The sequence below is a fragment of the Arthrobacter sp. CDRTa11 genome, assembly GCF_026427775.1.
Classification (GTDB): Bacteria; Actinomycetota; Actinomycetes; order Actinomycetales; family Micrococcaceae; genus Arthrobacter.
The window spans coordinates 4,407,762-4,465,089 of the sequence record NZ_CP044532.1 but is presented as its reverse complement, the minus strand read 5'-3'; the positions used below and the strand labels follow the sequence as shown (position 1 = coordinate 4,465,089).

At 63.3% G+C, this 57,328-nt stretch carries 51 protein-coding genes (2 of these 51 only partly in view); 29 read left to right on the top strand and 22 right to left on the bottom strand.

The features are described 5' to 3' along the window. Positions 1-106: the 5' portion of a Pls/PosA family non-ribosomal peptide synthetase gene (locus tag F8G81_RS20290; protein WP_267276433.1), read on the bottom strand. Its footprint begins 3,863 nt before the window's first position; the window shows 106 of its 3,969 coding nt (coding positions 1-106); it begins with the start codon at positions 104-106; the stop codon falls past the left edge of the window. Beyond that, positions 81-974: a polyphosphate kinase 2 gene (gene ppk2, locus F8G81_RS20285; RefSeq protein ID WP_267276432.1), complete on the bottom strand. Its 894-nt coding sequence runs from the start codon at positions 972-974 to the stop codon at positions 81-83. Before ppk2 ends, F8G81_RS20290 begins: the two co-directional genes overlap by 26 nt. A 248-nt stretch (positions 975-1,222) precedes the next feature. Here ppk2 and F8G81_RS20280 point away from each other — a divergent pair, with 248 nt between their 5' ends. Then, positions 1,223-1,489, top strand: a complete 267-nt coding sequence (locus F8G81_RS20280) for a hypothetical protein (protein WP_267276431.1) — start codon at positions 1,223-1,225, stop codon at positions 1,487-1,489. A gap of 96 nt (positions 1,490-1,585) precedes the next feature. Here F8G81_RS20280 and F8G81_RS20275 read toward each other — a convergent pair whose 3' ends face one another. Both F8G81_RS20275 and F8G81_RS20270 read right to left on the bottom strand, forming a co-directional pair. Then, on the bottom strand, positions 1,586-2,470 hold the full coding sequence (locus F8G81_RS20275; RefSeq protein WP_267276430.1) for an aldo/keto reductase: 885 nt from the start codon (positions 2,468-2,470) through the stop codon (positions 1,586-1,588). A gap of 15 nt (positions 2,471-2,485) precedes the next feature. Then, positions 2,486-3,082, bottom strand: coding sequence for a GntR family transcriptional regulator (locus F8G81_RS20270; RefSeq protein ID WP_267276429.1), 597 nt, complete (start codon positions 3,080-3,082; stop codon positions 2,486-2,488). 232 nt (positions 3,083-3,314) lie between these two features. Here F8G81_RS20270 and F8G81_RS20265 point away from each other — a divergent pair, with 232 nt between their 5' ends. The 11 genes from F8G81_RS20265 (at position 3,315) to F8G81_RS20215 (ending at position 13,687) form a co-directional block, all read left to right on the top strand. Further along, entirely contained in the window at positions 3,315-4,274 is a 960-nt protein-coding gene (locus tag F8G81_RS20265) for a succinylglutamate desuccinylase/aspartoacylase family protein (RefSeq protein ID WP_267276428.1), read from the top strand. Beyond that, positions 4,271-5,434 (top strand): N-methyl-L-tryptophan oxidase, encoded by a 1,164-nt coding sequence (gene solA, locus F8G81_RS20260; protein ID WP_267276427.1) that lies wholly within the window; start codon positions 4,271-4,273, stop codon positions 5,432-5,434. Before F8G81_RS20265 ends, solA (F8G81_RS20260) begins: the two co-directional genes overlap by 4 nt. A gap of 55 nt (positions 5,435-5,489) precedes the next feature. After that, positions 5,490-6,413: an ABC transporter substrate-binding protein gene (locus F8G81_RS20255; protein ID WP_267276426.1), complete on the top strand. Its 924-nt coding sequence runs from the start codon at positions 5,490-5,492 to the stop codon at positions 6,411-6,413. A 49-nt stretch (positions 6,414-6,462) separates the two neighbouring features. Next, entirely contained in the window at positions 6,463-7,362 is a 900-nt protein-coding gene (locus tag F8G81_RS20250; protein ID WP_267276425.1) for an amino acid ABC transporter permease, read from the top strand. Then, positions 7,359-8,126: an amino acid ABC transporter ATP-binding protein gene (locus tag F8G81_RS20245; protein WP_267276424.1), complete on the top strand. Its 768-nt coding sequence runs from the start codon at positions 7,359-7,361 to the stop codon at positions 8,124-8,126. The genes F8G81_RS20250 and F8G81_RS20245 overlap by 4 nt, the downstream gene beginning before the upstream one ends. Before the next feature lies 1 nt (position 8,127). Continuing rightward, positions 8,128-9,261, top strand: coding sequence for an N-methyl-L-tryptophan oxidase (gene solA, locus F8G81_RS20240; RefSeq protein WP_267276423.1), 1,134 nt, complete (start codon positions 8,128-8,130; stop codon positions 9,259-9,261). A gap of 56 nt (positions 9,262-9,317) precedes the next feature. Continuing rightward, positions 9,318-9,788 (top strand): RidA family protein, encoded by a 471-nt coding sequence (locus tag F8G81_RS20235; protein WP_267276422.1) that lies wholly within the window; start codon positions 9,318-9,320, stop codon positions 9,786-9,788. Between the two features lie 27 nt (positions 9,789-9,815). Continuing rightward, positions 9,816-10,922 carry an alanine racemase gene (locus tag F8G81_RS20230; RefSeq protein WP_267276421.1) on the top strand — a complete coding sequence of 369 codons (1,107 nt, stop codon included), beginning with the start codon at positions 9,816-9,818 and terminating at the stop codon, positions 10,920-10,922. Positions 10,923-11,008: 86 nt separating this feature from the next. Then, on the top strand, positions 11,009-11,743 hold the full coding sequence (locus F8G81_RS20225; RefSeq protein ID WP_267276420.1) for an SDR family NAD(P)-dependent oxidoreductase: 735 nt from the start codon (positions 11,009-11,011) through the stop codon (positions 11,741-11,743). 157 nt (positions 11,744-11,900) lie between these two features. Beyond that, positions 11,901-13,361, top strand: coding sequence for an NAD-dependent succinate-semialdehyde dehydrogenase (locus tag F8G81_RS20220; protein ID WP_267276419.1), 1,461 nt, complete (start codon positions 11,901-11,903; stop codon positions 13,359-13,361). Positions 13,362-13,396: 35 nt separating this feature from the next. Beyond that, positions 13,397-13,687 (top strand): hypothetical protein, encoded by a 291-nt coding sequence (locus F8G81_RS20215; RefSeq protein WP_267276418.1) that lies wholly within the window; start codon positions 13,397-13,399, stop codon positions 13,685-13,687. 46 nt (positions 13,688-13,733) lie between these two features. On the opposite strand, the gene F8G81_RS20210 is transcribed toward F8G81_RS20215, so the two are convergent. After that, positions 13,734-15,164, bottom strand: coding sequence for an alkaline phosphatase PhoX (locus tag F8G81_RS20210; protein ID WP_267276417.1), 1,431 nt, complete (start codon positions 15,162-15,164; stop codon positions 13,734-13,736). 171 nt (positions 15,165-15,335) lie between these two features. Next, complete coding sequence (locus F8G81_RS20205; protein ID WP_267276416.1) at positions 15,336-15,908, bottom strand: MOSC domain-containing protein; 573 nt, start codon at positions 15,906-15,908, stop codon at positions 15,336-15,338. Positions 15,909-15,979: 71 nt separating this feature from the next. On the opposite strand from F8G81_RS20205, the gene F8G81_RS20200 reads away from it, so the two are divergent. From F8G81_RS20200 to F8G81_RS20185, 4 genes are all read left to right on the top strand, one after another. Next, on the top strand, positions 15,980-16,159 hold the full coding sequence (locus F8G81_RS20200; RefSeq protein ID WP_267276415.1) for a hypothetical protein: 180 nt from the start codon (positions 15,980-15,982) through the stop codon (positions 16,157-16,159). Positions 16,160-16,283: 124 nt separating this feature from the next. Continuing rightward, a complete protein-coding gene (locus tag F8G81_RS20195) occupies positions 16,284-16,769 on the top strand; it encodes a hypothetical protein (protein WP_267276414.1) in 486 nt (161 codons plus the stop codon). Positions 16,770-17,111: 342 nt separating this feature from the next. Beyond that, entirely contained in the window at positions 17,112-18,485 is a 1,374-nt protein-coding gene (locus F8G81_RS20190) for an MFS transporter (RefSeq protein ID WP_267276413.1), read from the top strand. After that, positions 18,482-18,745, top strand: a complete 264-nt coding sequence (locus F8G81_RS20185) for a hypothetical protein (RefSeq protein WP_267276412.1) — start codon at positions 18,482-18,484, stop codon at positions 18,743-18,745. Before F8G81_RS20190 ends, F8G81_RS20185 begins: the two co-directional genes overlap by 4 nt. A 73-nt stretch (positions 18,746-18,818) precedes the next feature. Here the strand turns inward: F8G81_RS20185 and F8G81_RS20180 are convergent, their stop codons facing one another. From F8G81_RS20180 to F8G81_RS20160, 5 genes are all read right to left on the bottom strand, one after another. Next, complete coding sequence (locus F8G81_RS20180; protein WP_267276411.1) at positions 18,819-19,664, bottom strand: CPBP family intramembrane glutamic endopeptidase; 846 nt, start codon at positions 19,662-19,664, stop codon at positions 18,819-18,821. A 142-nt stretch (positions 19,665-19,806) separates the two neighbouring features. Continuing rightward, on the bottom strand, positions 19,807-20,019 hold the full coding sequence (locus F8G81_RS20175; RefSeq protein ID WP_267276410.1) for a hypothetical protein: 213 nt from the start codon (positions 20,017-20,019) through the stop codon (positions 19,807-19,809). A gap of 238 nt (positions 20,020-20,257) precedes the next feature. After that, a complete protein-coding gene (locus F8G81_RS20170) occupies positions 20,258-21,940 on the bottom strand; it encodes a sensor histidine kinase (RefSeq protein WP_267276409.1) in 1,683 nt (560 codons plus the stop codon). Between the two features lie 145 nt (positions 21,941-22,085). Continuing rightward, on the bottom strand, positions 22,086-22,673 hold the full coding sequence (locus F8G81_RS20165) for a GNAT family N-acetyltransferase (RefSeq protein WP_267276408.1): 588 nt from the start codon (positions 22,671-22,673) through the stop codon (positions 22,086-22,088). Further along, positions 22,660-24,747: a penicillin acylase family protein gene (locus tag F8G81_RS20160; protein ID WP_267276407.1), complete on the bottom strand. Its 2,088-nt coding sequence runs from the start codon at positions 24,745-24,747 to the stop codon at positions 22,660-22,662. Before F8G81_RS20160 ends, F8G81_RS20165 begins: the two co-directional genes overlap by 14 nt. A 264-nt stretch (positions 24,748-25,011) precedes the next feature. Here F8G81_RS20160 and F8G81_RS20155 point away from each other — a divergent pair, with 264 nt between their 5' ends. Next, positions 25,012-26,493 (top strand): purine-cytosine permease family protein, encoded by a 1,482-nt coding sequence (locus tag F8G81_RS20155; RefSeq protein WP_267276406.1) that lies wholly within the window; start codon positions 25,012-25,014, stop codon positions 26,491-26,493. 75 nt (positions 26,494-26,568) lie between these two features. Here F8G81_RS20155 and F8G81_RS20150 read toward each other — a convergent pair whose 3' ends face one another. The 3 genes from F8G81_RS20150 to F8G81_RS20140 all read right to left on the bottom strand — a co-directional run bounded on the left by F8G81_RS20150 (position 26,569) and on the right by F8G81_RS20140 (position 31,144). Then, positions 26,569-27,408 carry an IclR family transcriptional regulator gene (locus F8G81_RS20150; RefSeq protein WP_267276405.1) on the bottom strand — a complete coding sequence of 280 codons (840 nt, stop codon included), beginning with the start codon at positions 27,406-27,408 and terminating at the stop codon, positions 26,569-26,571. Positions 27,409-27,459: 51 nt separating this feature from the next. Then, complete coding sequence (locus tag F8G81_RS20145; RefSeq protein ID WP_267276404.1) at positions 27,460-29,418, bottom strand: glycoside hydrolase family 32 protein; 1,959 nt, start codon at positions 29,416-29,418, stop codon at positions 27,460-27,462. Positions 29,419-29,548: 130 nt separating this feature from the next. Further along, complete coding sequence (locus F8G81_RS20140) at positions 29,549-31,144, bottom strand: glycoside hydrolase family 68 protein (RefSeq protein ID WP_267276403.1); 1,596 nt, start codon at positions 31,142-31,144, stop codon at positions 29,549-29,551. 580 nt (positions 31,145-31,724) lie between these two features. Between F8G81_RS20140 and F8G81_RS20135 the strand changes: the two genes are divergently transcribed. The 7 genes from F8G81_RS20135 (at position 31,725) to F8G81_RS20105 (ending at position 38,971) form a co-directional block, all read left to right on the top strand. Further along, the gene (locus F8G81_RS20135; RefSeq protein ID WP_267276402.1) at positions 31,725-32,768 is read left to right on the top strand and encodes a LacI family DNA-binding transcriptional regulator; all 1,044 of its coding nucleotides are present in this window, start codon (positions 31,725-31,727) and stop codon (positions 32,766-32,768) included. Beyond that, positions 32,765-33,739 (top strand): ABC transporter permease, encoded by a 975-nt coding sequence (locus F8G81_RS20130; protein ID WP_267276401.1) that lies wholly within the window; start codon positions 32,765-32,767, stop codon positions 33,737-33,739. The genes F8G81_RS20135 and F8G81_RS20130 overlap by 4 nt, the downstream gene beginning before the upstream one ends. A gap of 7 nt (positions 33,740-33,746) precedes the next feature. Then, positions 33,747-34,706, top strand: coding sequence for a carbohydrate ABC transporter permease (locus F8G81_RS20125; RefSeq protein ID WP_267276400.1), 960 nt, complete (start codon positions 33,747-33,749; stop codon positions 34,704-34,706). Between the two features lie 67 nt (positions 34,707-34,773). Beyond that, positions 34,774-36,387 (top strand): ABC transporter substrate-binding protein, encoded by a 1,614-nt coding sequence (locus tag F8G81_RS20120; protein WP_267276399.1) that lies wholly within the window; start codon positions 34,774-34,776, stop codon positions 36,385-36,387. Between the two features lie 97 nt (positions 36,388-36,484). Further along, entirely contained in the window at positions 36,485-37,993 is a 1,509-nt protein-coding gene (locus tag F8G81_RS20115; RefSeq protein ID WP_267276398.1) for a glycoside hydrolase family 32 protein, read from the top strand. Between the two features lie 131 nt (positions 37,994-38,124). Next, positions 38,125-38,457 (top strand): ArsR/SmtB family transcription factor, encoded by a 333-nt coding sequence (locus F8G81_RS20110; RefSeq protein ID WP_267276397.1) that lies wholly within the window; start codon positions 38,125-38,127, stop codon positions 38,455-38,457. A gap of 16 nt (positions 38,458-38,473) precedes the next feature. After that, positions 38,474-38,971 (top strand): SRPBCC family protein, encoded by a 498-nt coding sequence (locus F8G81_RS20105; RefSeq protein ID WP_267276396.1) that lies wholly within the window; start codon positions 38,474-38,476, stop codon positions 38,969-38,971. Positions 38,972-39,072: 101 nt separating this feature from the next. Here F8G81_RS20105 and F8G81_RS20100 read toward each other — a convergent pair whose 3' ends face one another. Continuing rightward, positions 39,073-42,546 (bottom strand): discoidin domain-containing protein, encoded by a 3,474-nt coding sequence (locus F8G81_RS20100; protein ID WP_267276395.1) that lies wholly within the window; start codon positions 42,544-42,546, stop codon positions 39,073-39,075. 351 nt (positions 42,547-42,897) lie between these two features. Between F8G81_RS20100 and F8G81_RS20095 the strand changes: the two genes are divergently transcribed. The 3 genes from F8G81_RS20095 to F8G81_RS20085 all read left to right on the top strand — a co-directional run bounded on the left by F8G81_RS20095 (position 42,898) and on the right by F8G81_RS20085 (position 46,158). Continuing rightward, the gene (locus tag F8G81_RS20095; RefSeq protein ID WP_267276394.1) at positions 42,898-43,746 is read left to right on the top strand and encodes an alpha/beta hydrolase; all 849 of its coding nucleotides are present in this window, start codon (positions 42,898-42,900) and stop codon (positions 43,744-43,746) included. Between the two features lie 116 nt (positions 43,747-43,862). Beyond that, positions 43,863-45,386, top strand: a complete 1,524-nt coding sequence (locus tag F8G81_RS20090; protein WP_267276393.1) for an aldehyde dehydrogenase family protein — start codon at positions 43,863-43,865, stop codon at positions 45,384-45,386. A gap of 175 nt (positions 45,387-45,561) precedes the next feature. Next, complete coding sequence (locus F8G81_RS20085; RefSeq protein ID WP_267279310.1) at positions 45,562-46,158, top strand: adenylate kinase; 597 nt, start codon at positions 45,562-45,564, stop codon at positions 46,156-46,158. A 270-nt stretch (positions 46,159-46,428) separates the two neighbouring features. Here the strand turns inward: F8G81_RS20085 and F8G81_RS20080 are convergent, their stop codons facing one another. Next, positions 46,429-46,692, bottom strand: coding sequence for a DUF3040 domain-containing protein (locus F8G81_RS20080; protein ID WP_267276392.1), 264 nt, complete (start codon positions 46,690-46,692; stop codon positions 46,429-46,431). A 602-nt stretch (positions 46,693-47,294) separates the two neighbouring features. Here F8G81_RS20080 and F8G81_RS20075 point away from each other — a divergent pair. Beyond that, entirely contained in the window at positions 47,295-47,423 is a 129-nt protein-coding gene (locus F8G81_RS20075; RefSeq protein ID WP_267276391.1) for a hypothetical protein, read from the top strand. A gap of 427 nt (positions 47,424-47,850) precedes the next feature. Then, positions 47,851-50,034 (top strand): alpha-galactosidase, encoded by a 2,184-nt coding sequence (locus F8G81_RS20070; RefSeq protein WP_267276390.1) that lies wholly within the window; start codon positions 47,851-47,853, stop codon positions 50,032-50,034. A gap of 114 nt (positions 50,035-50,148) precedes the next feature. On the opposite strand, the gene F8G81_RS20065 is transcribed toward F8G81_RS20070, so the two are convergent. The 6 genes from F8G81_RS20065 to F8G81_RS20040 form a co-directional block, all read right to left on the bottom strand. Further along, the gene (locus F8G81_RS20065; RefSeq protein ID WP_267276389.1) at positions 50,149-51,177 is read right to left on the bottom strand and encodes a LacI family DNA-binding transcriptional regulator; all 1,029 of its coding nucleotides are present in this window, start codon (positions 51,175-51,177) and stop codon (positions 50,149-50,151) included. Positions 51,178-51,241: 64 nt separating this feature from the next. Beyond that, positions 51,242-52,930 (bottom strand): family 43 glycosylhydrolase, encoded by a 1,689-nt coding sequence (locus F8G81_RS20060; RefSeq protein ID WP_267276388.1) that lies wholly within the window; start codon positions 52,928-52,930, stop codon positions 51,242-51,244. Beyond that, the gene (locus tag F8G81_RS20055; RefSeq protein WP_267276387.1) at positions 52,927-54,000 is read right to left on the bottom strand and encodes a hydroxyacid dehydrogenase; all 1,074 of its coding nucleotides are present in this window, start codon (positions 53,998-54,000) and stop codon (positions 52,927-52,929) included. Before F8G81_RS20055 ends, F8G81_RS20060 begins: the two co-directional genes overlap by 4 nt. A 47-nt stretch (positions 54,001-54,047) precedes the next feature. Further along, positions 54,048-55,076 carry a carbohydrate ABC transporter permease gene (locus tag F8G81_RS20050; protein ID WP_267276386.1) on the bottom strand — a complete coding sequence of 343 codons (1,029 nt, stop codon included), beginning with the start codon at positions 55,074-55,076 and terminating at the stop codon, positions 54,048-54,050. Positions 55,077-55,079: 3 nt separating this feature from the next. Further along, complete coding sequence (locus F8G81_RS20045; protein WP_267276385.1) at positions 55,080-56,033, bottom strand: carbohydrate ABC transporter permease; 954 nt, start codon at positions 56,031-56,033, stop codon at positions 55,080-55,082. Positions 56,034-56,116: 83 nt separating this feature from the next. Beyond that, positions 56,117-57,328, bottom strand: partial view of an ABC transporter substrate-binding protein gene (locus F8G81_RS20040; RefSeq protein WP_267276384.1) — the 3' portion only. The gene runs 138 nt beyond the window's last position; only the last 1,212 of its 1,350 coding nucleotides appear in the window; the start codon falls outside the window, past its right edge; the stop codon is at positions 56,117-56,119.

Sequence of the window (57,328 nt, the reverse complement as noted above, 5' to 3'; positions counted from 1 at the left end):
CATTCAGCGCCCCGGGCAGCTGGGGGCTGTGGATCGGCACCGGTCCGTTCCCGCCAGTGACGGCTGGGGCAGCCACGGGCTTAACCGGCACTGGGAAGCTCACCATCTTCGAAGATCCTCGACGCCGGGCCAACAATCAGGCTGTCCGGCTCGGCTACCAGCTCCACGTCTTTGTCCTCGTAATCAAACATGTGCAGCACATGGCGCATTGCCTCCAGCCTGGCCCGCTTTTTGTCGTTGCTCTTCACCACAGTCCACGGCGCCCAGGGAGTATCAGTGGCACGAAACATGCTCTCCTTGGCTGCGGTGTAGGAATCCCATTTGTCCAGGGAGGCCAGATCCATAGGGGAGAGCTTCCATTGCCGGACAGGGTCCACCTGACGGATTGCGAAGCGTGTCAGCTGCTCAGTACGGGAAACGGAAAACCAGAACTTCACCACATCGATTCCGTCGTTGGCCAGGACCTGCTCGAAGGCTGGAGCCTGGCTGAGGAAGCCACGGTACTGGGCATCGGTGCAAAATCCCATGACCCTCTCCACACCGGCCCGGTTGTACCAGGAGCGGTCGAACATGATGATCTCGCCGGCGGCCGGCAGATGGGCGACATAACGCTGAAAGTACCACTGCGACTGCTCACGCTCGCTGGGCTTCTCCAAGGCAACAACATGGGCCCCGCGCGGGTTCAGGTGCTCTGTGAAGCGTTTGATGGTGCCGCCTTTGCCTGCAGCGTCGCGTCCCTCGAAGAGCACCACCAGGCGACGGCCCGAAGCTTTGATCCACTTCTGCAGCTTCAGCAGTTCGATCTGAAGCAACCGCTTCTCCATCTCGTACTGCTCCCTGGTCATCCGGGCCTGATACGGGTAACCTTCCCGCCAGGTGTCCACCGGGGTGCCGTCGGGGCTGACGAGCACCGGGTCATCGTCGTCGTCGTCGAGCACGGCGAAGCCGTGACTGGAGAGATCGAATATGTTCACCGGCAGAACTTACTCAACGTCCGTGAACTCCTGATGAACAGGGAGCCAACGGGACGGAATGTGAACCCGCTGGTGACGGAGACGGCCGAGCCACTACCTCGTGTCCTGACCGAAAACAAGGTCTGTTTTGGTGGAATGCTGACCCATACAATCGGGGTTGGACGCAACCGGTCGCGGCACTCCCGGACACGCCCGCGGGGGAAGCAGCACACCTTACTCCAGCGGTGCCAGCAAAGGATGCGGACCATATGACTGACATTCAAGGGCTTATTAGCTCCCTCCAGCCCGAAGACCTCGCCCTTCTCCAGGAGCGGGGCCCGGGCCAGCTGCTTGACCCAGACATGCTCGATGCCATAGACCGGGCTGCCGGCGGCCCCGGCGAAGGGCGTGGCTACTACGTCGTCCGCGGCAGCCTGGAACCGCTGGAACGGCGTCAGTACTACCTCCGCGATGACGTCGCCACCGCAATCTTTGACCCCGTCACTTTGGAAGGCGCTGCCGGGGCGGACGCCTGACCGCACCATCGCCTTCTCGCTTCATTGCCCGCGCTTCGAAAGAACGAGCGTTGTTGGGGCTACGTCCAGCCGTCCTCCTCACAGATCTCGGCGGTCTTAGGCCTCCGGGATCACCCTGGCGAAACTAGACAACCGCGCCACGTCCGGATCCGGTCCATGACGCACTCCCTGGTCGAGGGCATCGATGCTTGCAAGTTCGTCCGCGCTGAGTTCAAAGTCGAAGACGTAGAAGTTCTCCGCGATACGTGCCGGGTTGGTCGACTTCGGGATGGCTGAGCGGCCCTGTTGCAGATGCCAACGCAGCATGATCTGAGCGGGGGTCTTCCCGTGAGATTGCGCTATGGCAACGATCGCGGGATCCTCCATCACGTTCTTTGTGCGGTTCTCGCCGAAGCCAGGGTAGAAGGTGATGCCACCGATCGGTGACCATGCCTGGGTGAGGATGCCGTTTTCTGCGTCCGCTGCCTGGACCGCTGGCTGTGTAAAGAAGGGATGCAGTTCGATCTGGTTGACGGCCGGGACGACGTCGGTCTTCGCGAGGAGTTCTTCCAGGTGATGAGGCATGAAGTTGCTGACGCCGATCGCCCGCACACGACCGTCGCCGAGCAGGGTCTCAAGTGCTTTGTAGGATGCGAGGGTCTTCTCGAAGCGATCGGGTGCAGGCTGGTGCAGGATGAGCATGTCCAGATAGTCGACGCCAATTTTGGCGGCCGCCTTCTCCCAGGCATGCAGGGTCTGCTCGTAGCCGTAATCGCTGACCCAGACCTTCGTCTCTATGAACACGTCGGATCGATCGAGGCCGGACCTGCGCACTCCTTCGCCGACGTCGCGCTCATTGTCGTATGCGGCCGCGGTGTCGATATGCCGGTAGCCAGCCGCCAGCGCGGCCTCGACAGCAGCCGTCGTCTGCTCCGGCGGGCTCTGGAAAACACCCAGCCCGAGGGCCGGCATCGTGACGCCGTTGTTGAGGGTGAGTTCCATGTAGCGATCCCGCTGTTACGCCTGGTAATAGTGCTGTTCAAGAGCCTTGATCAGCATCTCGCGCTCACCGGTCATCGCGGCGTCCACCAGCAATAGATGCTTGTCGGCCTGATTGGCAGCACTGCCGAGTCCGCGCCGCATGATCGGCACCATCATGACGGCGATGAGGGGTTCCAGCGTTTGCCAGGCTTCGACCAGCTTGGCCTTGGGCTGCTGGCTCATCAGCATCCCGTGGAACTCGCGGTCCAGCCTCATCTGCTCGTCGACGTCTTCCGGCAGGCGCAGCCCACGCATGCGTTCCGCGATTGCCCTCAGCTCCTTCTCAACGGTTTCGGGCAGGGGAAACGCCGTGTGCAGGGCCGCGCGTCCCTCCAGTGCTGCGAAGACTTCCCCGATCTCAGCGATGTCGTCGTCGCTGAAGTAACGGACCCTGTGGCCGGAGCCGGCCGAGGACTCGACCAGGCCTGTTGAGGCAAGCCGCGTCAAGGCTTCGCGAACTGTGCCACGGCTGACAGACAGATCTTCGGCCAGCCTCTTCTCGACGAGATGCCGGCCAGGGTCGAGGGTTCCGAGGATGATCTCACGCCTGATGGTGTGCGCTACCTGATCCACGAGTGTGGTCCGCTCCGCAACCCGAGGCGCAAGCGTTCTCGCGAGAGATGTCCTCGCTGGCTCAGAGAAAGTCCTGCTCTCCATGGCACTCCCTAAATGGCTCACTGCAACCACCCCGCTTTGGAGTGAGTCTTGACACAACGTCCTATTAGGTTACATCATACAGTAGTGACGGACAGAAGTATCGTACAGTCCAGACCGACACTAGTGTCCGACAATCCGAGGAGTGCACATGATTGAAGACCCGACAGGGCAAGAAGCAGTGACTCGCAGTTACTTGCGGATTCCCGGGCTCCCTGATCGGGACCTGGAGGTGCCCTATATCGAGATCCGAGGCCGCGAAGCCGGGCCTCGACTGACGGTGCTCGCGGGCGTGCACGGCTGTGAATACGTGGGTATGGCTGCCCTGCGGGAGTTCGTTGCGGAGGTCAACCCGGCCAAACTCAGCGGGGTCATCACGGCAGTTCCGGTGGTCAACCTCCCGGCTTACACGAGCCGGACGCCCTTCGTCGTTCCAGCCGATGGCAAGAACCTCAACAGGTGCTTTCCAGGCGACACCAAGGGCACTTACTCCGACGTGCTTGCACATCATGTTTTCGAACGCTTCATCCGTGGAGCCGACTATCTCATCGACCTGCACTCCGGGGACGTGCCGGAAACTATCGAACCACTTGTCGTCTACGACGAGTCACCCGTCAGTGAGGCTGCGCGGCAGATGGCTGTGGCGTACGGAATCCAGCACGTGATCAAGCAGCCGGCCGCGGGAAGGGTTACCGCCGGAACCACGAGTTCCTCTGCCGCCGACGTCGGCGTACCCGCGATCACCGCGGAAGCTGGCGGCAACGGCATCCTGGACCGCCAGGCGATCGCCACCCATGTGAGGGGCCTGCGGAATGTGGCCGCGACCTTGGGAATGCTCCCGTATGAGGTGGAGCAAGCGCCCCGCCAGATCGAGCACGACCACGGGTGGAACTGGATCCACACCCCCGTAGGCGGATGGTGGGAACCGCTCGTCGAACTTGGCAAACGTGCCGAAAAGGGCGACGTGCTCGGACGGGTCAGTGACCTGTTCGGTGACGTCATCCACGAAGTGAAGGCGCCGGAAGCCGGAATTCTCATGCTTATCACCACGAGCCCCGCGGTCGCCGCGGATGGACTCCTGACAATTCTGACCCGGGAGGTCGCAGAATGAGCACCACCAAGAAGCGCGTCGCCGTTATCGGCCTCGGCACCGCCGGCAGCATGTCCGCCTGGCGCCTCGCGGCGCGGGGCGCAGAGGTCGTCGGGTACGAGCAGTTCGGAATCGCTCACGACCGGAGCGCCCACGCGGGCGAATCCCGCATCTTCCGTACCGCGTACTTCGAAGACCCGGAATACGTGCCGCTGCTCCGCACCGCCAAATCACTGTGGCGTGAGCTCGAGGGCGAGACAGGAACCGAACTGCTCGCCCTCCGCGGCAATCTCATGCTGGGGGACTCCTCGTCGCAGATGGGGAACGTCAGTGACTCCATTGACAAGTTCGGGGTTGATGCCTCTGTCATTCCGATCGAAGAGGCGCGCCACCGCTGGCCGCACCACCCCTTCCATGAGGGCGACGTCGTCGTCCTTGACCGCGAAGCCGGCTACCTGCGCCCCGAGCTGGCCGTCCTGCAAGCCGCCGCCCGGGCCCAGTCGCTGGGCGCGCAACTGCGCACCTACACCCCCGTGGAGGGGATCGAGGCCAAGGACGACGGCGTCTGGGTCACCGCTGCCGGCCACAGCGAGCGTTATGACCACGTCGTGGTTACCACCGGCCCCTGGGCCGCGAAGCTGCTCCCCGAACTTGCGGGGCTAGTTGACGTTCGCAAGGCGGTCTCTGCATGGTTCGTCGCAAAGGAACGCGGAGCCTTTGATCCGGCCAACTTCCCGTGCTTCATCCGCACGGCTCCTGAAGAGTATTACGGGCTGCCCGCGATGGACGGTAACGGGCTGAAGCTTGGCCTGTCCGGCACCGTGAACCGGCCGGTCCCTGACCCCGACGCCCTTGACCGGACGGTTCCGATCGACGAAGTCCAGGCATTTAGGGAACTCGTCGCGCAATCCTTCCCGGCCCTCTACCCGGACCCGGTCCGTGTCGCTGCCTACATGGAGGGTTACACCCCTGATGGGCACGGGATTGTCGGGCCGCTCGGTGGCGGGGAGCGCCTTACCGTCGTCACGGGGCTGTCCGGACACGGGTTCAAGCTCGCACCGGCGCTCGGGGAAATTGCCGCGGACTACGTCCTCAACGGCTCCAGCCATAACACCATCCCGCTCCTGAGCCCCGAGCGGTTCCTTGCAGTGCCAACCTCGTCGACGAACCAACACCACTGAACTGGCTTCCCAGCAACCACATAATCCCCTACCGAAATGATTTAAGGAAAGCATCATGAAGACACAAAACAAGGTCCATACCGTTGCGGCAGCACTTGCCCTCCTCCTTACCCTGAACGCCTGTGGCAGCGCTGCCAGTGGCGAACCTTCGGCCACATCCACCGAACTGGGCCTGAGGGACATCTCCGAGGGCATCCAGCCCGATCCGAAGGCTGTGAGCCTCCTGCCGCAGTCGTACAAGGACAAAGGCGAGCTCACGGTCGCCGCGGACCTGCACTACCCGCCGACGGTCTTCCTTGCCGAGGACAACCAGACCCCGATCGGCCTCAACCCGGACATCACCCGGCTCATCGCCAAGAAGCTCGGGGTGAAGGTGAAGTTCGTGGACACCAAGTTCGACACGATCATCCCGGGCCTGGATGGTGGCCGCTTCGACTTCACCGTATCGACCATGGCCAAGACGGACGAGCGGCTCAAAGTCGTGGACATGATCGACTACTTCAAAGCGGGCAGCTCCATCGGAGTGAACGCCGGAAACCCGCAGAAACTCACCAATGAAACCCTGTGCGGGAAGAACGTCGCCGTCACGCAGGGCTCGACCGGTCAGCTGTTGCGCCTCCCGGCCCTGAACGAGATGACCTGTGTCTCCAAGGGACAGCCGGCCATCAACCCCGTGACGCTGCCCAACATCCAGGAGGCCCTGGTCCAGCTGCACTCCAAGCGGATCGACGCCATCCTCTACGACACCACCGCGCTGGCGTGGGCACAGACCAAGCAGCCCGACTCCTTCACGATGCTCACCCCTCCGCTTAACGTCGGTGGAACCGGCATCACCGCTGTGGCCCTGAAGAAGGGCTCGGAGCTGACACCGGCTATCCAGGCAGCAGTCCAGTCCATCCTCGCCACCCCGGAATACAAGGATTCCCTCAAGACCTGGGGTCTCGAGTTCGGGGCCATCACCGACGCCAAACTCAACTAGCGGGGGTGCCTGAATGACAACGTTCATCAACAAAAGAAGCACAGCCACCATGAGCAGCATCGATCCAGCCCTGAAGCCGCGGCTTCGGCTCCGGACCCGCTCCGAGTACGCGTGGTGGATTGTCAGCATCCTCGTCGGCATCGGGATCCTCAGCTCCGTCGTGACCAACCCCAACTTCAAGTGGGGCATCGTCGGGAAGTACTTCTTCGCAGAGTCGATCCTGCGCGGACTCATGCTCACGATCTTCCTTACAGTCGCGAGCATGGCCTTGGGAACGCTGCTGGGGCTGGCCCTGGCGATCATGCGGTCCTCCAAGGTGAAGCCGATCGCCCTGGCCGCCGGACTCTACATCACCCTGTTCCGTGGCACCCCCGTGCTGGTGCAGCTGATCTTCTGGTTCAACATCGCAGCCCTCTACCCGAACCTAAGCATCGGGATCCCGTTCACCGACATCGGCACCGCCATCGACATGAACGCCCTGATGGGCCCGATCACCGCGGCCCTGGTTGGCCTGACCCTCAATGAGGGCGCCTACATGGCCGAGATCATCCGCGGCGGGTTCTCCTCGGTCGGCAAGGGTCAGATTGAGGCCGCCGATTCCCTGGGCATGAGCGCCGGCATGAGGATGCGCAAGGTCATCATCCCGCAGGCGATGCCTTCGATCATCCCGGCCACCGGTAACCAGGTCATTGGCATGTTCAAGGGAACGTCGCTGGTCAGTGTGCTGGGTGTTGCCGAGCTGCTCCAAAGCGCCCAGCTGATCTACGCCCGCACCTTCGATACCATCCCGCTGCTGCTGGTCGCCAGCCTTTGGTACCTGGTGATGACCCTGCTGCTGAGCTACCCGCAGTCCAAGCTCGAAGAGAAATACTCCCGTGCAACTTCCCGGCTTCCCCGGAAGGCGAAAAAGGTTGTGCTGACAGAACCGGAAGAAGGTAACCTCCGATGAGTAACGACGGCACCATTCTTGCCCAGAAGATCCGCAAGTCCTTCGGAGCCAAAACAGTCCTGAAAGACATCGATCTGGAGATTGCCAGCGGCGAGATCTGCTGCATCATTGGCCCCAGCGGCTCGGGCAAGTCCACTGTCCTGCGCTGCATCAACGGCCTGGAAACAGTCGATTCGGGAGTTCTGAAGGTCAACGGCGAAGACTTCGGCTACTACGAAACCGAGCGCGCCTACCACGCCCACAGCACTAAGAAGCTGGCTGAGCAGCGCACCAGGGTGGGCATGGTCTTCCAGTCCTTCAACCTCTTCCCCAACATGACCGCGCACGAAAACATCATGTCCGGCCCCGTCCTGGTCAAGCGTGCTGATAAGAAAGAGTCAGCCAAGCGGGCGCACGAACTCCTCGCCAGCGTCGGCCTGGCCGGGTTCGGGGACTACTACCCGGCCCAGCTCTCCGGCGGGCAGCAGCAGCGTGTCGCGATCGCCCGCTCCCTGGCCATGGACCCGGAGATCATGCTCTTCGACGAGCCCACCTCCGCCCTGGACCCGGAAAAGGTCGGTGAAGTCCTGGCCGTTATGAAGGACCTCGCGAAGAAGGGCATGACCATGGTGGTGGTCACGCACGAAATGGGCTTTGCCCGCGAAGTTGCCGACACGCTGGTCTTCATGGACGACGGCTACATCGTCGAACGCGGCGACGCGCGCGAAGTCCTCGGCAACCCGCAAGAGCCCCGCACCCAGTCCTTCCTCGAGAAAGTGCTTTGAAATGACAGATGGAAAGCTGGCCGTCATCGGTCTCGGCACCATTGGCAGTATGTCCCTGTGGCAGGCCTCCCGCCTGAGCGACGAGGTAGTCGGCTTCGAAGCGCAGGTTCCTGCCCACGGCCGCAGTGCCGTGGGAGGGGACACCCGTCTGTTCCGGATGCTCAACCTCAACCCGGCCTTTTACCCGATCCTGCAGCGCTCCCAGCGTCTCTGGGCTGAGCTTGAGGAGGAGACCGGACAGGACATCCTCCTGCGCTGCGGCGGGATCTACATCGGCACCGAGAACGGCTCCTACATCCCTCAGTTGCTCGACTCGGCGCGGACCACCGGTGCCGCCCACGAGATTCTCTCCCGGGCTGAGATGGCCGAACGGTACCCGCAGCACAACCTGCGTTCGGACGACATCGGCGTGTTCGATCCCAACGGCGGCGCGTTGCGAACGGACCGGGCCGTCACGGCGGCGATTTCCGCGGCCCAGGCTAACGGGGCAACAGTCCACACCAACACCCCCATCGACAGCATCACCGAAACCGCCGACGGCGTCCTCATCACCTCGGGCGAGAAGTCCTGGACGTTCGAGAACGTGATCGTTTGCTCCGGCGGATGGTCCCGGCGGCTCCTGCCGGAGTCTCTGCAGGCGCACACCCAGCCGAACAGGGTCTTCCTTACGTGGTTCGTCGCGAAAGATCCCGCGCTCTTCTCCCCGGATCGGTTCCCCATCTTCGTCCGGCTCTCCGGAGACTACTCCATGTACGGTGCACCTGCAGTTGACGGGGCCACTGTCAAGGCAACGTTGAACTTCCGGCCAACCCCGACAGATAACCCCAATGCAGTTCCCAGGGAACTCACTCCGGCCGAAATCGCCGAGACGACCGAGACGGTGAGCGAGTTCTTCCCGGGCCTGTATCCGAACATCGTCCGGTCGGACGCGTTCCCGGACCTCTTTACCACCGACCGCAACCCGATACTCGGCCGTGTGGACGCGGACAGCAGGATCTACTGCGCCACAGGATTCTCCGGCGGCGGCTTCAAAATGGCCACCGGGTACGGGGAGATCGCCGCGCACGAGGCCCTGGGCAAGGAAATCTTCGAGGATCTCGACTTCCTTCGCCCGCAGAGGTTCATCACCACCTAGCCCGTCCCATTAGGCATGCGGCGTCCTGCCGCCCCGCAAGAAAGACTTGAAAACACATGACTATCACTAACGTCGGCCCGGCTTCGGATCGGCTCCGGGCCCTCGGCCTGGAGTTGCCCGTCCTCGCGGATAACCCCTACTACGTGGACCACCGGGCGGTGGACTCCAGCATCCACATCTCTGGCCAACTACCCTACAAGGACGGCGAGCTGCTGGGCACGGGCATTGTCGGCCGGGACGTGGACCTGGAAACCGCCCAGGAGCTCGCGCGCCATGCGGCGTTGAACTGCCTCGCCGCCGCTGTGCAGGCGGTGGGGGACCTGGACCGGGTCCGGATCGTGCAGATGCTGGTCTTCGTGGCAAGTACGCCGGACTTCGGCCTGCAGTCCCGGGTCGCCCAGGCTGCCAGTGAACTGCTCATCGAAGTGTTGGGCGAGAACGGGCGGCACGCCCGCACCGCGATCGGAGTCGCCGGGCTGCCGCGCGTCTCTCCAGTAGAGATCCAGATGATCTGCACCGAAGCGTAGCGGGCATCGAACAATAAGGAGTACAGCGTGAACCGCATTCAATCAGCACTCGAGGCTCTCCTCGAACGGATCGATACCCCCTCACCAATCATCCTGGCCGACGTCATGCAGGAGAACATCGACCGCATGCAGGCCTTCGCCGACGCCCAGAACCTGGACGTCAGGCCGCACGTCAAGACGCACAAGTGCGTGGAAATCGGTCGGCGCCAGGTCAAGGCCGGGGCGGCCGGAATCACCGTAGGCAATGTGGGTGAGGCCGAGGTCTTCGCCGCGGCCGGGTTCGATGACATCTTCCTCGCCTACCCGGTCTGGGCTGCCGGGACGAAAGGGCCGCGGATCCGTAAACTGGCCGAGACCACGCGGCTGCGGGTCGGCGTCGACAACGTTGCGGCGATCAACGCCCTCGCCGACGCGATGGGGGACAACCCTGAACTGCTGCAGGTCGTGATCGAGGTGGATTGCGGTGCCCGTCGCTCGGGGGCTCCTGCCGAGGCCGCGGGCGAGCTCGCTCTCGCCGCGCGCAACCGGGGCCTGGTCCCGGCTGGCGTCTTTACCTACCCGGGCCACGGCAGCGCCGGTCCGGACGCACGCAAGCGTGCCGCAGTGGACCAGGATGCCGCGCTCGTCACGGCAGTCCGCAGCCTCAGCGCAGTGGGGATCACTCCGGCGGTGGTCAGTGCCGGTTCCACTCCCACCGTGGAGTTCGCCACCAACAGCGTCATCACCGAGATCCGTCCCGGCGAATACGTGTTCAACGATCTGAACAACACCAGGCTCGGTGCCTGCACGGAGGATCAGATCGCGCTGTTCGTCGCCGGGACGGTGGTCAGCGACTGGGTCCCGGATCAGGTCATGGTCGATATCGGCACCAAAGCCCTCGGCCGTGAAGGCAGCGCAGAGATTGGCTACGGCGGCATTTCCGGCACTACGGCCGTGCTGTCCAGACTGAACGAATACCACGGGTTCCTCCCGCTTCCCTCCGGGGACTTCCGCCCGGGCGTCGGGACAGTGCTTCCGGTGGTGCCCAACCATGTCTGTCCCGTGGTGGTCAATTTCGAGGAGTACATCGTCACCGACAGCACGGGCACGACGCTGGAACGGTGGCCTGTCGATGCCCGGGGGTTCCTCAACTGATCGACCCCCGACTGACCGCTGGGGGACGGACTTCCGTCCCCCAGCCGCTACGCAGAAACAACCAACCCCACGATGGAGTGACCGACTTGAGACTTGATAAGACCACGGCCCTGGTGACCGGGGCCAACAGCGGAATAGGGCAGGCGGTATGTTCGCACTTCCGTAACGAAGGCGCCCGGCTGCTGCTCACCGGCCGCAGGGAGCAGCTCGACAGCGCCCAGCCCGATGACCTGTACGTCCCCGGAGACCTTAACGACGAGGCGTTCGTCGAAAGCCTCGCCCGCCAGGCGGCCGAGTCATTCGGCACCGTGGACGTCGTCGTCCTCAACCACGGCCTGCAGGTCACCGGCCCGCTCACCGAGATGGCGTATGAGGATGCGAAGAACGTGCTGCATAGCAACCTGCTCAGCTCCTTTTTGGTGATGAAGCACTTCGCGCCGCTGATGCCCGCAGCGGGTGGCTCGTTCGTCCTCGTCAGCTCACGCCTCGGCATGGTGGGCATGGCCGATCAGGTCCTGTACTCCGCGGCCAAGGGAGGCCTGATCATGCTCGCCAAGGGCGCGGCGATCGAATGGGCCTCACGCAACATCCGCGTCAACATCGTCGCACCGGGTCTGACCGCCACCCCGATCATCGAAGCATCAATCCAGCGCAGGGAGGACCCCGAGGCCTACCGGGCCCAGCGCGAAGGCCAGATCCCGCTCCAGCGCCTGGCCACCCCCGAAGAAATCGCCGACGCCATCCTCTTCCTCGCGTCGAAGGAGTCCTCCTACATCACCGGAGCGACCCTCCCGGTAGACGGCGGATACACCGCCTTCTAGCAACATCCAACGCGGCCCAGATACAAAACATAGGCCGTGGGAAGAACGCCGCTGGCTCACCCCCGCCTGAGCGGCTGCCCGTTGAAACAGCGGGGCCCGGTCACACAACCGGGCCCCGCACCCCTTTCCCGCAAAGCCCCCAACAGGAGCAACACCCATGAGTACTGGAACCACCCTGGATCTCACCGAAACCCGGCTGTTCATCGGCGGGGAATGGATACCATCGGGCACCGGCGCCACGCTGCCGGTTATCAACCCGGCCACCGGAGAAGCCATCGTGCACGTCTCCGACGCCTCCGTCCAGGACGGGCTGGCGGCACTGAACGCCGCCTGCGCCGCCCAGGACGCCTGGGCAGCAACACCGGCAAGGGACCGCGCCGACATCCTCGCCCGCACCTATCAGGGCATCCTCGCCCGCCGCGACGACTTCGCCCGCCTGATCGTGGATGAGATGGGCAAGCCCTGGTCCGAAGCCCAAAGCGAAGTGGACTACGGTGCCGGGTTCTTCCGCTGGTTCGCCGAATCCGCGGGCCGGATCCACACCGAGGGCCAGTTCGGCATTGAGCCGGGCTCCAACTATCACCTGGCCGTGTCCAAGCGCCCGGTGGGCCCGTCGCTGCTGATCACCCCGTGGAACTTTCCCCTCGCCATGGGCGCCCGCAAGATCGCGCCGGCCCTGGCCGCCGGCTGCACCACTATCCTCAAGCCCGCCGTCCAGACCCCGCTCACCTCCCTGCTGCTCGCCCAAGTCCTCGAGGAAGCAGGCGTCCCTGCCGGTGTCGTGAACGTCGTGGTGACAAGCAATTCCCGGGACCTGATCGGCGCCATCATGAACGATGAACGGATCCGGAAGATCTCCTTTACCGGCTCCACCCAAGTCGGCCGGGTGCTCCTGGCCCAAGCCGCGCAGAACGTCATGAACACCTCCATGGAACTCGGCGGGAACGCACCGCTGATCGTTTTCGACGACGCCGACCTCGACGCCGCCATCGAAGGTGCCTACCTCGCCAAGCTCCGCAACGGCGGCCAGTCCTGCGTCGCGGCGAACCGGATCTACGTCCAGTCCGGCATCGCGGCCGAGTTCACCAAACGGTTCACCGAACGCCTCGCCGCCGTCACCGTAGGCAACGGCCACGAACCCGGCACCGGCCTCGGACCACTGATCGATGACAAACAACGCGCAACCGTCCACAGCCTCGTCACCGACGCCGTGGCCAAGGGCGCCACCTGCCTCACAGGCGGCCAGATCATCGACGGCCCCGGCTACTACTACCAGCCAACCGTCCTCACCGACATCCCCGCCAACGCCACGATCAGGGAAGAGGAAATCTTCGGCCCGGTCGCGGCGATCTACACCTTTGTCACGGAGGGTGAAGCTATCGCCGAAGCGAACGCCACCCCCTACGGCCTGGCCTCTTACGTCTTCACCCAGGACCTCGCCCGGGCACTGCGCGTCGCCGACGCGATCGACGCCGGCATGACCGGAATCAACCGCGGACTCATCAGCAACCCCGCAGCCCCCTTCGGCGGCACGAAACAATCAGGCCTCGGCCGCGAAGGGGGCATCGAAGGCCTCGAGGCCTACCAGGAAACCAAATACACCGGCATCCAACTCTGACCCCAGCCGAATGAACCCAAAGGGAAGAGCAAACCATGGACAAATACCCCAAGTGGAAGCGCCTCATCGGGCTGCCCGTCGAAATACGCCAGGCCGGCCACACGGTGGCCGCCGGAACCGTCGATGACGCCATGCCCGACTCTTCCATCCTGTGGCTGGCATTCAACGGCACCCGGCTCCGGACAATGTACGAAAGGTCATTGAAGTACGAGGCATGGGTGGACCTGGACATCCTTCCGAAAAAGCGAACCAGTCCCAACAACGAAGAGAGCAGCGGTGTGAGTGAGCAGGCTCGGAATACATCCGAGGCAGCTATTGGGGGCTAGATAGCGCCGGGACTTGCACGCGTTCTCTAGCCCCCTTCAGTGATGGTCAGTTAGCGGCTGTAGTGGACGCGTTGGACGGGCGGGTCCAAGGGCCGGTGATGGCAAGCGTGAAACCGGGGGACTGGATGTTCGCGAAGAGCCATTTGCCGTCTTTGCTGAACGCCGGGCCGCAGAACTCTGAGTCGTTGAATTCGTTGCGTGCCAGTGGGTAGGACATCCCCTGGTCAGTAACGCCCACCAGGTGGGAGACGCCGTCGCCGTCCTCGGCCAGGATCAGGCCGCCCTGGGGTGCGACTGTGATGTTGTCGGGACCGTCGAAGTGTCCCAGCTGCTCGGTATCGGGGTTGACGCCGAAGATGGTGGTGAGCGTGATGCTCTCGGTGGCGGGCTCGTAGAGCCAGACCTGGCCGTCGTGTTCGTTAACGGAACCGTCGGAGTTCCGGGCGAAGCTGGAAACAAAGTAGGCGCCGCCGTCGCCCCACCACTGCCCTTCGAGCTTGCGGGCCCGGGTGATCTGGTCATTGGTGAACTGCTTGCGGACGGAGGTGGTGCGGGCATCGCGGTCCGGGACGTCCACCCATTCCACCTTGTAGCGTGTGCCTACCTCGGTGGCTTCGGACAGGTCCTTGATGTGAGTGGATCCGCGGTAGCACTTCATGGCGTGAAGCTGCCCAGCAACGTCGCCGCCAGCGGATCCGGCGAGGGCGTGCAAGGCACCCTTGCCCGGGATGAAACCGGCGGGCGGGGTCCAGCGCAGGTATAGGCCGTTGGGGTTGCCCGCATCTTCGGTGAGGTAGATCTGCGTGGTGGCGGGATCGATGGCCACAGCCTCGTGTGAGTAGCGGCCCAGGAACTTCAGCGGAATGGCGGAGCGGCCAATGTTGGCCGCCCTGCTGGCAGGGTCAACCTCGAACACGTAGCCGTGGTCCTTGGTGTTGGTTCCGGAGCCGGCGCGGGCCTCTGTCTCCTCGCACGTCAGCCAGGTGCCCCACGGGGAGATGCCGCCGGCGCAGTTGTTGTTGGTTCCGGCCACCGAGGTGTACTGGCTGATGCGGTTTCCATCAGAATCCACAAGGATGGTGGACGTGCCGCCCTTGGCTCCGGGGTCATATGTGATGCCCTCGACGACCGGGACGGGGAAGGGCTCAGAGCCGCTGTTTTCGTGGTTGCAGATCAGCACGGACCCGCCGTTGGGACCGTCGAAAACGCCGATGCCGTCGGGATCGGAGGGATGGAATCCTTCAGCGGTGGCGGTCTGCCCGGAGCGGGCGAGCAGGTTGTAGGAGAAGCCTTCAGGCAGCGCAAGGATCCCTTTGGGGTCCGAAACGAGTGTGCCGTAACCGAACGCGTTGCGGGTTGCGGCATTTGCAGGGCGGGCGAAGGGGGCCAGGCTTCCGGCGCCTGCGAAGGCGAAGCCCAAGGCAGTGGCACTGGCGCCGGCACCCAGGAAATTGCGGCGGGAAAGGGGAAGTGACATCGGAGCTCCTCAGGAGGCAATTGGGGGTTGTCGCAAGCTGAGTTTGTCCGGCAATCATGAACGTGGGGCAACTGCAGAGTGACGGGTGTACGGACGTTGGCACGGGGTGCGCGACATCGGCGCAATGGGATCCACGTCGTCCCAGCGTCCGATCACTAACCAGTCAGTGACTTATGGCAACCGCGAGGGCCGCAACAGCGTGGGCTCACCGGCAAGCGCCGGCTCAAGCGGCACAGGGCTGATCAGCACCGCAGGGCCGCGGTGGAGAATCCCGTTTGAGAGCACCTGGCAACGCACCCCGCCCCGTCCGCGCATGGCCTTGTGCGCTCCCGGGGCCAGCATATGGTCCATCCACGCGCAGGGGTTGGCGGGACGTCCGGCCTTCAGCCGCACCACGTCCCCGCGCGATTCCAGCGAGAACTCCTGGCCAAGCAGCGGAGCCAACTGCACACCGCGAAGGACCACATTGCGCCGGGTCAGCAGCGGATCAAGAGGCGCCGTCCCCAACTCGGCGGCAATCGCTTCCAAGGCCTCCACCGCGAACAGGGTGACCGCGGCATCCATGTGGGCGGCCTTGCCAAAGAACCTGTCACCCACGATGCCCTTGCCGGCCACCAGTTCCGCTTGTTCGGCGTCGGCGGTCGGAACATCCGCAGCCCCTTCATGTGCCCGGCCGAAGTAGGCGTGCGCAGGAGAGACGAGGAGGTGCAGGACTTCAACGTCGTACCGGTAGGTTGCCGTCATGCCTTAAAGCTATCTCGCCAAAGGATGGGACAGCACACCATCCTCGGCGGTGCCCGCCACGAATCCCTGTCATGAACAATTACAGCCCGGCGGCGCAGGAACGGGTTCGGGACGCCGCATACGATGCAGTCGAAAAGGTCCTCAACAGCATGTTCGAGCCGTTGAACCGGCACGCGCTCACCGCACGCTGGCACCAGGCCTGCGAAGCCATGGAAAAACACCTGGAAGCGCAGGACAACGGCGAAGAGTAGGCGGCCTGTAACAGCCCAGGCGTTACCTGCGCTGGAGGTTCCAGTGCCGGTTCTTGCGGGCCGGTTCCCCCGGTGCTAAAGAGTCTGTATCGGCACTCTGCGTCCAGGCTGTAGAGGTTGGAGGGTGGGGGCTTTGATCGATTCGGGCTCGTTCGTTATCAAGGCGTGGAACCACGTAGTGGACTTCGTGGTGCAGCAGGAAAACGGGGAAACCCTCAGGGTCCCGCTGGTTTATACCGGCGTCCGCGCGGGGCCCATTCACTTGCGCGTGGAGTTCCTGGAATCCCGCGAGGAAGCGGATGTCTTCGATTGGGAGGATCTTCTTGAGTTGTCCCTCGCCCTTCCTGCTGGCCGCGCCTACTTCGGCGAATCCGGCGGGGCCGACCGGCATGAAGTGGGGACGATTCCTGCCGGGGAGGAAGGCGCGTACCGCGCCCGGCTCCACGCCATGGGCAGGGACAGGGCCTTTGACGCTCCCGTGAAGTCGCCGAGGGAACGCCACCTGGTGCAGTTGTGGAAGGAACCGCAATCGCCTGTGGCCGTCCTGGCGTCAGGATCCGAACATGCGGTGGGCGCAGCCCGGCTGGCGAAAATGTGGCATCAGGAGTAGCAGCCAAGGCCCAAGCGGTGCAGGTGGCAAAGCGACCCCGCAGCCAAGCGGCGGAGTGGCCCAGCAGCCCAGCCGGCCGCCACAACCGGAAAGCAAAGAAACAAAAATTACCCCTTGACGGTGTGATCTACGTCGCGTAGATTGTTCAACAAGTTCAGATTGTTCAACAATGTAGCTACCCGCACGGGTCCGGACTTGCGTCAGCCGCCTCCACGGAACTGACGTGAAGCCGCACTCCAACTGCCTCTTTCCCAGCCTGCAACTTACTGGCTGAACAGCAGGCGCCCCAGCAGCCATCCGCCCGCATCCGGATGGCATCCACTCTCTTCCTGGAGGATCACAATGGCCACCCCACCACTACCGGGTTCCGGTACGCCGGCACCCTTTGTAGGGCGCAAGGGCATGTACAAGGCATTTGCTGCCAGCCTGACCGGAACCGCGCTCGAGTTCTACGATTTCGCCGTCTACTCCGCAGCAGCGGCGATCGTGTTCCCGCTCATCTTCTTCCCCGCCTCAGACCCTGTCACTGGAACGCTGCTGGCCTTCTCAACGTACGCCGTGGGGTACATCTCCCGCCCAGTGGGCGGCATCATCTTCGGCCGGCTGGGGGATGAGATCGGCCGGAAGAAGATCCTGGTGATCACGCTGATGCTGATCGGTGTGGCCACGTTCCTGATCGGCCTGCTTCCCACGTACGACAACATAGGCATCGTGGCTCCGGCCATCCTGGTCTTCCTCCGCTTTGCCCAGGGTGTGGGCGTGGGCGGCGAATGGGGCGGCGCGGTCCTGCTCTCCAGCGAATTCGGCGATCCCAACAAGCGCGGCTTCTGGGCCTCCGCAGCGCAGATCGGCCCGCCCGCCGGCAACCTGATGGCCAACGGCGCGCTCGCCGTCCTCACCCTGGTCCTGACCGAGGAAGCGTTCCTGGACTACGGCTGGCGGATCGCGTTCCTGATCTCGGCACTTCTGGTGGCCTTTGGCCTCTGGATCCGCCTCAAGCTCGAGGACACACCCATCTTCCAGGCGATGGAAGCCAGGGGAGACAAGCCCAAGGCCCCCATCCGCGAAGTGCTGGCCACGCAGCGCCGGCCGCTCATCGCCGCCATGCTCAGCCGCATCGGCCCGGACGTTCTCTACGCAATGTGCACCGTCTTCACCCTGACCTACGGCATCCAGGAACTCGGCTTCGACCGGGGCCAGGTCCTGGTGGCCGTACTCGTCGGCTCGGGACTGCAGATCTTCTGCATGCCGCTCGCCGGCGCCATCTCCGACCGCATCAACCGGCGCCTGGTCTACGGAACCGCCGCTGTTGCAGCCGCAGCCTGGGCGTACGTGTTCTTCATCGTGCTGGAAGGCCGGTCCCCGGTGATGCTCATCGTCGGAACGGTCCTGGGCCTGCTCTGCCACTCGTTTATGTACGGCCCCCAAGCGGCCTTCGTGGTGGAGCAGTTCTCGCCGCGGCTCCGCTCCACCGGCAGCTCGCTGGCCTACACCTTCGCCGGAATCATCGGCGGCGCCATTGCACCGTTTATGTTCACCCTGCTTCTGAGCACTTACAACAGCTGGGTCCCGGTTGCCATGTACCTCAGCGTTGCCTGCCTGCTGACCCTGGTGGGACTGGCCCTGGGCCGCGACTCCAACGTCGCCGAGGACGAGGAATACCTCCAGTCCTCGGTCGAAAGCAGCTCCGAAAAGACGGCGGGTGTGTCAGCATGAAGAAGCGCATCCCGGTTACGGAAAAGCTGGCCCGAAGGGTCATGAACCTGTCGGTGCCGCTCCACCAGTCCACCGGTACGCATTGCGAACTGTCCGGCATCTGGCAGAGCCCCACCGGAGTGCGCATCCAATTGTTTGAGGGCCAGCTCCTCCCGGCTGATGCCGGCAGGCCATGCCATTGGACGCATGTCGGCTTCCATGAGGCCAGGCCGGGTTCGCGCCAGGTCAGGTGGGCGGTACCGGAACCCCACCTCCTGTAGGTGCACTAAACGGCAGCGGACGACGGCGGGATTTCCCGCCGTCGTCCGCTGCCGTTTAATGCCGCGTCTATTTTCAGTACAGGAAGATGTCGATCCATTCGCGGTTGTGAGCGTGGATCAGGACCAGGAACAGGACAAAATCGAAGAGCAGGTGGACGCACACGATGTACGACAGTGATTTGGTCAGCGTGAAAAGCTTCGCCTGGAGCAGCGCAAACGGGAAGATAAACAGGGGCGCGTAGGCGTGGAACCCCAGTTCCCACAGGAACGACGTAAAGAGCACCGCCTGCAGCAGGTTGGCCTGCCAGAAGGAAAGGTGCCGCCGCAGGAGCGTGAACGCGGTACAGATGAAGAACAACTCGTCCCAGATGCCCAGCACATTGGTGCCCAGGAAGAGGCGGCCGATGCCCTCCGGATCGCTGACGGCAGGCCAGTTTTGGTAGACGCCAGTCCGGATCATGTAGACCGGAATCACCGCATAGCCGAGCACCAGGACGGCGGGCAGGTACCACTTCTCGCCCCGGGTCCACGGCTGGCCTGTTCGCACCGGGAACCTGATGGCGTGGTCCTTGGTGACGTACCTCGAGACCGCGTAGGGGACCCCGACGGCCACGATCATGGCCGTGCCCATCACCAGCATGTGCTCGGTGCTGATGTCCGTAGTGATGGGAACCAGGCTCATGGCGGTCAGGCCCACCGCAATCAGCGCCAGGTCGGTGAAGAGCTTGCGGTTGATGAGTGCCGCAAGGACCAGCGCCGCCGCCAGCAGGATGAACCCGTTCAGGCGGTCCTCCAGCACGAACAGGATAAAGCCCGACGCCGACACGAGCGTTGCGGGGATCAGGGAGAGCTGCGGGCCTTCCGGCTCTGCCTGTTCTCCTGCCTGGAACCTGGGTACTGCCTCGGGTAGTTGCCTCATGCTGACCTCGGCTGTTTCAACTCGGGGGTGGCACTTCTCGATGATTGCCATCAAGTTTACTGGGCGTGAGGGCGGTTTAACCCGTGACAACTTAACCCTGACGACGACGGCGGGAGCTCCCGCCGTCGTCGATCCTGCCGTTCTAGCGGGTGACTTCCTCGAAAGTGGAGCCCTGCGGGACGTTGTGGTTCAGGCCAACCGTGAAGGTGTTGGGGCCGCTGCGGGTGATGGCGATGCCGCATTTGGCTGCTGCCGCGCGCGGGGACAGGTCCCGTACAACGGAGTCGAGGGTGTGGTCGATAGCTGTGCGGTCCCAGATTTTCAGCGTTACGGAATCAGTGGTTTCAAACGTCATTGTCAGTACTTTCACTCATGCAGTTGACGGCCCCACGTCGTCGAAGGACCGCATCCTCGTCGGTGAGGATTGCTGGTTACAGGTGTGCGGAAAACGGATTTCCCTTATTTATGGTTCATGGCGGCCAGCGGGGTTCGCAACTTTTCGGAGCCAAATGTGATCGATTACACGTCCGGTGCGGGGAGTGTGACAAAGGAGGGAGAGGATCCGCGGGACCTCCCGCCGTCGTCCGCCCTGATTACGACACCGGCAGGACGAAAGTGGCCGTTGTTCCCTCACCTTGGGTGCTGGTGAGACTGATGGATCCTCCATGGCCTTCGACGATGGTCTTGCTAATGGGTAGTCCGATACCGGCGCCCGGTATGGCTGTTTCACGGGACCTGGCGGAGCGGAAGAACTTGGTAAAGGCCTGTTCCTGGTCCTCCCTGCTCATGCCAATCCCCGTGTCAGTTATGGAACAGACAAGCTCCGTACCGGCTCGCCGGGCCAGTGCTGTGATCTTTCCACCGTGCGGAGAGAACTTGATGGCGTTGGACATCAGGTGGCCGAGCACCTGGCGGATCTGCACCGGATCCATGCGGGCGGTCAGCGCCTGTTCGGCATCGAGCACAAGCTCCAGGCCCTTTTCGGCGGCCTGGAGCCGAGCGGATTCGACAACGTGGGCCAGCAGAGGGGCAAGGTCAGCCTCCTGCAATGCGAGTTCGACCCGTTCGGACGCTACGGCGATCAGATCATTGACGAGGCCCAGAAGATGTGATGCGTTGCGGTGCACAACGCCGAGTTCGGGTTTGATCTCCTCGTAGCCAGGCTCATCAAGGATGAGCTCAAGATAGCCCAGGATGGATGTCAGTGGTGTCCGCAGTTCGTGTGACACGGTGGCCACGAAGTTATCCTTGGCGGCCAGCGCATTGATCAAAGCCGTTACGTCCACAAAGGTGACCACCGCGCCTCTGCCCGCATTGTTGACGGACGGCATCAGGTGGGCACTGACGGAATATGCCCTTTGTTCCTGCTCCGGACCTGCCCAATACAGCTCGTCTGTGAAGGTATCTCCCTGTACGGCACGCCTGACAGGGAAGTCCTCGGAGGGGACAGCGGTGGTCCTGTCGCTGAACAAGAGCAGGTGCGGGCCGTTCTCCCTGATCAGCTCAACGAGTGCCGGATCAGTGCGCATCGCCGTATTGGTCAGGACGCTGTGCCCATCCTTGTCGACTACCCAGACGCCCACTCCGACTGCAGAAAGGACAGCGTCCAGAAGCTGCTGGCGGCGGACACTTTCAGCGAGGGTATCCGCCAGGTCACGGTCCTTACGCTCCAAGGTTTGGCGCTGCCGGTGGAGTGCACCCGAAACCACATGGGCTGTGACGGCGATAGCAGCCATGATCAGCGGAAGAAAAATTGTCCGGACCATCGATCCCTGCATTGGATCGGAGCCAAGGGTTGCGGCCGGGACGAGGGTGCTCAGCACAACGGCCAGCACAGCCAGGGCAACTCCGACCCGGTGTCCGGTGACGGAGAGCCAGACCACCGGGAATACCAGCAGCAGGCTCATGACATTAAAGGTGGGGCCGCCGGCTTCCCGCGTGAATCCGATGGCGAGGCAGTCCAGGACGGGAATCAGCACATACGCCCCGGCTGGAAGTCGTTTCCAAGGGAGCGCGACGCAGAGCCCGAAGATTGCCGTATGCGCCAGCAAAGCCATCTGGAAGGGCTTGTCCGCCAAGGTTTCCGGGCTGAATACCGCTGCGGTGACAACTACAAGAACAACAGTTACAGAGAGTGGCAACTGGCTCAGTACCACTTTGCCGCGGGCGCCCAGGCCGCCGAAAAATGCGTCGAGTCTCTCGATGGGTTGAGGATCCTGTGTTAGCCCGGCGGTGCGCCGCCCACGCCCTATGGCGGGATCGCTTTTTTCTGGCATCCGATGCATCAGCCTGTCCCCCCGGCACAGTAACGATGGCCTCCGGCTGCCTGAAGGATGTGGAACCAACCCTATATGCAGGCGGATCTCGAAGCACCGAATTCCGGGAGGCTCCACGTCAAGGAAAAGGAATTGCCTGCAAGGACTACACCCTTTCGAATCGTTCCCTTGTCAGGAAAACAAGCTGTGCTTCCTTCTCCGCGAGCTGCACCTTGGCACCCAGCTCGAAGCCGCATGCCTGCAGCCGCTGGATCACTTTGGCGTTCCGGGCGTCAGGTTCGGCCACCACACGGTCCTTGGCGGGATCGGAGAGCAAATACCGGATCAGCCCTGAAATAAGGATGGGCGTGAAGTTGTGGACCGGTTGCGTGGCAGGAGCCAGCAGCAGGTGCAGGCCGGTGTCCCCTGGAAGGGCCTGGTACACCTCGCCCACCGGATCCTGAAGCGGTTCATAAGTCTGGAAGAGCCCCGCCGGCTTGTTCTCAACCGAGATCAGGTAGGCATGATGCGTATCCAGGCTGTCCACGAACGAGTAGATGTCCCTGACTTCATCCCGGCTCATGTTTTGCATGCCCCAGAACCTGGCGCGTTCCTCCTTCACCCAGCCATGGAGCAGATCGGAGTCAGCTTCAGGGATGAGCGGGAGAAGCCGAAGGGTGCCGAGGACCGGCAATGTCTCTTGGTAAACGGAAGGCCTGGAAGAGAGCGGAAGGGCAGTTTCAACGCTGGTCATTTGTCTCCTTGGTGAGCTGTTCCCAGTCGGTGAGGACAGGGACGAGGTCCCCAGCGGCCCACAGCGGGAGCTGGCTGGCGAAATGAGGGTGGCCGGGAACTCCGGAACTGCCGAACGGTACGATCCACCGGCTGTTGCCGCGGTCGGCCAGATCCCAGACATAGCGGGCCACCGGCCCCCGGAATGAGCCGTCGGTGACGCCCGGCAGGCTTTCCGTGGAAAGGACGCAGCCGGTGTCACCGGACAGTCCCGTCACGGGGACTGTTGTGGCTGCTGATGCGGTGGCCCTGTGTTCGGCGAGGGCATGGAGCGGCAGGACGGTGTGCGTTGTTCCCCACGTGGTGGTGCCCCCGGTTCCTGCCGCCACTTGTTCCAGGGCGTGGGCGGCTGCTCCGACGACGTCGATGCCGTGGTGGCTGCCCTTCGCGATCAGGGTTTCCAAGGCGAAACCGATCCGCGACTCCAGATGCAGCCAGGGTCCGAACAGGGGAGAGTAGACGTTGGGAGCCGCCAGCGGACTCAGCCTCGAGGTGCCTGCCAGGGCGAGAACCAGGACCGACCGCCAGGCGGCGAAGGCGCCGGCATCTTCGCTGTCCCCATCCATATGCCCGTCCCAGTCCAGCAGCCGTTCGCGGAGCGCCGCGGCCTCGGCGGACAGCCCAGTCAGCGCCTGGAGCAGGGCGTGGAGCGCAGGCCACGAACCGAGCCGGGTATCCATGTGGATTTTCTGCATCGCTGAGGCGTCCAGCGCGGGCCCGCCTTCCTCCAACAGGTGCCGGATCCGGCGGGCACGGTGTGCCGGGGCGAATTCCAGGCCCAGCCGGTCCCCGCCGCCGGACTCCCGGTCATTGGCATTCACCGCCAAAGTTGGCACCGAAGACCGCGGAAGTTCCTCCCAGCCTTCCACCCACTGATGCTCCTGGGACCAGGCCGGCGCAGGAAGAATACGGTTTTGAGCACTGCGGATCGGGACCTTCCCCGCTACAAACTGGCGCACTTCGCCGCCGGAATCCGCCACGAGCACACAGTTGACCGGCTCCACCCAGGTTTCCAGTACAGCTTCCACGTCCTTGGCGGAACGGCTCTGCAGCAGCGGCAGGAGGGCCTCAAAACCCAGCGTCCCCCCGGCCCGGGCGGGCGTCCGCAGACTGACGGCGCCGCCGTCGATACCGCCGGAGATGACCGGACCGTGGTCAGTTTCGATGACGTCGATGGTCTCGGGATCGGCACCGCGGACCTTGATGACTTCCTGGTGGTGGACGGGGACCGGCCGCCAGCCGGCGGGCCCGAGCGCCTGGAGTACGCCGCCGTCGTACCTAAACTGCTCGCTGTACAGGTCCTGGTAGTCAGCCATCGCGTTGGTCACGGCCCACGCGACTGTCCCGGCGTGGCCGAAGTGGGGCACGCCGGGGACACCCGGAAAGGCCAGCCCGACGACGTCGAAGTCCGGGCACGCCAGGCGCACCTGCTGGTACACGCCCGGCAGTTCCATCAGGCGGTGCGGATCTCCGGCAATAAGCGGGGAACCGGACGCCGTCAAGTGGCTGGCGGCTGCCCAGGCGTTGCTTCCGGCCCACACCGGGGCCTCAATGCTGAACAGCTCCACGGCGTCGGCCCCGAGGGTCTCGGCCACATGGGCGCGCCACAGTTTGTTGGGGAAGGTGCCGAACAGGATGTGATGGACCAGGAAGACGCCCAGCGGCGTCCAGGGCTGCCAAGCGGCAGCTGCTGTTTCCGCAGTCCTGAATTCGGGAGCCTGCCTGCGCCCGGATTCCAGGGCGTGGTTTACGCCGTCCACGTACGCGCTGCACCAGCGCTTGGTGCCAGCGTCCAGGTTTTCGAAGCAACGGCGGGCTGTATCGTCAAGCCGCACGCGGCGGGCAAAGCGGTCCCAGTGGAGCCCGTCCGCCCCCAGGTGCTCGGCCGTCCTGCCTTCCGAGCGCCACCGCTCCACCTCTATCTGCCAGGAACGGTCCATGGCCGCATTCAAGCCCTGCAGGAACGCGAGTTCGTCCACGCTGTCTGCCCGCAGGTGCGGGACTCCCCACTGGTCCCGGAACGTCTCAGAGGACATCGGCAACCTGAGGGCGGTTTGGTGAAGCAGGCACGTTCTCTCCCAAGGCTTTGTTAGGTAAGGCTTAGCTAACAGAAAGACTAGGACGAGGCTTCGGTGTTGCCAAAATCGGGCGGTAACAATGGAGCCCGTTGTTTTACCCTCATTGTCCGAAACCCCGGACGCAACGTAGCCGCTTTGGGGTGATGCTGCTCACAGCGCGTGCTCAGATTGATTGAAAGGTCGGGGGGCCTCGGAATCCGGTCGTCAAAGTGAGGAACAACCATGCAGGGCACAACAACAACGGGATCAGGAGGGTCGCGCGTCGAGCGCCGCTCCATTGACTTTGTCCCGGAAAACGAACGTCACGGTTCCCCGAAGCAGCAGTTCACGCTGTGGTTCGGTGCGAACATGCAGATCACAGCCATCGTGGACGGTGCGCTCGCGGTGCTGTTCGGAGCAGATGCCCTCTGGGCGATCATCGGCCTCCTGATCGGCAACCTTCTTGGCGGCGCCGTCATGGCGCTGCACGCGGCGCAGGGCCCCAAGCTGGGCCTGCCGCAGATGATTTCCAGCCGCGCACAGTTCGGAATTCTTGGAGCCGTCATTCCGCTGGTGCTTGTCATCATCATGTACCTCGGATTCGCCGCCACGGGTACCGTCCTGGCGGGGCAGGCCGTGGACGAAATCCTGCAGACCGGCACACCCGCCGTCGGCATGGTTATCTTTGGGGCGCTGACCATCCTGGTCGCCACGCTGGGGTACAAATACATTCACATGATGGGGCGCATCGCCACGATCGTCGGAGTGCTCGGCTTCACCTACCTGGGCATCCGGCTGTTCACCAGCCAGGATGTGGGAGCACTACTGTCGGCCGGCAACTTCGAGTTCCCCACCTTTCTGCTGGCCATTTCGCTCAGTGCAGGCTGGCAGCTGACCTACGGCCCCTACGTGGCTGACTACTCCCGCTACCTTCCTTCCACCACCCCGGCCCGCAAGACCTTCCAGGCGTCCTACTTCGGCACCGTGCTGGGCTCGCAGTGGTCCATGACGCTGGGTGCGCTCTTCGCCTCCCTCGCCCTGCCCAAGGGGGAGCGGTTCCTGGACGGCCAGGTGGCCTTCCTGGGTGAAATGAGCGGTGGCGGGCTGGTTGCCGTGATCATCTACCTGGTCATCGTGATCGGAAAGCTCACGGTCAATACGTTGAACGCTTACGGCGGCTACATGACAATGCTGACGTCAGTCACGGCCTTTACCCGCAAAACCGGTGTAGCTGCCTGGACAAGGTTCGCCTACGTCGTCGGCTTCATTGGGCTCACGGTCCTGATTGCCGTCATGGCATCGCCTGACTTCATTGCCAACTTCAAGAACTTCGTGCTGTTGCTGCTGATGGTTTTCATCCCCTGGAGCTCCATCAACCTGGTGGACTACTACTTGATCTCCAAGGAGAAAGTGGACATCCCGGCCCTGTATGACCTGAACGGACGCTACGGACGCTGGAACAAGACCGCCTTGATCAGCTACGCGGTGGGGATCGTGGTGCAGATCCCGTTCCTGGCCCAGGCCCTCTACACCGGGCCGATGACCAAACTCCTGGGCGGGGCGGACATCTCCTGGCTCGTGGGGCTGGTAGTCACAGCACTGGTCTTCTACCCGCTGGCCAAGCGGAATTCGAACGCACCGGCCCACATGATTTACCCGGCCGAAACCGCCCCTGAGGTGCTGGAGCCTGCGGCCAGCCCCGCAGTCACCGGCCGCGCGGTGTAGTTCCCGTCCTGATGCTGAAGGGTGCCCGGCCAGGGGTGGCCGGGCACCCTTTTCCGTTAGCTGCCTTGGTTTCTGTTATCCGCGAATACCCAGCCTGCGGGAAATCTCCCGGGCGCAACGGCTCACCTCGGGAATCCATTCGCGGGCCACGTCCTCGATCCGTATTGCCCGTTCTTCCGGCGTCTCGGCCGTCCTGGACCGGCGTGCCCCGCCGGGAGGAAACGCGCGGTTGGAAACTGTCAGTGTCACACTGGCCACGGGATAACGCTGGCGATCCAGGACTGCGACGGCGACGGATGAGAAGCCCGCGGTGACCTCGTCCTGTTCCCATGCGTACCCGAGGGAACGCGCCCGGGACAGCAGGTCCCGCAGGGCAGGCAGGGACTGGGGCCCGTTGCCGTGGCGGACGGTGAAGGCCTCAGGACCGGGAAACAGGGCTGCGACCTGGGCCGGATCCATTTGCGCCATCATCGCCCTGCCGCTGGCCGTCAGATGCGCGGGAAGCCGGACGCCCGTGTCCGTCACGAGGGGGCGCTGGCGTGGCGCACGTTCTTCGATGACGTAGACGACGTCCCGGCCGTGCATCACCGCAAGGTGGGCGGTACGGCGCGTCCTGGCAACCAGCCGGGCCAGCGGGTGGCGGGCAATGCGTTGGAGCGGCGCCTGGCGCGAATAGCCTGTCCCCAGTTCATGGGCAGTGACGCCCAGCGCGTACTTTTGCTCCTCCGGGAGGTGGACCAAAAAGCCGTCATCAACCAGTGCCGCGATCAGCTGGTACGTGGTTGACCGCGGGAGCCCCACGTCACGGGCGATGATCGAGGCAGCCACGGGGCCCGCCTGCTCCGCGACGTACCTGAGAATGGCCAGAACCTGGACAGCGGCGGGGGCCTTCGGTCGCAGGACAGAGCCAGTCATGATCCAACGATACGCGCCCATCTTGTCCGGGATGCCGGACAAAGGACGGGTTTATCGGGTCGACGACAGCGGCGTATACGTCAAGTTCCTGAGGGTGAGGTTTCCGCCGCCGGACACCAGCTTGAGGGCGCGTTCGTTCGACTTGGGGAATACCAGCGAGGTGAGCGTCTGCTCCCCGCCGTTGACGAACACTTCAATGGAGGAATGGTCAACGAAAACGGTCAGGTCCACCGTGCCGTTCCGTGCCGGAACCGAGGCTGTGCGCCTGTCGGTAAACAGGGGGCCAAGGTGTGCATCAGCGGCCGGCGGCTGCTCCCGCGACACGAAGGCGGCACCGTCCTTGAAGTTGTAGCCAACCGTGGCAAAGATCGAGTCGTCACTGGCAAACTGCAGCAGCGCCTCCGGTACGTCCTGACCGCCACGACCCGAATCCGGCTGTTCAACCGTCATGTCCAGCCGGTAGGCACCGCCCTCCAGGGAAGGGAGACCGTCAGTTCCCTCGCGTGTGATGGTCTGCGGACCGGACGACGACGGTTCTCCCTCGAGCCGGGCCAGGCTCCTGGACGGAGCTGAGGTGAGGGTTGGCCTGCCGTCGACGGTCTTGAGCCGGATGTCCCGGACGATGGAGTCCATTCCGCCGTGCCAGTCCGCGGTGGGGAGTTTGCGGGCGTAGTCCCAGTTGTTGATCCAGCCCAGGACCTGCCGGGACTGCATCTGCTGGCCTTCCGTGAGCCTGGGGTCGTTCCAGGAAACGGCGGCATAAAAGTCAGAACCCGCGTCCATCCACTGATGCTTCTCCTCGGCGGGAGTGAACGTTGTCCCGTCCCAGTCACCGGTCCAGTAGGCAACGCCGGTGGTCCTGCCTTCTTCGCTTCCGTTGGCGCTCGCCGCCAGGACCCAGGTCCGCTTGGCGGGGTCGCCGTCGACGTCCATCTGGAACAGATCAGGGCATTCAAGGATGCCCAGGCCGGACCGCTCGAAGCCAGAGGCGTACTGCCAGCTCTTGAGATCCTTCGAGGTGTACATGCCCAGCTTGTGGCCTTCGGCCAGGATCATCAGCCATTGTCCGTTCGCCTCATCCCGGACAATCTTGGGGTCGCGCCAGTGCTCGGCTCCGGGGTTTTCCATCACCGGGTTTCCGTCGTAGGAGGAAAAGGTGAATCCGCCGTCGGTTGAATAGAACAGTGACTGCCGTTGGACCCCCTGGTCCTGCTGGGTCAGGACGGAGATGACTGCGTCCTTGCCGAAGCCGGCAGTGTTGTTGTGGTCCACCACGGCACTACCGGTTTCGATGTCACCCAGCCCGTTTTTGTACTTTTGGATGGCAACGTCCTCGTCCTTCCACGTCACCAGGTCCGTGCTGGTGAGGTGGTACCACTCGGTTCCGTTACCCTCCGGATAGTCAGCGTTGTAGAGGTAGTAGTAGTGCCACAGCCCGTTGAGGAAAAAGGGGCGCTGGGGATCATTCATCCAGTCCCGCTCAGGAGTGATGTGGTAGCTCGGGCGGTACAGGGAGTCTCCGGCGGGCCGTTCCGGCGACGTTCCGGGCGCCGGCGAGCGGTCGATTCTGCCGAGGTCACCGAGCATGGCATCAACAGCTTCAGGGGTGATGCATTCCGGTCTGCGGATTTCCGCGGCTCCTGCCCGGGCGGTTGCACTGTCAACGCTGCTTCGAAGAAAGATCTCGTTTCCCGTCCGGGCAGCAGCCACCCATCCGTCAGCGCAGCTGATGCTGAGCAGATCATCCACGCCGGAGGCCTGGATGGGACGCACCTCCCCGAGGCTGCGGTCCCCACCCGACTGCCAGTACGTGCCGTACGTGCCGCGGGACGTTTTGAAGTCAGCCTGGGCGGCGGCAACAGCGTCGAGGGCCTTTTCTCCCCGGCTCTGGGCCTGGTCCGGCGTGTGAACGTTGGAAATAAGCACGGTTAAGGCAAGCAGCAGGGCGGTGCCGGCCGCTGCGGCTGCAATCCAGGTGCTCCGCTTGCTAAAGAGCGAAGAAAGATTCATCTTTTCGGACATCATGGCGATTCAGGTAGGACCGGACACTGGCAAAGGGAACGGGGACGCCGTTTCCGACGCCCCCGTTCGCAAATTTCCAGCAGGCCGCTGCGTCAAGCAGCAGCACGGCTGGGTTAAATCACTTGTAGTGGCCTTCTCCGCCTACCCTGAGATTGGTAGGCAGGTAACCATATGGCCCCAAACCATTCTGGCCGAAGGAGCGGTCAACTTCCGAAATCCCGTTGCGGAAATTGATCTTCACTGTGGGAGACAGCGATCCACCGCGGACGCCGTTCACGTTGTCGATGAAGGACTGCACCAGCCCGCCTGGCTGCACATAGTGCGAGTAGGCCTGGAACTGGCGGCCGTTCTGCTGGGGGGTGGGCGCTTCGGGGGATTCGGACGGCAGGTTCAGGTCCGTCGGCGAGCCCAGAGCCAGGCCGCTGTTGTTCAACGGCTGGTAGTCGGAGCGGATACCGTCGCCCACAAAGCCGTAGACGCCGTCGGGGCCACGCATTCCGGCAGCGTAGGTGAACTGGTGGCTGATGGTGAACAGGTAGTACTTGTTCTTGCCATTTTCGTTCTGGATGAAGATCTGCGGGCGCTCGGTCTGGTCATTGACGCAGTTTGCCGACAGGAGCGGCGGCAGGAAGGACCACTTGGTCAGGTCCTTGTTGTCCGCCACAGCGAGTCCAACATTTGCCGTCTGGAGGTTGGCTCCCGAGCTGTTGACCTCGTTGACGCTTTCAGCGTTGGGATCGCCCGGCTTGTAACCCAGGTCCTCTTCCTTGCACTCGTAGTCTCCGCGGGTACCACCAGTGTTGCCCTCGAAGACCATGTAGGTCTTCCCGGGATGGGCCGGGTCCTCGAACGTGTAGGGGTCACGGAAGGCGAAGCCGGGGTTCTGCTCCTTGTTTTGGTACATCTTGCCGTCCGGTTCCAACAGCTTGGTGTGCTCGAAGCCGTCGAAGGTTACGCCGTTCTCATCGGCGTGGATGTTGCCCAGGGCCTTCGCAATGGCGGCGTCCGGCGGGGCACCCCCTCCGCCTGAGTTGCGCGCGGCCACATCCGAGAACGTGGTGGCGGTGTAGAAGACGTTGACGTGGTTGCCCTGCATCAGGCGGGTGGACCCTGACCATTCGGTGTTGCCGATGGAGGAACCATCAACAAACAGATGGCCGCCGTAGTTCCACTTGTCCTTGGCAGGATCAGCGTTGGTTTTGCGGAAGAAGTAGCCGATCCGGGCGTTCCAGTGCCGCTGGTCAAAGCCGTAGCCGGCATGCCGGTCCGCCACCAGCGAGAAGATCACGTCATAGCCTTTGTAGCTGATCTGGTTCGCGTTCTCATCGGTGAGCGACCAGGTGTCCCAGACCCAGACGTCCTCATTCATGGTGGGGAAATCCTCGGGGATCTCCGGCATGGTGACGGCCGGACTCATGGAGTTTTCGCCGGGCGCCACTGTGGAGTCGCTCTGGGCCATGATCTGCTTGGCATCCGCGCGGGTCCACTTGGACGTGAAGTCCGACGCCGGATCATGGGCCTGCTGCGTGTGTTCCGTGGGGAGCGGGAACCCGGGGGTCGGGGCCGGCATTTGCTGGCTTTCCGGCGGGTCCGATGGCTCGTTTGCCTGGGCCGAGGGGACGGCCAAGAATGTCGTAACGGCGACGGCCGCCACGAGTGTTGCGGCAGCAGAGCGCTTCCGCAGCATTCGGGGTTGCTTGGGGTGCATAAACATATTTGCTCTTCTCGAGGAGTTCGAAACTATTCGTGGAAGATGGGCGGATGCCCGTTCCAAAACTCCGGCTCCCCTTGAACTAACAGCTATCGCAAGGGACGCCTTCGTTTTGGGTGAGAAGGGACGATAAGCCCTTGACATAGGCCGCTTGGGGTTTCCTGTGCTGCGCCTTTGAACACCCTAGGCATGCTTTTCAGGGCCCTCCAAACCTCTTTACATATGCTTTTAATGCCTTCCGGAGAAGAAGCGTAAGCGCTTACACCTACTTCCTTTTCGCGCGTGCCATAAAGCCAGGCAGAGAGTCAAATGTGTCGAAAACTGCTCCAGGGTTGTCACTTGGCTTTCCGTTAGCCCCCGTTGCGAGTGGCCTACACTGGCGGCGCTTAAGGGCTGGGGAACAGCTTTACGAAAGGGGTTACGGACCCCAACTGGCGCCCCCATCTGCGGATGCCGTCATGCGAATGCGGCTGAGACAAAATGACCCCTTGACGCCTCCTGTGATGCAGGATACAGTTTGGGCTAGTTATACGAATAACCCGATGCATAAAACGAACTGCTGACAGGCCCAAGGAGGTGCCCCATGGCTGGATCACGGCCGAAATCAGGACCGACGATGCATGACGTCGCCGCCGCTGCGGGAGTCTCCCAGGCAACAGTGTCCCTGGTGCTGAACTCGGCTGCCGGGTCACGCTTTTCCGAGGATACCCGCAAGCGCGTACGGGATGCCGTGGACCGGCTCGGCTACCGCACCAACGCCCATGCCAAGGTTCTCCGCGAGGGCGTTGCCGGAATGATTGGGTTCATCGGTGATTCCGTGGCTACTACTCCTTTTGCCGGCGCCATCATCGAGGGGGCGCAGCAGCGGGCGTGGGAGGACGGGCTCCTCCTGCTTTCGGTGAATACCGGGGGTGACAAGGAGCTTGAGGCCGCATCTTTGGACACAATGCTCTCCTACAAGGTTGCAGGAGTTGTCTACGCCGCCATGTATCACCGGCGTCTGGATGTGCCGGAGGTGCTGGGGGATGTCAGGTCCGTGGTGCTGAACTCCCAGGACCGTGCTGGACGGGTCCCGAGTGTCGCCCCGGACGAAGTAAAGGGCGGATATGCGGCGACCAGCCGGCTGCTTAAGGCGGGCCACACCCACGTGGGAATGATCGACATCGAAACCCTCGAGAGCGGCCTTCCGGCCGCCGTCGGACGCTACGAGGGCTACTGTGCAGCCCTTCAGGACGCCGGGCTGGACGTTGATCCGGACCTGGTCCGCTTCGGTCAGGGCGGCGAGGAGCATGGCTACAAGTACGCGATGGAGTTGCTTACTTCCAGAAACCCGCCCACAGCGATCTTCTGCGCAAATGACCGTGGGGCCTGGGGTGCCTACCAGGCTGTGTCGGACCTGCGTCTTTCCATCCCCGGGGACGTTTCGATTGTGGGGTTCGACAACCAGGCCACCCTGGCGCCTTTCCTCCGCCCGGGGCTGACTACCTTTGAATTGCCGTTCGTCGCCATGGGCCGTCGCGCGGTTGAACTGATACTCCAGGATGCGGAACCCGATGGCCGGGTCGAGCTGATGGACTGCCCTCTGATTGAACGGAATTCAGTGACTCATCCTAAGGAGATGCCATGAGCCGCACCATCCCGGCCCGACGCGGGCGTCCCGCTGCGGCTCCGTTGCCGCAGCGAAAAAGTTCTCTTGCGCTCCGCCTCAAGAGGATTTCCCGCGCCTGGCAGTTATACGTATTACTAGCTCCAGCGATCGTCTATATCCTGGTCTTCAAGTACTGGCCGATGTACGGCGTCCAGATCGCGTTCAAGAACTACAACCCGGTGGACGGGTTCACCGACAGCCCCTGGGTGGGCCTGACGCACTTCATCAGGTTCATGAACTCTTACCAGTTCGGCCAGGTGGTCGGTAACACGTTGTGGATCGCCGTCCTTGGCCTGCTGGTGGCCTTCCCGATCCCGATCATCCTCGCCCTGCTGGTCAACCAGCTCCAGAGCGAGAGGTTCAAGAAGTTCACCCAGACAGTGCTGTATTCGCCCGCGTTCATCTCCACCGTGGTGGTGGTGGGCATCATGTTCGTGGTTCTCTCGCCCAGGTCTGGCCTCGTGAACAACGCGATCCAACTCGGCGGGGGTGAACCGATCTTCTTCATGGGCTCAGCAGAGTGGTTCCGCCCCATATACGTCATCTCGGATGTCTGGCAGAACGCCGGCTTTTCGATGATCGTCTACCTTGCGGCATTGGCGGCCATCGACCCGGCACTGCATGACGCGGCCAAGGTCGACGGCGCCTCGAAGCTGCAGCGCATCCGGCACATCGACCTGCCGGGCATCATGCCGGTGGTGACCATTCTGTTCATCCTGGCGATCGGAAACCTGCTCAACGTCGGATTCGAAAAGGCGCTGCTGATGCAGACGCCGCTGAACCTCTCGACCTCGGAGATCATCCAGACCTACGTGTACCACGCGGGCCTGCAGCAGGCGCAGTTCAGCTACTCGGCCGCCATTGGCCTGTTCAACTCCCTCCTTAACCTGACGCTGCTGCTCGTGTTCAACACGATTGCGCGCCGGGCCAACCAAGCAACCCTGTGGTGAGGCCGACATGTCCCTGATAACCAACCCCCCGACTCTCGAGAACCCGAAACGGACCGCCAGCATGGTCCGTCCCAAGCAGTCGCTGAGGGACAGGTATGGCGACCGTGCGTTCAACATCGCCGCCACAACCGTCCTGCTGCTGTCAATCCTCGCCGTGGTCTATCCGCTGTACTTCATCGTCATCGCCTCCATCAGCGACCCGAACGCCGTCTACGAAGGAAAAGTCTGGCTGTTTCCTTCCGGCGTAACCACGGAGGGCTACGAGCGGATCTTCGCGGACAGCCGGATCTGGAACGGCCTGGGCAACACCGTCATCTACACAGTGCTCGGCACCGCCGTCAGCGTCAGCACCATCCTGTGCGGCGCCTACGCCCTGTCCCGCAAGGACATGCCCGGCCGGAAGATCCTGATGCTCCTCTTCGTGATCACCATGTTCTTCGACGGCGGCCTCATCACCAAGTACCTGGTGGTCCGGGACCTGGGCATGCTGGACACCGTCTGGGCAGTGGTACTGCCCGGTGCGGTGGGCGTCTGGAACCTGATCATCGCCAGGTCCTTCTTCGAACACACCATCCCCAATGAACTGCGCGAAGCTGCCCAGATGGACGGGGCCACCGACTTCAAGTTCTTCTTCCAGATGGTGCTTCCCCTGTCCAAACCACTGATCATGCTCATGATCATGGTCCACGTGGTAGCCCAGTGGAACTCGTTCTTCGACGCACTCATCTTCCTCAACGACGACTCGAAGTACCCGCTCCAGCTCGTCCTGCGGAACATCCTCATCCAGTCAGACGTCTCATCCGCCGGAACCACCGGCGGAGACATCGAATCCTATGCGGCAGCGCAAAGGATCGCAGAGCTCACCAAGTACGCCATGATCGTCGTCTCGAGCCTGCCACTCATGATTGCCCTGCCATTCATGCAGAAGCACTTCACCAAGGGCGCCATGATTGGCGCGGTCAAATAACGCACTGCCCACATCACTACTCCCCAGATGCAGTAACCCACCTCACCATCCCCACCAAGAAGAGGAAATGACCATGGCATTCAGCCGCAAATTCGCCGCCCTCGGCGCCGTCCTGGCCGGAACATTGATGTTTACCGCCTGCTCCGGCGGTGGCTCAGGAACCACCGAGATCAAAGACGCCTCCGCGGACTTCGGCTTCCAGGAAACAGGCTTCCCGATCGTAACTAAGCAACTGGAGCTGACCTTCTCCGGCACGAAGTCAGCGCTTGCCCCGGATTACAACACCATGACCGTGGTGAAGGAATGGGAAAAGGCCACCAACGTCCACATCAACTGGGAGAACCTGCCCGAAACTGTTTTCAAGGAAAAGAAGAACCTCATCCTGGCCAGCGGTGACCTGCCCGATGCGTTCTTCAATTCGGGCCTGACCGACGCCGAGATCGCCACCTACTCTGCCAGCGGCACCCTCATCCCGCTCGAGGGGCTCATCGAGAAAAACGCACCGAACCTCTCCAAGCTGCTCTCTGAGCGGCCCGATATCAAGGCCGCCATCACCTCCTCTGACGGGCATATCTACTCGCTGCCCTCCATCGAGGAACTCGGGCTGGTCCAGTTCCCCAACGAGCTTGCCATCAACACCTCCTGGCTGAAAAAGCTCAACATCCCGATGCCCAAGACCATCGACGAGTTCCACGACGCGCTGCTCGCATTCAAAACCCAGGATGCCTCCGGCACCGGCAAGACTATCCCGTTGAGCTTTATGCCCGGCTCCTGGTGCGGGGACATCGTTGACCTGATCGCCGCCCTCGGCGGAGTGCCGGACAACATGGACCACCGGATCGTCCAGGACGACAAAGTCATCTTCACTCCCACGCAGGACGGCTACAAAAAGGCCATCCAGACCCTGCACGAGTGGTACCAGGAAGGCCTGATCGATCCCGAGTCCTTCTCCCAGGACGACAAGGCATACCTGGCCAAGGGCAAGGCAGCCACGGAAAACCTCGGCTCCTTCGTCTGGTGGGAAGTCCCCGAAATGGTAGGCGCGGACCGCGCCAACAACTACTCCCTGGTCCCCGCCCTGGAAGGCGTGAACGGTAAGCGCCTGGTCAGCCAGTCCAACAACCAGGAAATCGCCCGCGGCGCCTTCGCTATCACCAACGCCAACAAGTACCCGGCAGCCACCATGCGCTGGGCAGACAACCTCTACGATCCCATCCAGTCAGCCCAGGCCAACTGGGGACCTATCGGTGAGACCCTGCAAAAGGATGCCAGTGGCATCCTGACCCAGATCCCCGCGCCGGCAGGGACCAGCGAGGGCGAACGGCGCCAAAAGGTCGCCCCCGGCGGCCCGAAAGCCAACACTGCCGAGAACTTCAAAAACGTCGTGGCTCCTGAGCCGAGGGCAGCCCAGCGCCAGAAAACCGTAGAAGAGAACTACAAGCCCTTCGCGGCAAACGACGGGTACCCGCCCGTGGCGCTGTCCACCGAGGAGCTCCAGCAGATCGGCACCATCGAAACGGACGCCGCGTCCCTGGTCAAGCAGAACATGGCCAAGTGGATCGTCTCCGGCGGCATCGAGCAGGAATGGGACGGCTACATCGCCCAGCTCAAGAACATCGGCGTCGACAAAATGGTCGAGGTCTACCAGCAGGGCTACGACCGCTACAAGTCCAACTCCTAGCACCGCACCAGGGTGGGCCGGCACGAACCGGCCCACCCTATCCATGCTGCCCGAACCACGGGCTCCCCGACTTGCAAAGAAATGAGAAACGACCTTCATGACTGCCGCGACCGCCACGACAGCCGATACCTTCCGGCCGGCCCTGCACTACGCCGCCCGGAACACTTGGCTGAACGACCCCAACGGCCTGATCTTCCATGACGGCGTCTACCACCTCTACTACCAGAACAACCCGCTGGATAACGTCTGGGGAAACATGTCATGGGGCCACGCCACCTCCCCGGACCTGGTCAGCTGGACCGAGCACCCTGTCGCCATCGCCTGCGATGAGCAAGAAGACATCTTCTCCGGAAGCATCGTCTTTGACCGGGACAACACCAGCGGCTTCGGCACCGAGTCGGCCCCGCCGCTGGTGGCCGTCTACACCAGCGCCTTCAAGTCCGGCTCCGCACACGCCGGACTCCAGGCACAGTCGCTCGCCTCCAGCTGCGACGGCGGCTACACCTGGACCAAACACAACGGCAACCCGGTGCTGAACCGCGGGTCAGCCGAGTTCCGTGACCCCAAGGTCATCAGGTACGACGGCGGCGCTGGCAGTTACTGGGTCATGGTCGCCGTGGAAGCCACAGACTTCCAGGTGGTCCTCTACAGATCCGACGATCTGAAGAACTGGGAATTCCTCAGCACCTTCGGACCGGCCAACGCCACCGGCGGCGTGTGGGAATGCCCCGACCTTTTCCCCCTGCCCCTCGACGGCGACTCCGAACAGCTCAAATGGGTCCTCACCGTCAACCTCAATCCCGGCGGCCCCAATTCTGGCTCTGCCGGGCAGTATTTCGTCGGGGACTTCGATGGAACCACCTTCACCTCGGCCACCACGGTGACCGAGGGGCTCCAGGACCCCGCCCGGCTGGGCGAGTACCAGTGGCTGGACTGGGGCCGGGACTACTACGCCGCCGTCTCCTTCAGCGACGCCCCCAACGACCGCCGCCTCATGATCGCCTGGATGAACAACTGGGAATACGCCAACCAGATCCCCACCTCGCCGTGGCGCAGCCCCATGAGCCTGGCCCGCGAAATATCCCTCCGCACCGTCGACGGAAGGCCCCGCCTGATCCAAAAGGCCGCCGGAGATTTGTCTGCCCCTTCCAGCATCGGCCGACCCTTCACCCTTGAACGGATGGAAATATCCGACTGCACGCGCGTCCTCGACGGCGCGGAAGGCTCCGTCCAGCGAATCGATCTGACCCTCACGCCCGGAAGCGCCGAGGAATTCGGGCTGATCGTCCGTGCCAACGGCGCCCACGGAACCCGCATCGGCATCCGGCCGGCACAAGGCACCCTGCATATCGACCGGCGGACCTCAGGGCGGACCGATTTCCACGAAACCTTCCCCTCCATCGATACTGCCCCCATTCAACCGATCGGCGGCTCCTACCAGCTGACCATTTACGTGGACCGCTGCTCCGTCGAAATCTTCTCCCAAGACGGCCAGGTCACCATGACGGAATTGATCTTCCCCGCACCCACCAACACCGACCTGGCCGTCTACGCCATCGGCGGAACAGCCATTATCAACAGCCTCCACGTTGATCAATACGTATAACTAGGGCCCCGATATCCATCGGTACGGTCCGCCTGGACCGAATAGCCCAGCAGCAGGTGCTCATTATGGCGGGGGCCGCGGATAAATTGACCTGTTGACACCGCCCACAGGCAGGCATATCCTACAACCAAATGGTTGTAGATCAGCTCAGTGACTCCGAAGTGGACCGCCTGTTCCAGGCGTTCTCCGACTCCACCCGCCGGGACATCGTCCGGCGGGTGACAGCGGGGGAGTACTCGGTGTCCGGCCTGGCTGCCCTCTACGCCATGAGTTTCGCCGCCGTGCAAAAGCATGTGGCGATCTTGGAGCGGGCTTCCCTTGTCACCAAGGAGAAGCGCGGAAGGGAGCAGATCGTGCGGGGCAATCATGAAGGACTGGAAAAAGCCCGCCGCCTGCTCGATGAGTATGAGGCGATCTGGCGGCAGCGCGCCGGGCGGATCGCCGAGATTCTGGCCGAAGGATAGGAAAGGGTTGTCCACCATGACAGTTATCAGTTCCACCAAGAACCTCGAGGCACTGAGCTTCACCCTGGTTGCCGAGTTCGATGCCGGCGTCGAACGCGTGTGGCAGATCTGGGAAGATCCCCGCCAACTGGAACGCTGGTGGGGCCCGCCCACCTGGCCTGCCACCTTCAAGGACTTCGACTTCCAGCCTGGCGGAAAGGCCGGTTACTACATGACCGGGCCGGAGGGCGAGAAGGCCGGCGGCTGGTGGCGTTTCACCGCCATCGAGGCACCCAGGAAGCTGGAGTTCGACGACGGTTTCGCGGACGACAACGGCGCTCCGGTTGACGCCATGGGCACCACCCACGCCACCGTTTCGCTCGAGGACATCGGCGGCCGTACCCGGATGACCATTCAGTCCACGTTCGAAAGCGAAGAGCAGATGGAGCAAATGGTCCAGATGGGCATGGAGGAAGGCATGAAGGAAGCGGTGGGCCAGATCGACGCCGTCCTCGCCGAGCATGCCCGCACCTGACGGAGGCTGACGGAGCAACAACAAAACGAAAGAGGGCGACGGCGGGAGGTCCCGCCGTCGCCCTCTTGTTTTTGCTACTCGTCTGATGTCCCCGCAGGGACCTACGGGGCTTTGTGGAGCAACTCCACCTCAGCCAGGTTGACGTTGCCGCCGTGCTCATCGAGCACCCGGACCTGGCCGTAGTCAGCCCGCTGCGGAAGGGTGAACGTGTACCAGTTGGCGGCGTTCATGCCCGTGATGGTCATGAACGTTGTCCACGTTGCCCCGCCGTCGTTGGAGCCCTGGAGAACGGTGCCGTTGCCGCGGCTGATATGGCTGGCACGCGGGAAGACCCGGACGATGTCCGTGGTGATCCGTGTGCCGTCGGTGGGCTTCACCGTGACCCAGCCGTTCGCCGTCGTGGTGTCCGTGTAGGTGGCTGTGTTCCTGTCGAACATTTTCCACCCGTTCTCCTGGGTGGTGCCGGTCCCCGGCCATGCCCGGGTGGAGGCATTGACCCAATCCTGGACCACCGGAACACGCACGATTCCGGTGTTCCACAAAGCCAGCCGGCTGCCATCCGTGGTGCTGGTGAGGGTGGTTCCGGCTTTGCCGGAAACCGTGCGGTAGTCCACCGAGTACTGGACATCCCGGCCGTATTCGACGTCGGCAGGCAGGACAGCGGCGGCAGTCCAGCTGAGCCCGTCAGCGGATGTTGCCGTTGCGGCCGCTCCTTCGACAACAATCTTCAGCTCGGACAGTGGCTCGGTGGCGACGGCGGCGAACGTTACCGTATCGCCATTGGTGGCCAGGCCCTTGTCCGCGTTGGACGTCGCGATAGACAGCGAGGAAATGGCCGTTGCCATCTCATGCCTGTCGCCGTGGATCCGGAATTCACCGAATGAGGAGATGCCCGGGTAGGCGGGGTCGGTGGGCACGCCGGGGTGGTCCACCTGGACCTTGAAGTAGCGGAACGTCTGGCCCGCCACGTCGGCCCGCACCGGAATGGTCTCCATGGCGAACCCGATGGCCGTGGTGTTGGTGGTCTCCCGCTCAGTCAGCAGCGTCCACGTCCGTCCGTCACGGGAGCCGTAAACGTTGGCACCCTGGGAACGGTTCGCAAAGTTGTACCTGGCCTGGAGGCCAATTGCGTCAGCGGAAACCTGGAAGCCCTGGCCGAAGTCCACGGTGAACGGTGCGCGGAGGTCCCCGGTGGTGGAATGGAAGCTCCCGTCCACGAGGTTCCTCGGCTGGACGCCCGTCGGGTTCGTCGTAACCAGCCCGCGGTAGTCGATTGAACCGTCGTCGGCCAGCCGCGGTGTGAGGAGCCTCAGCTCCGTGACGGCTCTCTGAAGGCGGACCAGCTGATCGAGGTAGCCGGCGTCGTCGGCCGTTTGCATGGCGGCTTTGACTTCACTGCGGACAGCATCAAAGGGTGCGAACGATGCGGACTCGTAGGCAGCATTGGCGTCGTAACCTGTCAGGGCAGCGTCAAATGCGGCCTGCCGGTTGGCGGCAACCAGCACGGTGACGGGACGCGTCGCCAGGGTGGTGGCATCATCTGCCTCCACCTGGAACTTGTGTGATCCAACGTTGCTGGCGGAAGGCTTCCACTTCAGCTGGGCTGTCTCGGGGTGGAGGCCCGCCCCGACGGGCAGGCCGGCGCCCTTGTACGCCAGGACCTCACCGGCAGCATCAGTGGCGGCGAACGTGCGCCTCAATTCGGCTCCGGCCACAGCGATGGCCGGGGTTTTCACATCTGCCGGGAACTGCGGAATGGTCAGCTGTGTCTTGGCCTCCAGGTTGATGAAGTCGAAATCCGCGCTGACGCCGTTGGCGCCGATGACGGTCAGGTAGGCAAGGTTTTCCCCGCCCAGGCTCACGCCGGTCAACTTCTCGACGTCCACATCGTAGGTGATGTACCGCCACTGGTTGCTGGTGTTGGGCAATGGCACTTCGAGCCGTTTGGCGGGATCCTTCCCGATGGCGAGCGTTGCAGGACCGTTGGTACGGAACTGGATACCCACGGCGCTGTAACCGGTCCGGCTGACATACATGAGGGTGCGCGCGGCAATGGTGCTGCCCTTCGCCGACGCGTTGACCCTGACGAACGTGCGTCCGTCCTGGGTCACGGTCTTGGAGCCGCTGTCCATGGCGGAGCTGCGGGTCTCGAACTGGATCTTGGCATCGGTGGCCACGGGGCGGGTCTGTCCCGCGATTTCGGCGGGGAGGGAGAGCCAGAACTCGGGGCTGTAGTCCGGGTTGCTTTCCCAGGAGTTGTAGAGTCCCGTGCCCCAGTAGAACTTGGGTCCGTCCGCCTTGGCGTGCAGTTCGGCCACGTACGGAGCCTCTTTTTCGACGTCCACGCCCAGTTCGTATTTGTAGACGTGATAGAGCTCGTCGATCGGGTTGAACGTTCGGCCGCGGTAGGCCTCAGAGAGGCTGCCCGGCCCGCCGGTGGTATCAATCCACGGCGTTTCGTACCCGAGCATGTAACCCGTGAACGCATTCGCGGCCTTAAGGAGGCGGTCGCCCAGGAACTTGTACGGCGAGACGGCGTCGGTGGCCGTGGAGATGGTGCCCACCGTCGGATCCACCTTGGTGCCCTGGACCGTCAGGAAGCGCGCCAGCGCCCCGTTGGTGTTGATGCCGTCCCAGGCGTGGGCCTGATCGCGGCCCATTTCCTGGTGCTGGACAAAAGAGTAGCCGTAGGGATTGAGGGGATCATCCTTGGAGATGAGCGGGAAGAGGGCTGCCAGCGAGCCGTTCTGCTCGGGACGGGAAGTGGAGGCGTTGACGGTGTACCACTCCACTGCCTCGGCATACCGCTCACGGTTCTCGGTGAAGATGTACCCGGAAATGGCGCCGATCAGGGGGTAGGAGTGCTGGTTCAGGTAGCGCCAGTTGGTGTGGAGGAACGTTTCCGTCATGGGCCCGATGAGGTTGGCGCTGAGCTTGGACGTGTCCTGTTCGTTCCAGTTCAGGTCATAGGCCGTGTAACCCCCGGGGACACTGGTGGCGCGGAACAGCTCGGCCGCCGCCACCATCCTGTAGAGCGGGACTCCCGAATGGATGTGCGCATCCGGGTAGTACGCGTACTTCGCCGGGTCCATGTTGCTCCAGGTCCGGATCAGCCGCATGCCGTTTTCGCGGTACACCGGATCGCCCGTGATGACGTACAGGGTTGCCTGGGTGTAGGCGCCGAAGGCATCCCTGATGAGCTTGCTCTGGACGCCCTGGGAGTTGAAGGCGGTGGTGCCCGGCTGATCGGGGACGGCGCTGCCATTCGAAGAGCGGAAGTCGCGGGCGGCAAACGGCGTTTCCACCATCGCGTGGTAATAGCTCTTCCACGGCTCGGTGCCGGCTTTGACCATGGCACGGGCATTGCGAAGGCTCTCAGCGCTCACGCCGATGCCCGGGTGGACAAAGCCGTTGGCGCTGACACTTTCGGTGATGGTGACGTCCTGGCCTGGGTCAGCAGTGGCGGGTGCCACGCCGCCCGGCAAGGGGATGCCGCCGGCCGGTGCCACCAGGGCAACGGCAGCGGCAAGCCCGAGCATGCGGGCCCATCGCCTCATCGTTGAAGGATGCTTCATCGGTCCTCCTGGATCGATAGGTGGTGCTTGTTGGGGTGGTAGGTCTTTGCGCTGGTTCCAGACTCGTAAACTCGGCCCGCTTGGTCCGGGGCCTGATGTGGCCCGGCGTTGCAGACGAGGCGCGCGGGCCATACTCCGGCGGGCGCGGGTTTAGGCAGCGCAGTGCCTGGAGCGTTGGTTCGGCGTCGCCGGCTTTCCGCACGGATAAGCGCGGAGCAACCGGTTTTGTGGCAAGCTTAGCGGCGGTTTGCGTTCCAGGCAATCGTTTTCCTGAAGGCGGTGAGACTTTGAGGCAAACGTTTTCCTGTATCGTGCGGAGGGTCAGGCGCAGTTCAGCGGGAGGGTTTCAGAGTGTTGTCGTACCGGTTGTCCCTGCCTCGGGGGCAGGCGCGGGCCGTCGTCGTGGCGGTCAATGGGCTGATGGAGTCGGCCGAATGCCTGGAGGCCGCCTTTCCGCACTGGGTTTCCCATGGATGGGCTGTCCTGGCGCTCGACATGCGTGGGCACGGCAGCTCTCCCCGCTGGTCTGACGAAGATCTGCAGCGGCATCCGGGCGATGTCATGGTGCAGGATGTCCTGGATGTCCTTGGCTCAGCGGATCTCCGGGAGGCGGCGGGGCTGCCTGCCTTCTACTATGGCCATTCGGCCGGGGGTTCGGTGGCGGCTGCTGTCGCGGCCGCGCTAGTGGATCAGGCTGCGGTGCTTGATCAAGCGCGCGCCGGATTCCGTCCCGCAGCCGTCTTGCTGGAGGATCCCTTTTGGCGGCTTCCGGTCACTCCCTTGCAGGACCCCTCCGTGGCGGAAGCGGCCTACGCACACCTCCTCAAAGTCCAGGCCTGCACGGCCTCAGAACGCGCCGTCATCAGGCGGCATGAGTGGCCAAACTGGAGCGAGGCAGAGATTCTGCGGAGCACCATGGCTCAGGAGCACTGCGATCCCCGGCTGATCCGCAACGGCAACGTCATTCCCTCCACGCCCTGGCCTGACCTGACGGCATCCCTCACCGCTGCCGATGTGCCGGTCCTGATCATCACGGGAACAGTCCGGGCCGGGATCATGCCGGAACACCAGCGGATGGCCCGCGGATTGGGTGCAAAGGTGGAGGTTTTCGATGGCGCTTCGCATTTTGTCCGCCGGGACATGGAGGAAAGGTTCATGAGTACAGCCACAGCATTTTTTGCAGAAGCGCTGGAAGTTTAGGAGAGCGCCCTCGGCGAGCTGGATTGGCCACTTCGGCGGCGATGCAGCCTGCTCGCAACCTCTCCCTCCCTAGCATTGGCCCGGACGAAGACGTCCGTTTCCAAGGAGGAGTACGCATGACTGTTTATGTACAGCCCGGCCACGAAGGATCCAAAGTCCGCTTTAAGGACAGGTACGAGAACTGGATCGGCGGCGAGTGGGTAGCTCCAACCACCGGACAATACATCGAGAACGTCTCCCCGGTGAACGGCAAGCAGTTTACCGAGGTGGCCCGTGGTGCCGCCGCGGATGTTGAGCTGGCCCTGGACGCCGCACATAGGGCAGCGCCGGCGTGGGGCAAGGCTTCGGCTACGGAGCGCGCCGCCGTCCTGAACAAGATCGCAGACCGTATTGATGCCAACCTGGAGCTGCTTGCTGTCGCGGAGACCTGGGACAACGGGAAGCCCATCCGCGAGACGTTGAGTGCGGACATTCCGCTCGCGGCTGACCACTTCCGCTACTTCGCCTCGGCCGTCCGTGCCCAGGAGGGCCGGCTGTCCCAGCTGGACGAAGACACCACGGCGTACCACTTCCATGAGCCGCTTGGGGTGGTCGGACAGATCATCCCGTGGAACTTCCCCATCCTGATGGCCGTCTGGAAAATGGCCCCTGCCCTGGCTGCCGGCAATGCCGTGGTCCTCAAACCCGCGTCAAACACTCCGGCGTCCATCCTGGTCCTGGCCGAACTCATCGCGGATCTGCTGCCGGCAGGCCTGTTGAACATTGTGAATGGCTTCGGCTCGGAGGTTGGCAAGCCGCTGGCGTCCAGCCCGCGGATCCGGAAGATCGCCTTCACTGGCGAAACCTCCACCGGACGGCTGATCAGCCAGTACGCCAGCCAGAACCTGATTCCGGTCACCCTGGAGCTTGGCGGCAAGAGCCCCAACATCTTCTTCGACGACGTGGCCGACTCCAACGACGCGTTCTACGACAAAGCGCTGGAAGGCTTCACTCTGTATGCGTTCAATCAGGGCGAAGTCTGCAGCAGCCCGTCACGGGCGCTGGTCCAGGAGGACATCTACGATTCCTTCATGGCCGACGCCGTGGCCCGGACGCAGAAAATCATCCAGGGCAACCCGCTGGACACCGAAACCCAGATCGGTGCCCAGGCGTCGGTGGGCCAAATGGAGAAGATCCTCTCCTACATCGACATCGGGCTCGACGAGGGTGCCAAGATCCTGGCCGGCGGTGCCCAGACAGAGCTCGACGGCGATCTGGCCGGCGGCTACTACGTCCAGCCCACAATCTTCGAGGGCGACAACAAGATGCGGATCTTCCAGGAGGAAATCTTCGGGCCCGTTGTTTCGGTGGCGAAGTTCAGCGACTACAACGACGCCATGGGCATCGCCAACGACACCCTCTACGGCCTCGGCGCCGGGGTCTGGTCCCGCAACGGCAACGTGGCCTACCGCGCCGGCCGTGAAATCCAGGCCGGCCGCGTCTGGGTCAACAACTACCACGCCTACCCGGCCGGCGCCGCGTTTGGCGGCTACAAATCATCCGGCATCGGACGGGAAAACCACTCCATGATGCTGGACCACTACCAGCAGACCAAAAACCTCCTGGTCAGCCACTCAGAAAACAAACTCGGCTTCTTCTAGGGCGTCACCTTGTCCGGCATGCCGGCCGGATCCTGGCCGCCTACTGCACCATAGCTACCGGCAGCAGCACAAAAAGGCAGGGAACGACGGCGGGCCCTCCCGCCGTCGTACTCTGCTTGACGGACACCGATGACATAGAACAGCGGCACCACGAAGGGACATTAACATGACGAGAATGCTGATTATTGGACCGCCCGGTTCCGGCAAGGGAACCCAGGCGGAACGCATTTCGGAACGCCTCGGCGTTGTTGCCATCTCCACCGGCGACATCTTCCGCGCCAACGTTAGGGGTGGGACGCCGTTGGGCATCGAAGCCGGCAAGTACATGGATAACGGGGACTTCGTTCCGGACAGTGTCACTAACGAAATGGTCCGGAACCGACTCTGCCAGGACGACGTTGACTGCGGCTTCCTGCTTGACGGTTATCCGCGGACCACGGCGCAGGTGGACTACCTCGATGCGATCCTGGCCAAGGGAGAGCAGAAGCTCGATGTTGTCCTGCAGCTGACGGCAGACGATGAGGAATTGGTCACCCGGCTCCTGGGCCGTGCGAAGGAAACAGGCCGGAGCGATGACACCGAAGCCGTCATCCGGCATCGGCTGGACCTTTACCACGAGCAGACTGAAGCCGTGGTGGCCAAGTATTCCGGCCGCGGCATTCTGACCCGCGTTGACGGCATCGGCGGCATCGACGACGTCACCAACCGGGTGATGGGGTCCGTTGCCGGTGCCGTTGCCCATCCACAGGTCCCGGCCGCCAGCGGGCGCTAGTTCAATTGCCTAAGGCGGTGCTGCGGATCCCCCTTACCGGGGATCCGTGGCACCGCCGTTTTTTACTGGTCGTTTCGCCTATAGTGCCCAAGCTTGCCCGATCCGCACTATCGCGATTTCCTGTCACGATCTGCATCATCCTTGGATCGGGCGTCTGACGGTCAAGCGGGCCTGCCGCCATCGCTCTTCGGGACGCATTTTGTCTGTCTGATACGGGCCGGACGAAACTCAAGAGTTGAAGGGTCGTGGCCGGGGACTGGCGCAACTGGGTCAGCGGCGCCTCCATGTGAACAGGTAGGCGCCGGTGCCCATCAGAAGGAAGCCGGCTATGCCAACGGCGATGATCTGTGAAGCAACTCCGGCGATGAGCAGCACCACTCCGATCAGGCATGCCATGGCGGCAAAGTAAGTACTTGCCCTGAACCCGGCCTCCATTGAGCCGGACGAAAGTTTGCGGGCCAGGGGCGGATCGTCTGATGCCAGGTCAAGCTCCAGTTCCTCCAGCAGCTTCCGCTCCCTATCGGACAATGGCATTCGGAACCTCCTTTGGATACCCGCCACCGCACTGCCCAGCTCTCGCAGCCGTCACGTGGCTGTAGAGTGTGCAGCACCTTCTAAAAACTCGTACCTCATATGTCAGTATTCTTGACCATAGGAACCTTCCTGATGGAAGTCAAGCCGGGCTTTCCTGCTCCCTCATAACCCCTCACTTGGAGGGCTAGCCGGGCTGCGGAGTGTGTTGGGCTCTAGTCAGGCCGGCCAAATTGCGAACTGGCTTTAATAAAAATACCGGCTATAACTGAATCAGGATGATTTTCTTTATCGCACGAATTGAAAGGAGATGTCTGATGCTTTTTGTTGGCAATGATGACACAATTCGCCACCTGGGGCAGATCCGTGATTTGTCTGCGCTCTCCGGGCTGGGAACCTCGGGTCTTCGACCCGTGCATTGCGGTCAAGGAATGCAGCTGACTTTCCATCGGGCTCCAGGGGATCCCATTTCATCCAGCCCCGAAGCGGATGGCGATCTCTGCCTTGTGTGGCAATGCGGGTGCGGATTTACTCGTGATCCACAGCCGGATCCGCGGCAAGAAGTGTGGGCTGCCGCTGCCTCGGTTGAAACCTGCCAGTGGGAGATGGACCAGGCCCTTGTCCAGCTCCATGCGGCAATTCGGAGCGCTTCGGCCAAGGGCGTCTCCAGCGACGTGCTTGCCGACTCCGGCCAGCTCTCCCGCCATGAAGTCCAATCGATCCTGGACGGATAACACGTAAAAAAGAGTGTGAGAGGCAAGAGAACTCGCCACAGACCATTTCGCTGCACATGGCGAAATTGTTCATAAATCCTGGCCTCTTTCTGTTTGCATAAGGACATTGTCAAAATATCGCGCGGAAATTGCTAAGACATATATGCGGAAAGCGAGATCCGCAGGACGTTTTCCCCATCCCAGGAAAACCCTGTGGCGAAAATAGACCGGGGGAGCGCGGGGAAGGTGGCAGGACCGGGCCCCTCACTCCGACCCACCGGGGGAAACCGTTTCCGGAACCTGCGAAAGGCTAAGGACGACGACGGCGGGACCACCCGCCGCGTCGTTCCTCCTTGCTCGCCAAAACGCTAGGATAACGTTATCCTGTTATTCATCATCGTTTAGCGGCGGAGTTCGAGATCCGACTGCGTACTTCCCGGGAGCCACCATGACCCTTGCGAACCTCAGTCCGGAACTAGAGGACAAGCCGCCGACTCCCGACGTCGCGGATGGCGGGGAGATTCTGTCCTGGGGAAACGACTGCCTGCAGCTTCACGTCCTTCATGGTGACCACATCGCCCCCAGGCTGCTCGTCATCCAGCACGGACAGGCCCCGCTGGTCGATCTGGAGGAACTGCGCCGGTCTTCCCTGCCCATCGTTGAGATTGCCCTGGCCGGCGATGGCCGGCATGGTACGGCGGGAAAGCGGCACGTGGACGGGGCTGCGGCCCAGCGGCTGCGGCTGTCCGGCCTCCAGGAAACGGAAAGCAACGGCGTCCGGCGGCTGGAACTGCGCGCCACAGATCCGGTATCGGGTATCACTGCTGCCGTGCACTATGAGCTTGCCGCCGGTTCCTCCGTCCTGCGGTGCTGGACTGAACTTCGGGCCGGAAGCTCCGCCGTCGGCGTGGAATATGTCTCCTCGTTCACCCTTTCCGGGCTGGGCCATGGCAGGGACTGGGAAGAGGAGTTGGCGCTCTGGCAGGCCGCCAACCCGTGGTCCGGCGAGTTCCGCTGGCGGCGGGCCACGCTGGCCGAACGCGGACTCTACAACGTCGGGATGGTGGAGTACGGCCAGGTTGGGTCCAAGAACCGGGTGGCGGCCACATCCATCGGGGCCTGGTCCACGGCCGAGCACCTCCCCATGGGCATACTGGAGGACGCCGGCACCGGGAGCATGCTGGCCTGGCAGTTGGAGCACAACGGCGCCTGGCACTACGAGCTTGGCGACCGCTACAACGATCTCTATCTCACGGTCTCCGGCCCCACCGCAGCCGAGCACCAGTGGGGCGTCACGCTGGAACCGGGCGAAACATTCACCACCGTCCCCGCCTCCGTGGCCGTTGTCCCGGCCGGCGGTCTTGACGCTGCCGCAGCCGAACTGACTGCCTACCGCCGCCGCATTCGCCGGGCACACCCTGACAACGTGAGCCTTCCGGTCATCTACAACGACTTCCTGAACTGCCTCATGTCCGACCCCACCACCGAAAAGGAGCTGCCGCTGATCTCTGCCGCGTCAGCGCTGGGTGTGGAGATCTTTTGCATCGATGCCGGCTGGTACGACGACGAAAACGGCGGCTGGTGGGACTCGGTAGGAGAGTGGGAGCCCTCCGTTAACCGCTTCCCCGACGGCGGCCTGGCCGGGCTGCTGGGAAAGATCCGGGACGCCGGGATGAAGCCCGGCCTGTGGCTCGAGCCTGAAGTAGTGGGCGCAAGGAGCCGGATCGCGCAGCTACTTCCAGCCGAAGCCTTCTTCAGCCGCGGCGGAGAGCGGATCAAGGAATGGGGCCGCTACCAGCTGGACCTGCGGCATCCTGCCGCCCGGGCGCACCTGGACGGGGTGGTGGACCGGCTGATGGACGACTTCGACCTCGCCTACCTCAAGCTGGACTACAACGTGGACATCGGAGCCGGCACAGACCTCAACGGCGCCGTTGGCGCGGGCCTGCTGGACCACAACCGAGCTTTCCTGGCCTGGGTCTCGGCAGCGATGGACAGGCACCCCGGCCTGACCATCGAAGGCTGCGCCGCGGGCGGATCCCGGCTGGACGGCGCCTCCGGAGCGGTGTTCCCGGTCCAGTCCCTGACAGACCAGCAGGATTTCGCCAAGACCCCGCCCATTTCAGCGGCCGCTCCGCTCACGCTGACTCCCGAACAGTCAGGTGTCTGGGCGTCCGTGGAGGGGTCCATGGGCGATGAGCAGCTGGCCTTTTCCCTGGTCAGTGCGTTGCTGTCCCGGGTCCACCTGGCAGGCCGGATCGATACCCTGGATCCCGCGCAATTGGAGGTGGTCCGCGCAGCGCTGGAAGTCTACAAGGGGCTGCGCGCAGGCATTCCCACCAGCCTGCCCATGTTCCCGCTGGGACTTCCCGCGTGGCGTGATGACTGGATCGCGCAGGGCTCCCGGCTGGGCCAGTCAACCCTGGCCATCGCGGTACACCGACGCGGAGGCGACGTGGTGCAGTCCATTGGGCTGCCGGCCTGGCTGGGCCAGAACCCCGACGTGACGGTGGCCTACCCCACCTGGGGTGCGGCAGACGCCGTCGTACTTTCTGAAACGCCGGGGGCAGCTGTCCTGAAGGTGACGCTGACCGAGGAGAACAGCGCCAGGCTGATCCTGCTCCGCGCCTGACCGCGCCTGACCGCACCTGACCGCGCCCCCGCCCCAAGTAAGTAGCGCTATCTGTCGTTTTGAGGGGTCAAAACGACAGATAGCGCTACTTAGTTGGGAGGGGCGGGACTGGGATTAGCCGACGGCGGCAGTTGACTCCCGCAGGACAAGTTCAGGTTTGACCGTGGACGAAGCCGGGATGGTGCCTGTTTCCACAGTGGAGGCCAGCAGGGCAAACGCCCTGGCCCCCAGATCCTGGAAATCCTGCCGGACGGTGGTCAGCGCCGGCCGCCACAGGGCGACGTGCGGCTGGTCATCGAACCCCACCACCGACACGTCCTCGGGGACGCGTTTGCCGCTGTCCAGCAGCGCCCGGACAACACCGATGGCGATGTCGTCGTTGCCGCAGAAGACGGCCGTCACGTCATCCCTGGCCGCCAGTTCCTGGCCCACCCGGTAACCGCTGGCGGGCTCCCAGGTGGCGTGCAGAACCGGGGGAATGACGGCGCCGGCGGCTGTCAGCGCCGCGCGCCAGCCATCGGTACGGCCAGAGTGCTTGCCCATGGTGGGAACCGACACATGGTGGACGGTCTTGTGGCCCAACGACAGCAGATGATTGGTGACATCCTTGCCGGCTCCGCGTTCGTCCAGCAGGGCGCCGGGTGCCTTGCCGGTGCGCCTGGTCCCGCCGCCGGCCACCACCAGCGGGATGGAATCAGGGAAGGCCTTGACTGCCGCCAGGCCAGGCCGGTCGAACTCCAGGATGATGACGCCGGCCACCGGTTGGGACAGGACAAGGTCGATCGCGGAGTTGACGGCGTCGTCGTCATCGGATTCAACCACGGCGATGATCACCGACATGCCTGATTCGCGGGCAGCCTTCTCGATGCCCTCGATGGTCCTGGCGTAGCCGTAGTTGGACGTGCCGCCCGTCAGCACCGCCACCATGGAGCGTTTTCCGGAGCGGGTGGCGCGCGCGGCGCCGTTGGGCCGGTAACCGAGTTCGGCGACAGCCTTCATCACGCGATCGCGCAGTTCCGGGGCCACGAACTTGCTGCTGGTCAGGACGCGCGAGACCGTGGGAACGGATACACCGGCGGCCTTGGCGACGTCGCTCAGCACAGGCACTTTCTGCCTCAGGGCAGGGGCTGGATCCTTGGTCACCTTCACAGCGTAATGCCAATTGACGGGAAAGGCGGGCAGGCAGGTTGAGGGCGGGGAATCGTTTTCATTGGCCAGCCTGGCCCGTCCCGTAGCGGAAATCCGTGAAGTCTGCGCTGAAGCTCCTGTCCCGCAGGTCCTGCGCCGCCACACCAACAAAAGCACCGGTGAACCGGAGGACGCCGCCGTGGTCGTCTGAGAGTTGCAGGGCGTTCAGTTCCGGCCCGATGGGGCTTAGCGGATTGCCGCCCTGTGCCCAGCGGAACTGCGCCCGGGCGCCGTTGATGCTGCCCTCGAGCCGGAGCGGAACTCCCGGCTCCACCACAACTGAACCGTGTGACCGCAGGCCTGTCAGCGGGTCCCGTTCAAACACTTCCAGGATCTGCTCCACGGGGGCATCGCCGTCCACCAGGTCCCCGCCCGCTTCCCGCACTGTTGTCCTGAGATAGAAGTAGCTGGCGGTGTTGTAGTAGAAGATGAGGCCGGCGCTCTGGGTGAAGTTGGCGGGACTGGCCTCCAGGGTCACCCCGGCTGTGACGTCGGGGGAGGTGAGGCGGCGGGCCACAAGCGACTGCTCGAAAAACGAGTCAGTACTGTGCCTGCCGCGAAGCCGGAGCCAGCCGGGCCGGATGTCCAGGCTGGCCCAGTCAGCATGGGGGCGGTGCCGCAGCGTGCTCCAGGGCCAGCCCACCGTGGTGCCGCCATCGGCGTCGGAAGCTGGCGTGAAGCCGCCGAATTCTGTTTCCTGGATAGGGTCACCGGCAGGGTCACGGGAAACGTCACTGTCAGGGTCGCCGTCGGGAGCAGGTGCAACTGCAGGCTGCGGGCCGTGGACTTCCACGTCCGGGTGCCGGCCGCCCTGTTCGAGCCGCAACCACCCGTCCTCAGTGAAGGCGAGGCGCTGGATGCAGGTTTCCCGGCCCAGGACCGAGTACTGCTTCCCGTCCCTTTCGGCCCAGCGGCTGGCCAGGTGGGCCAGGTAGAGGGTGCCGTCATGTCCGACGGCGATCTCGCCATGGCCTGCCTTCTGCAGTGCGTGGGTGGGAAGATCCCTTGTGGTCAGGACGGGCCCCAGCGGATCCGGCTCGTAGGGGCCAAAAAGCTTGTCCGAGCGCATCATGGCGATGCCGTGGTTCTGTCCCGTGCCGCCCTCGGCCAGCATGAGGTAGAAGCGGTTGTTGAAGGAGTACAGGTTGGGACCCTCGACCAGGACGTCCCGGCGGTGGATGATTTTGGGATCGCCCACTGTGGCTGTGCCCGCGGCGTTGACCTCCTGGATGTTTATCCCGGCGAAGCCGCCGCGGCCTGTGGGGCGGTGGTCCCATTCCATGTTGACCAGCCAGTGGCGACCGTTGTGGTGGAAAAGGGACGGGTCGAAGCCGGTGGTGGTAACCCGCGCGGCTGCGGACCACGGCCCTGCCACATCGGCGGCCCGGGAAATGTAGGTGTCCATGTCCTTGTGGGGCCCGCCGAAGCCGCGAACCACGGTGAAGACCAGCCAGAAGTCGCCGTCGGACCAGCTCAGCGACGGTGCCCAGACACCGCCCGAGTCCTGAAGGCCCCTGAGCTCCACCAGTGCGTCCGGGCCGGTGAAGGAGCCTGCGAATTCCCACGTCTTCAGGTCCCGGGAGCGATGGATCGGGATCACCGGATACCACTCGAAGGAGCTGTTGGCCAGGTAGTACCAGTCGCCGACGCGGATCAGTGAGGGGTCCGGCGAGAAGCCCGGCAACACCGGGTTGGTGAGCAGTGTCATGCGGAGGTCTCCCGATGGGGCGGCGCATCGGGCAACGATGCAAGGATTTCGGGGTGTTCAAAGGGCATCCCGGCCACGTAGCGCTCCAGTTCGGACACCACGTGGTCGCCCATCCGAAGCAGCTCCGTCCCCATGGACCCGGCGATGTGCGGGGTGAGGAAGACATTCGGAAGGTCATAAAAAACATGCTCGGGAGGCAGCACATCGGGTACCGCGACGTCGAGGATCGCGCTGATCCGGCCGGACACGAGCTCGGCTTCCAGGGCATCCTGGTCCACGACTTCGCCCCTGGCGGTGTTGATGACGGTGGCTCCGGGCCGAAGCAGGGCCAGCTCGGCAGCGCCAATCATCCCTATGGTTTCCGGTGTGACCGGCACATGCAGGGAAACCACATCGCTGCGGGACATCAAGGTGTCGAGGGGAACCAGTTCCGCCCCGAGCGCCTGGGCGTCGCCGTAGCTGAGGTACGGGTCATACACCAGGACCTCAAGGTGGAACGGCTGCAGGAGTTTGGCCACGGCGCGGCCGATCCGGGAGGCGCCAACGAGTCCGACGGTCTTGCGGTAGTTGCCCGCCGTCGGAAACTCACTTTCCCGGTCTATCCAGTTGCGCCGCGTCCGGTACATCCGCACGGCGTCGAAGGCCTGCTTGTTGGCGAGCAGAATCATCACCAGGCTGTATTCGGCCACGGGGATGCCGTTGGCTTCTCCGGCGTTCGACGCCGTGATGACCCGGCCCGCGGGAAGGGGCGGCACCTTGTCGCCGACGACTCCGCCGGCATGAATGATGGCTTTGAGGTTGACGGCCAGGTCCAGAACCTCAGGCGACACAGGCGGGCAGCCCCAGCCGGTGATCAGCACCTCGACTTCCGGCAGGAGGGCCCTGGCTTCCGGCGAGGAGAAGCCCTCAAACACGGGACCGCGAAGGTCAGCAACGCCATGCAGGCGCTCCAGCGAATCGGCGGCGATCAGCTGGCCGAACAGTTCAGGCGGAGACATCACCGCCATGGCAACGGGCTGCCGGGCAGCGGCGGGTGGGTGGTCCGGCGAGGTGGCGCTCGATGTGTGCATGGTCTTTTTCTCTGTTTCGTTCGAGGCTGCGGGTTACTTGACTGCGCCTACTTGACGGCGCCGAGCGTAACGCCGGTCTTCCAGAAGCGCTGCATGGCAATCATAAAAACGGCGAGCGGAATGATGGCCAGGAGCGAGCCAAGGATCAGCATGCTGGTCCCGTCGATGCTCTCACCTTCAAGGGTGCGTTTTCCGGACCAGGCGTAGAGGCCCAGCGCGAGCGGCCAGTTTTCCTTGCCGGATGCCCCCAGCATGGTCAGCGGCGTGAAGAAGCTGTTCCAGTTGCCCACAAAGGCGAGCAGGAAGATGGTGGCGGCGCCGGTGGTCATCAGCCGCATGACCACCTGGAAAAAGATGCGGACCTCGCCGGCACCGTCAATCCGCGCTGCTTCCAGGATTTCGGGCGGGATGGCCCCTTCGATGTAGACCTTCGCCAGGTAGACGCTGAATGGGCTGATGAACGAGGGAATCAGGACCGCCCACGGGCTGCCGACGAGTCCCCAGGCGGAAAACTGGAGGTACAGCGGAATGGTGAGCAGTGCGCTGGGCAGGAGGAAGGATGCCACGACGGCACCGAAGACAGCCTTTTTCCCCCAGAACTCGTAGCGGGCCAGGCCGTAGCCGGCGGCCAGCGAGATGATCATGCCGACAAAGGAGCCGACGCCCGCATAGAGGATGGAGTTGAGCATCCAGCGGAGGAAGAAGCCCTCGTCGTAGATAAAGATCTGCTGCAGGTTCTCCCACAGGTTGAACTCGGCGAACCAGAGTGACTCGAAACCGGTGGAGGCGTACAGGTCCGCCTGGCCTTTGGTGGAAGCGACGATAAGCCACCAGATGGGGCCCGCGGAGTAGATGACGGCCAGGCCCAGTCCTGCCAAAACCAGCAGCTGCGTGGCTCGGTTCTGCTTGGCCCCGACCGGCAGGCCGCGGCGGGTGAGGCTGGCGCGGCGTTTGGCGCGGCGCCGTTCCTTGGCCGAGAGGTGGCCGGTTTCTTCAGACGGTGAGGGGAGGATGACCGGTGCCAGCGCCGCATCGTCCTGGGCTGCTGTGCTGGTGGCGGGGGTGGTGGTGCTCATGGCTCAGGCTTCCGGCTTGTTGGTGAATTTGTAGTAGAAGAAGGACACCAGGGCGATGACAGAGGCGAAGACCAGCGAAAGTGCCGCTGCGTAGTTGTAGTTGTTGGCGTCGAAGGCCTGGTTGAAGATCATCAGGGTGGGCGTGTAGTCCTTGGTGACCACTTCCGGGACAAAGGAGCGGAACAGCAGGGGCTCCGCGAAGATCTGGAGCAGCCCGATGATGGAGAGCATGCCGGTCAGGACCAGCGCCGAGCGGACAAACGGAACCTTGATGGAGAAGGCAATGCGTCCTTCGCCCGCGCCGTCAATCCTGGCTGCCTCGAAAAGCTCCGGGCTGATGGCCTGCAGCGATGCGTAGATGATCAGCATGTTGAAGCCGATGCTGTCCCACGTGAGCAGGTTTCCGATGGAGGGCCACATCATGGCCTCGGAGAGGAAGTTCCAGTCAAGGGAGAAGAACTTGCCGATCTCGGTCAGCGGCCCGATGTTGGGGGAGTAGAGGTAGATCCATACCAGCGTGCCCACGATCCCCGGAATCATGTAGGGAACCAGGAGCCCAATGCGGAACCCTGCCACCACCCGGCCCTTCAGGTAGTCAAGGCCCAGGGCCAGCAGCAGTGAGATGGCCAGCTTGATGGGAACCTGGATGCACGCAAAGACAGCCACCCGTCCCATGGATTCCCAAAAGCGTGGATCAGTGGCGGCGGCAATGAAGTTGTCCAGGCCAACAAACACTGTCTGGTTCCCGCTCAGGCCCAGCCCGGAGGATTTTACGGTGTACAGGCTCTGCACCACTGCATAACCAATCGGCAGGATAAAGAGGATGATGAAGCCGATGACGAAAGGCAGGGTGAACGCAGCGCCCTTGGCCGCCAGCAGCGTCCGCCACGTAATGCGCCGGCGTGGAACTGCGGGTGCGGGGGCGGAACTTTCCGTCCTGAGGATCTGCGTGGACATGGGTCTTCCTTCAAAGTTCTGGTGACGATGCCGTTGCCGGGAGTCCCGGCCCTGCGGCCGGGACACCCTCTGGACGGGCAGGGCTACTTGGACCCGTCGACGACGTTGATGCCCTTCTTTTTCAGGTCATTCACCGTCCATTCCTGCATGTGTTCGAGAAGGTCGGTAACCTTCTGCTGCTTGGTGATGACCTTGGCCCAGCCATCAGCCATTTCCGTGTACATCGCGGTGTAGTTGGGGCCGTAGGTCCAGTCCCCTGCGATGTCCTTGGACGCCTGGGTTGCCACCTTGACGGCCTGGGCGTGGTTGGCGCCGAAGAGCTTTTCCGGCAGCATGTTGGCGACATAGGCATCGGAGTCAGCTACGGCGGGGAACGCCGAGGAACCCTTGATGGGGTCTGCGGCCAGCGTGACGGATTCCTTGTTGGTGGCCAGCCAGACGGCTGCCTCGGCTGCCGCCTTCTTGCTCTTGGACTGATCAGTGACGAACGTGCCGCCAATGGGGCTGACGTTGGCCTTGCCGCCGGTGCTGAATTCCGGGATCGGGGCTGCAGCCCAGTTGCCGAAGGATTCCTTGAAGTTGTTGACCATGCCGTTGGTGGACCAGGTATAGATGTGGCGTGTGGCCGTGTTTGCCTTGTCGTACATCTGCTGGACGGCGGCGTAGTCGGCGAAGGTCTGCGTGGAGATGGCGTCTTCGTCGATGAGCCTCTGCGTTATGTCTGCTGCCTCGAGGGTGGCATCGTCCAGGAAATTGATCTTCCAGGAGTCGCCGTCCACCTTGTACCAGGAGGCCCCGGCCTGCCAGGCCCAGTTCACCAGCGTGGAGGGGTCCTCGCCTGCCATGTTGGTCAGTTTGTGGCCTGCGGCTCCCAGGACCTTGCCCTGGTCCGCAAACTCCTCCATGGTCTTGGGGGGTTTGAGGCCCAGCTTGTCATAGACGGGGGTCTGGTAGACGAAGAACTGGGGCGCCTGCGCGTTCGGCACAATGTAGTTCTTGCCGTTCACCTGGGAGGACTTGAAGGCGGAGGCCTTGAACTCCTTCTCAGCGGGGGTAACCCAGTCGGTGATGTCCGTGATGATGTTCTCCGCCACCAGGGGGACCACCCAGTCCTGGATTCCCTGGTGGAGGTCCGGGGCGTTGCCCGCGGAGGCGGCGTTGCGCAGGCCGTTCAGGGCGTCGCTGCCGCCCTTGACCTCGGTGAACTTGATTTGCACGTTTTTGTGGGCCGCATTGAACAGCTTGACCTGTTCGCCCGTGCCCTTGGCCCAGCCCCAGTATTCGAGCGTGATGGG

Bases quoted from the DNA above. Each gene is read 5' to 3' on its own strand.
- F8G81_RS20280 (WP_267276431.1), top strand. From the start codon at position 1,223: ATGACTGACATTCAAGGGCTTATTAGCTCCCTCCAGCCCGAAGACCTC.
- F8G81_RS20275 (WP_267276430.1), bottom strand. From the start codon at position 2,470: ATGGAACTCACCCTCAACAACGGCGTCACGATGCCGGCCCTCGGGCTG.
- F8G81_RS20265 (WP_267276428.1), top strand. From the start codon at position 3,315: ATGATTGAAGACCCGACAGGGCAAGAAGCAGTGACTCGCAGTTACTTG.
- solA (WP_267276427.1), top strand. From the start codon at position 4,271: ATGAGCACCACCAAGAAGCGCGTCGCCGTTATCGGCCTCGGCACCGCC.
- F8G81_RS20255 (WP_267276426.1), top strand. From the start codon at position 5,490: ATGAAGACACAAAACAAGGTCCATACCGTTGCGGCAGCACTTGCCCTC.
- F8G81_RS20250 (WP_267276425.1), top strand. From the start codon at position 6,463: ATGAGCAGCATCGATCCAGCCCTGAAGCCGCGGCTTCGGCTCCGGACC.
- F8G81_RS20245 (WP_267276424.1), top strand. From the start codon at position 7,359: ATGAGTAACGACGGCACCATTCTTGCCCAGAAGATCCGCAAGTCCTTC.
- solA (WP_267276423.1), top strand. From the start codon at position 8,128: ATGACAGATGGAAAGCTGGCCGTCATCGGTCTCGGCACCATTGGCAGT.
- F8G81_RS20235 (WP_267276422.1), top strand. From the start codon at position 9,318: ATGACTATCACTAACGTCGGCCCGGCTTCGGATCGGCTCCGGGCCCTC.
- F8G81_RS20220 (WP_267276419.1), top strand. From the start codon at position 11,901: ATGAGTACTGGAACCACCCTGGATCTCACCGAAACCCGGCTGTTCATC.
- F8G81_RS20215 (WP_267276418.1), top strand. From the start codon at position 13,397: ATGGACAAATACCCCAAGTGGAAGCGCCTCATCGGGCTGCCCGTCGAA.
- F8G81_RS20210 (WP_267276417.1), bottom strand. From the start codon at position 15,164: ATGTCACTTCCCCTTTCCCGCCGCAATTTCCTGGGTGCCGGCGCCAGT.
- F8G81_RS20205 (WP_267276416.1), bottom strand. From the start codon at position 15,908: ATGACGGCAACCTACCGGTACGACGTTGAAGTCCTGCACCTCCTCGTC.
- F8G81_RS20200 (WP_267276415.1), top strand. From the start codon at position 15,980: ATGAACAATTACAGCCCGGCGGCGCAGGAACGGGTTCGGGACGCCGCA.
- F8G81_RS20190 (WP_267276413.1), top strand. From the start codon at position 17,112: ATGGCCACCCCACCACTACCGGGTTCCGGTACGCCGGCACCCTTTGTA.
- F8G81_RS20185 (WP_267276412.1), top strand. From the start codon at position 18,482: ATGAAGAAGCGCATCCCGGTTACGGAAAAGCTGGCCCGAAGGGTCATG.
- F8G81_RS20180 (WP_267276411.1), bottom strand. From the start codon at position 19,664: ATGAGGCAACTACCCGAGGCAGTACCCAGGTTCCAGGCAGGAGAACAG.
- F8G81_RS20175 (WP_267276410.1), bottom strand. From the start codon at position 20,019: ATGACGTTTGAAACCACTGATTCCGTAACGCTGAAAATCTGGGACCGC.
- F8G81_RS20170 (WP_267276409.1), bottom strand. From the start codon at position 21,940: ATGCCAGAAAAAAGCGATCCCGCCATAGGGCGTGGGCGGCGCACCGCC.
- F8G81_RS20165 (WP_267276408.1), bottom strand. From the start codon at position 22,673: ATGACCAGCGTTGAAACTGCCCTTCCGCTCTCTTCCAGGCCTTCCGTT.
- F8G81_RS20160 (WP_267276407.1), bottom strand. From the start codon at position 24,747: ATGTCCTCTGAGACGTTCCGGGACCAGTGGGGAGTCCCGCACCTGCGG.
- F8G81_RS20155 (WP_267276406.1), top strand. From the start codon at position 25,012: ATGCAGGGCACAACAACAACGGGATCAGGAGGGTCGCGCGTCGAGCGC.
- F8G81_RS20150 (WP_267276405.1), bottom strand. From the start codon at position 27,408: ATGACTGGCTCTGTCCTGCGACCGAAGGCCCCCGCCGCTGTCCAGGTT.
- F8G81_RS20145 (WP_267276404.1), bottom strand. From the start codon at position 29,418: ATGAATCTTTCTTCGCTCTTTAGCAAGCGGAGCACCTGGATTGCAGCC.
- F8G81_RS20140 (WP_267276403.1), bottom strand. From the start codon at position 31,144: ATGTTTATGCACCCCAAGCAACCCCGAATGCTGCGGAAGCGCTCTGCT.
- F8G81_RS20135 (WP_267276402.1), top strand. From the start codon at position 31,725: ATGGCTGGATCACGGCCGAAATCAGGACCGACGATGCATGACGTCGCC.
- F8G81_RS20130 (WP_267276401.1), top strand. From the start codon at position 32,765: ATGAGCCGCACCATCCCGGCCCGACGCGGGCGTCCCGCTGCGGCTCCG.
- F8G81_RS20125 (WP_267276400.1), top strand. From the start codon at position 33,747: ATGTCCCTGATAACCAACCCCCCGACTCTCGAGAACCCGAAACGGACC.
- F8G81_RS20120 (WP_267276399.1), top strand. From the start codon at position 34,774: ATGACCATGGCATTCAGCCGCAAATTCGCCGCCCTCGGCGCCGTCCTG.
- F8G81_RS20115 (WP_267276398.1), top strand. From the start codon at position 36,485: ATGACTGCCGCGACCGCCACGACAGCCGATACCTTCCGGCCGGCCCTG.
- F8G81_RS20110 (WP_267276397.1), top strand. From the start codon at position 38,125: ATGGTTGTAGATCAGCTCAGTGACTCCGAAGTGGACCGCCTGTTCCAG.
- F8G81_RS20105 (WP_267276396.1), top strand. From the start codon at position 38,474: ATGACAGTTATCAGTTCCACCAAGAACCTCGAGGCACTGAGCTTCACC.
- F8G81_RS20100 (WP_267276395.1), bottom strand. From the start codon at position 42,546: ATGAAGCATCCTTCAACGATGAGGCGATGGGCCCGCATGCTCGGGCTT.
- F8G81_RS20090 (WP_267276393.1), top strand. From the start codon at position 43,863: ATGACTGTTTATGTACAGCCCGGCCACGAAGGATCCAAAGTCCGCTTT.
- F8G81_RS20085 (WP_267279310.1), top strand. From the start codon at position 45,562: ATGCTGATTATTGGACCGCCCGGTTCCGGCAAGGGAACCCAGGCGGAA.
- F8G81_RS20080 (WP_267276392.1), bottom strand. From the start codon at position 46,692: ATGCCATTGTCCGATAGGGAGCGGAAGCTGCTGGAGGAACTGGAGCTT.
- F8G81_RS20075 (WP_267276391.1), top strand. From the start codon at position 47,295: ATGGACCAGGCCCTTGTCCAGCTCCATGCGGCAATTCGGAGCGCTTCG.
- F8G81_RS20070 (WP_267276390.1), top strand. From the start codon at position 47,851: ATGACCCTTGCGAACCTCAGTCCGGAACTAGAGGACAAGCCGCCGACT.
- F8G81_RS20060 (WP_267276388.1), bottom strand. From the start codon at position 52,930: ATGACACTGCTCACCAACCCGGTGTTGCCGGGCTTCTCGCCGGACCCC.
- F8G81_RS20055 (WP_267276387.1), bottom strand. From the start codon at position 54,000: ATGCACACATCGAGCGCCACCTCGCCGGACCACCCACCCGCCGCTGCC.
- F8G81_RS20050 (WP_267276386.1), bottom strand. From the start codon at position 55,076: ATGAGCACCACCACCCCCGCCACCAGCACAGCAGCCCAGGACGATGCG.
- F8G81_RS20045 (WP_267276385.1), bottom strand. From the start codon at position 56,033: ATGTCCACGCAGATCCTCAGGACGGAAAGTTCCGCCCCCGCACCCGCA.